Source organism: Polyangium sp. 6x1 (genome assembly GCF_029946515.1).
Classification (GTDB): domain Bacteria; phylum Myxococcota_A; class Polyangia; order Polyangiales; family Polyangiaceae; genus Polyangium.
Window position 1 is genome coordinate 1 of the sequence record NZ_JARZHH010000063.1, and the last position, 54,509, is coordinate 54,509.

General features: G+C 68.2%; 58 protein-coding genes, 1 tRNA gene and 1 pseudogene (1 of these 60 running past the window's edge). 39 read left to right on the forward strand and 21 right to left on the reverse strand.

What is annotated here, in order from left to right:
- A partial coding sequence (locus QHF85_RS38635; protein ID WP_281332443.1) for a hypothetical protein occupies positions 1-217 on the reverse strand: 217 nt, incomplete at its 3' end.
- Between the two features lie 493 nt (positions 218-710).
- Here QHF85_RS38635 and rplV point away from each other — a divergent pair.
- The 24 genes and pseudogenes from rplV (at position 711) to rplQ (ending at position 12,881) form a co-directional block, all read left to right on the forward strand.
- The gene (gene rplV, locus QHF85_RS38640; RefSeq protein ID WP_281316614.1) at positions 711-1,049 is read left to right on the forward strand and encodes a 50S ribosomal protein L22; all 339 of its coding nucleotides are present in this window, start codon (positions 711-713) and stop codon (positions 1,047-1,049) included.
- 15 nt (positions 1,050-1,064) lie between these two features.
- Positions 1,065-1,757, forward strand: coding sequence for a 30S ribosomal protein S3 (gene rpsC / locus QHF85_RS38645; RefSeq protein WP_136935251.1), 693 nt, complete (start codon positions 1,065-1,067; stop codon positions 1,755-1,757).
- A gap of 9 nt (positions 1,758-1,766) precedes the next feature.
- Entirely contained in the window at positions 1,767-2,180 is a 414-nt protein-coding gene (gene rplP, locus QHF85_RS38650; RefSeq protein WP_136935252.1) for a 50S ribosomal protein L16, read from the forward strand.
- A gap of 10 nt (positions 2,181-2,190) precedes the next feature.
- A complete protein-coding gene (gene rpmC / locus QHF85_RS38655) occupies positions 2,191-2,406 on the forward strand; it encodes a 50S ribosomal protein L29 (protein ID WP_281332444.1) in 216 nt (71 codons plus the stop codon).
- 2 nt (positions 2,407-2,408) lie between these two features.
- On the forward strand, positions 2,409-2,729 hold the full coding sequence (gene rpsQ, locus QHF85_RS38660; protein WP_281332445.1) for a 30S ribosomal protein S17: 321 nt from the start codon (positions 2,409-2,411) through the stop codon (positions 2,727-2,729).
- A gap of 3 nt (positions 2,730-2,732) precedes the next feature.
- Entirely contained in the window at positions 2,733-3,101 is a 369-nt protein-coding gene (gene rplN, locus QHF85_RS38665; RefSeq protein WP_271930139.1) for a 50S ribosomal protein L14, read from the forward strand.
- Positions 3,101-3,415 carry a 50S ribosomal protein L24 gene (gene rplX, locus QHF85_RS38670; protein WP_281332446.1) on the forward strand — a complete coding sequence of 105 codons (315 nt, stop codon included), beginning with the start codon at positions 3,101-3,103 and terminating at the stop codon, positions 3,413-3,415. Before rplN ends, rplX begins: the two co-directional genes overlap by 1 nt.
- A 207-nt stretch (positions 3,416-3,622) precedes the next feature.
- Positions 3,623-4,153: a 50S ribosomal protein L5 gene (gene rplE, locus QHF85_RS38675; RefSeq protein WP_272417712.1), complete on the forward strand. Its 531-nt coding sequence runs from the start codon at positions 3,623-3,625 to the stop codon at positions 4,151-4,153.
- Between the two features lie 10 nt (positions 4,154-4,163).
- A complete protein-coding gene (locus tag QHF85_RS38680) occupies positions 4,164-4,349 on the forward strand; it encodes a type Z 30S ribosomal protein S14 (protein ID WP_136935257.1) in 186 nt (61 codons plus the stop codon).
- 4 nt (positions 4,350-4,353) lie between these two features.
- Positions 4,354-4,746: a 30S ribosomal protein S8 gene (gene rpsH, locus QHF85_RS38685; RefSeq protein WP_272416921.1), complete on the forward strand. Its 393-nt coding sequence runs from the start codon at positions 4,354-4,356 to the stop codon at positions 4,744-4,746.
- Positions 4,746-5,345, forward strand: coding sequence for a 50S ribosomal protein L6 (rplF, locus tag QHF85_RS38690; RefSeq protein WP_281332447.1), 600 nt, complete (start codon positions 4,746-4,748; stop codon positions 5,343-5,345). Before rpsH ends, rplF begins: the two co-directional genes overlap by 1 nt.
- Positions 5,346-5,393: 48 nt before the next feature.
- A complete protein-coding gene (gene rplR / locus QHF85_RS38695) occupies positions 5,394-5,753 on the forward strand; it encodes a 50S ribosomal protein L18 (protein ID WP_136935260.1) in 360 nt (119 codons plus the stop codon).
- 85 nt (positions 5,754-5,838) lie between these two features.
- Positions 5,839-6,330: pseudogene (gene rpsE, locus QHF85_RS38700) on the forward strand (30S ribosomal protein S5); the annotation flags it as partial.
- Between the two features lie 107 nt (positions 6,331-6,437).
- Positions 6,438-6,647, forward strand: a complete 210-nt coding sequence (gene rpmD / locus QHF85_RS38705) for a 50S ribosomal protein L30 (RefSeq protein ID WP_348652797.1) — start codon at positions 6,438-6,440, stop codon at positions 6,645-6,647.
- 14 nt (positions 6,648-6,661) lie between these two features.
- Positions 6,662-7,135, forward strand: coding sequence for a 50S ribosomal protein L15 (gene rplO, locus QHF85_RS38710; protein WP_271930126.1), 474 nt, complete (start codon positions 6,662-6,664; stop codon positions 7,133-7,135).
- 45 nt (positions 7,136-7,180) lie between these two features.
- Entirely contained in the window at positions 7,181-8,509 is a 1,329-nt protein-coding gene (secY, locus tag QHF85_RS38715; RefSeq protein WP_281332448.1) for a preprotein translocase subunit SecY, read from the forward strand.
- Positions 8,510-8,525: 16 nt separating this feature from the next.
- Positions 8,526-9,164 (forward strand): adenylate kinase, encoded by a 639-nt coding sequence (locus QHF85_RS38720; protein WP_281332449.1) that lies wholly within the window; start codon positions 8,526-8,528, stop codon positions 9,162-9,164.
- Entirely contained in the window at positions 9,161-9,412 is a 252-nt protein-coding gene (infA, locus tag QHF85_RS38725; protein WP_153821384.1) for a translation initiation factor IF-1, read from the forward strand. Before QHF85_RS38720 ends, infA begins: the two co-directional genes overlap by 4 nt.
- Before the next feature lie 48 nt (positions 9,413-9,460).
- Entirely contained in the window at positions 9,461-9,574 is a 114-nt protein-coding gene (gene rpmJ / locus QHF85_RS38730) for a 50S ribosomal protein L36 (RefSeq protein ID WP_136935266.1), read from the forward strand.
- A 12-nt stretch (positions 9,575-9,586) separates the two neighbouring features.
- Positions 9,587-9,967 carry a 30S ribosomal protein S13 gene (gene rpsM, locus QHF85_RS38735; RefSeq protein ID WP_272416916.1) on the forward strand — a complete coding sequence of 127 codons (381 nt, stop codon included), beginning with the start codon at positions 9,587-9,589 and terminating at the stop codon, positions 9,965-9,967.
- A 23-nt stretch (positions 9,968-9,990) separates the two neighbouring features.
- On the forward strand, positions 9,991-10,395 hold the full coding sequence (gene rpsK / locus QHF85_RS38740) for a 30S ribosomal protein S11 (RefSeq protein ID WP_136935268.1): 405 nt from the start codon (positions 9,991-9,993) through the stop codon (positions 10,393-10,395).
- A gap of 36 nt (positions 10,396-10,431) precedes the next feature.
- Entirely contained in the window at positions 10,432-11,061 is a 630-nt protein-coding gene (gene rpsD / locus QHF85_RS38745) for a 30S ribosomal protein S4 (protein ID WP_281332450.1), read from the forward strand.
- Positions 11,062-11,260: 199 nt separating this feature from the next.
- Positions 11,261-12,304, forward strand: a complete 1,044-nt coding sequence (locus QHF85_RS38750; RefSeq protein WP_153821388.1) for a DNA-directed RNA polymerase subunit alpha — start codon at positions 11,261-11,263, stop codon at positions 12,302-12,304.
- Positions 12,305-12,314: 10 nt separating this feature from the next.
- Complete coding sequence (gene rplQ, locus QHF85_RS38755; protein ID WP_281332451.1) at positions 12,315-12,881, forward strand: 50S ribosomal protein L17; 567 nt, start codon at positions 12,315-12,317, stop codon at positions 12,879-12,881.
- Positions 12,882-13,023: 142 nt separating this feature from the next.
- On the opposite strand, the gene QHF85_RS38760 is transcribed toward rplQ, so the two are convergent.
- Together QHF85_RS38760 and yccX are read right to left on the reverse strand one after the other, a co-directional pair.
- Entirely contained in the window at positions 13,024-14,742 is a 1,719-nt protein-coding gene (locus QHF85_RS38760; RefSeq protein WP_281332452.1) for a hypothetical protein, read from the reverse strand.
- Positions 14,743-14,795: 53 nt separating this feature from the next.
- Complete coding sequence (gene yccX, locus QHF85_RS38765; RefSeq protein ID WP_281332453.1) at positions 14,796-15,074, reverse strand: acylphosphatase; 279 nt, start codon at positions 15,072-15,074, stop codon at positions 14,796-14,798.
- A gap of 352 nt (positions 15,075-15,426) precedes the next feature.
- On the opposite strand from yccX, the gene rho reads away from it, so the two are divergent.
- The 4 genes from rho to QHF85_RS38785 all read left to right on the forward strand — a co-directional run bounded on the left by rho (position 15,427) and on the right by QHF85_RS38785 (position 21,744).
- The gene (gene rho, locus QHF85_RS38770) at positions 15,427-16,674 is read left to right on the forward strand and encodes a transcription termination factor Rho (protein ID WP_136935274.1); all 1,248 of its coding nucleotides are present in this window, start codon (positions 15,427-15,429) and stop codon (positions 16,672-16,674) included.
- Positions 16,675-16,883: 209 nt separating this feature from the next.
- Complete coding sequence (locus QHF85_RS38775) at positions 16,884-19,007, forward strand: GAF domain-containing protein (RefSeq protein ID WP_281332454.1); 2,124 nt, start codon at positions 16,884-16,886, stop codon at positions 19,005-19,007.
- Positions 19,008-19,064: 57 nt separating this feature from the next.
- Entirely contained in the window at positions 19,065-20,162 is a 1,098-nt protein-coding gene (locus QHF85_RS38780; protein ID WP_281332455.1) for a (Fe-S)-binding protein, read from the forward strand.
- A 13-nt stretch (positions 20,163-20,175) separates the two neighbouring features.
- Entirely contained in the window at positions 20,176-21,744 is a 1,569-nt protein-coding gene (locus QHF85_RS38785; RefSeq protein ID WP_281332456.1) for a sensor histidine kinase, read from the forward strand.
- Here QHF85_RS38785 and QHF85_RS38790 read toward each other — a convergent pair.
- From QHF85_RS38790 to QHF85_RS38810, 5 genes are all read right to left on the reverse strand, one after another.
- Positions 21,702-22,724 (reverse strand): M35 family metallo-endopeptidase, encoded by a 1,023-nt coding sequence (locus QHF85_RS38790; protein ID WP_281332457.1) that lies wholly within the window; start codon positions 22,722-22,724, stop codon positions 21,702-21,704. The two genes, QHF85_RS38785 and QHF85_RS38790, sit on opposite strands and share 43 nt — an antisense overlap.
- Positions 22,725-22,763: 39 nt before the next feature.
- Entirely contained in the window at positions 22,764-23,240 is a 477-nt protein-coding gene (locus QHF85_RS38795; protein WP_281332458.1) for a hypothetical protein, read from the reverse strand.
- Positions 23,237-23,863 carry a sigma-70 family RNA polymerase sigma factor gene (locus tag QHF85_RS38800; protein WP_281332459.1) on the reverse strand — a complete coding sequence of 209 codons (627 nt, stop codon included), beginning with the start codon at positions 23,861-23,863 and terminating at the stop codon, positions 23,237-23,239. Before QHF85_RS38800 ends, QHF85_RS38795 begins: the two co-directional genes overlap by 4 nt.
- 138 nt (positions 23,864-24,001) lie before the next feature.
- Positions 24,002-24,075: transfer RNA gene (locus QHF85_RS38805), tRNA-Gln, on the reverse strand.
- Between the two features lie 193 nt (positions 24,076-24,268).
- A complete protein-coding gene (locus QHF85_RS38810; RefSeq protein ID WP_281332460.1) occupies positions 24,269-25,144 on the reverse strand; it encodes a DUF4339 domain-containing protein in 876 nt (291 codons plus the stop codon).
- Between the two features lie 307 nt (positions 25,145-25,451).
- Here QHF85_RS38810 and QHF85_RS38815 point away from each other — a divergent pair, with 307 nt between their 5' ends.
- Positions 25,452-26,180 carry a hypothetical protein gene (locus QHF85_RS38815; RefSeq protein ID WP_281332461.1) on the forward strand — a complete coding sequence of 243 codons (729 nt, stop codon included), beginning with the start codon at positions 25,452-25,454 and terminating at the stop codon, positions 26,178-26,180.
- Here the strand turns inward: QHF85_RS38815 and QHF85_RS38820 are convergent.
- Complete coding sequence (locus QHF85_RS38820) at positions 26,170-26,607, reverse strand: hypothetical protein (RefSeq protein WP_281332462.1); 438 nt, start codon at positions 26,605-26,607, stop codon at positions 26,170-26,172. The genes QHF85_RS38815 and QHF85_RS38820 overlap by 11 nt on opposite strands.
- A 471-nt stretch (positions 26,608-27,078) precedes the next feature.
- Here QHF85_RS38820 and QHF85_RS38825 point away from each other — a divergent pair, with 471 nt between their 5' ends.
- Positions 27,079-27,327, forward strand: coding sequence for a hypothetical protein (locus tag QHF85_RS38825; RefSeq protein WP_281332463.1), 249 nt, complete (start codon positions 27,079-27,081; stop codon positions 27,325-27,327).
- A gap of 30 nt (positions 27,328-27,357) precedes the next feature.
- Here QHF85_RS38825 and QHF85_RS38830 read toward each other — a convergent pair whose 3' ends face one another.
- The 3 genes from QHF85_RS38830 to clpB form a co-directional block, all read right to left on the reverse strand.
- The gene (locus QHF85_RS38830) at positions 27,358-27,660 is read right to left on the reverse strand and encodes a S24/S26 family peptidase (RefSeq protein ID WP_281332464.1); all 303 of its coding nucleotides are present in this window, start codon (positions 27,658-27,660) and stop codon (positions 27,358-27,360) included.
- 74 nt (positions 27,661-27,734) lie between these two features.
- The gene (gene serS, locus QHF85_RS38835; protein ID WP_281332465.1) at positions 27,735-29,033 is read right to left on the reverse strand and encodes a serine--tRNA ligase; all 1,299 of its coding nucleotides are present in this window, start codon (positions 29,031-29,033) and stop codon (positions 27,735-27,737) included.
- Between the two features lie 148 nt (positions 29,034-29,181).
- Complete coding sequence (gene clpB / locus QHF85_RS38840; protein ID WP_348652798.1) at positions 29,182-31,791, reverse strand: ATP-dependent chaperone ClpB; 2,610 nt, start codon at positions 31,789-31,791, stop codon at positions 29,182-29,184.
- Between the two features lie 146 nt (positions 31,792-31,937).
- On the opposite strand from clpB, the gene QHF85_RS38845 reads away from it, so the two are divergent.
- Positions 31,938-34,316: a VCBS repeat-containing protein gene (locus QHF85_RS38845; RefSeq protein WP_281332467.1), complete on the forward strand. Its 2,379-nt coding sequence runs from the start codon at positions 31,938-31,940 to the stop codon at positions 34,314-34,316.
- A complete protein-coding gene (locus QHF85_RS38850) occupies positions 34,303-34,485 on the forward strand; it encodes a hypothetical protein (protein WP_281332468.1) in 183 nt (60 codons plus the stop codon). The genes QHF85_RS38845 and QHF85_RS38850 overlap by 14 nt, the downstream gene beginning before the upstream one ends.
- 70 nt (positions 34,486-34,555) lie before the next feature.
- Here QHF85_RS38850 and gyrB read toward each other — a convergent pair whose 3' ends face one another.
- The 3 genes from gyrB to dnaN all read right to left on the reverse strand — a co-directional run bounded on the left by gyrB (position 34,556) and on the right by dnaN (position 39,719).
- Positions 34,556-37,093, reverse strand: coding sequence for a DNA topoisomerase (ATP-hydrolyzing) subunit B (gyrB, locus tag QHF85_RS38855; RefSeq protein WP_281332469.1), 2,538 nt, complete (start codon positions 37,091-37,093; stop codon positions 34,556-34,558).
- A gap of 258 nt (positions 37,094-37,351) precedes the next feature.
- Positions 37,352-38,482 (reverse strand): DNA replication and repair protein RecF, encoded by a 1,131-nt coding sequence (recF, locus tag QHF85_RS38860; RefSeq protein WP_281332470.1) that lies wholly within the window; start codon positions 38,480-38,482, stop codon positions 37,352-37,354.
- 112 nt (positions 38,483-38,594) lie between these two features.
- Positions 38,595-39,719: a DNA polymerase III subunit beta gene (dnaN, locus tag QHF85_RS38865; RefSeq protein WP_281332471.1), complete on the reverse strand. Its 1,125-nt coding sequence runs from the start codon at positions 39,717-39,719 to the stop codon at positions 38,595-38,597.
- Positions 39,720-40,242: 523 nt separating this feature from the next.
- Between dnaN and QHF85_RS38870 the strand changes: the two genes are divergently transcribed.
- From QHF85_RS38870 to QHF85_RS38885, 4 genes are all read left to right on the forward strand, one after another.
- Positions 40,243-42,075 carry a serine/threonine-protein kinase gene (locus QHF85_RS38870; RefSeq protein WP_281332472.1) on the forward strand — a complete coding sequence of 611 codons (1,833 nt, stop codon included), beginning with the start codon at positions 40,243-40,245 and terminating at the stop codon, positions 42,073-42,075.
- A gap of 10 nt (positions 42,076-42,085) precedes the next feature.
- The gene (locus QHF85_RS38875) at positions 42,086-42,745 is read left to right on the forward strand and encodes an ATP-binding cassette domain-containing protein (RefSeq protein WP_281332473.1); all 660 of its coding nucleotides are present in this window, start codon (positions 42,086-42,088) and stop codon (positions 42,743-42,745) included.
- 224 nt (positions 42,746-42,969) lie between these two features.
- Entirely contained in the window at positions 42,970-44,640 is a 1,671-nt protein-coding gene (locus QHF85_RS38880) for a hypothetical protein (RefSeq protein ID WP_281332474.1), read from the forward strand.
- On the forward strand, positions 44,634-45,809 hold the full coding sequence (locus QHF85_RS38885) for a hypothetical protein (protein ID WP_281332475.1): 1,176 nt from the start codon (positions 44,634-44,636) through the stop codon (positions 45,807-45,809). Before QHF85_RS38880 ends, QHF85_RS38885 begins: the two co-directional genes overlap by 7 nt.
- On the opposite strand, the gene QHF85_RS38890 is transcribed toward QHF85_RS38885, so the two are convergent.
- Genes QHF85_RS38890 through zapA form a run of 3 tightly spaced genes read right to left on the reverse strand, consistent with a single transcriptional unit; the run spans position 45,797 to position 47,936 of the window.
- On the reverse strand, positions 45,797-46,498 hold the full coding sequence (locus tag QHF85_RS38890) for a dethiobiotin synthase (RefSeq protein ID WP_281332476.1): 702 nt from the start codon (positions 46,496-46,498) through the stop codon (positions 45,797-45,799). The two genes, QHF85_RS38885 and QHF85_RS38890, sit on opposite strands and share 13 nt — an antisense overlap.
- The gene (locus QHF85_RS38895; protein WP_281332477.1) at positions 46,495-47,616 is read right to left on the reverse strand and encodes an 8-amino-7-oxononanoate synthase; all 1,122 of its coding nucleotides are present in this window, start codon (positions 47,614-47,616) and stop codon (positions 46,495-46,497) included. Before QHF85_RS38895 ends, QHF85_RS38890 begins: the two co-directional genes overlap by 4 nt.
- Entirely contained in the window at positions 47,613-47,936 is a 324-nt protein-coding gene (gene zapA, locus QHF85_RS38900) for a cell division protein ZapA (protein WP_281332478.1), read from the reverse strand. The genes QHF85_RS38895 and zapA overlap by 4 nt, the downstream gene beginning before the upstream one ends.
- Before the next feature lie 404 nt (positions 47,937-48,340).
- Here zapA and QHF85_RS38905 point away from each other — a divergent pair, with 404 nt between their 5' ends.
- Complete coding sequence (locus tag QHF85_RS38905; protein ID WP_281332479.1) at positions 48,341-48,967, forward strand: hypothetical protein; 627 nt, start codon at positions 48,341-48,343, stop codon at positions 48,965-48,967.
- Positions 48,968-49,037: 70 nt separating this feature from the next.
- On the opposite strand, the gene QHF85_RS38910 is transcribed toward QHF85_RS38905, so the two are convergent.
- From QHF85_RS38910 to aroC, 3 genes are all read right to left on the reverse strand, one after another.
- Entirely contained in the window at positions 49,038-49,781 is a 744-nt protein-coding gene (locus tag QHF85_RS38910) for a hypothetical protein (protein WP_281332480.1), read from the reverse strand.
- A gap of 81 nt (positions 49,782-49,862) precedes the next feature.
- The gene (gene aroB / locus QHF85_RS38915) at positions 49,863-51,494 is read right to left on the reverse strand and encodes a 3-dehydroquinate synthase (RefSeq protein ID WP_348652799.1); all 1,632 of its coding nucleotides are present in this window, start codon (positions 51,492-51,494) and stop codon (positions 49,863-49,865) included.
- Between the two features lie 656 nt (positions 51,495-52,150).
- Positions 52,151-53,314, reverse strand: coding sequence for a chorismate synthase (gene aroC / locus QHF85_RS38920; RefSeq protein WP_281332482.1), 1,164 nt, complete (start codon positions 53,312-53,314; stop codon positions 52,151-52,153).
- A gap of 110 nt (positions 53,315-53,424) precedes the next feature.
- On the opposite strand from aroC, the gene QHF85_RS38925 reads away from it, so the two are divergent.
- Both QHF85_RS38925 and dapF read left to right on the forward strand, forming a co-directional pair.
- A complete protein-coding gene (locus QHF85_RS38925) occupies positions 53,425-53,763 on the forward strand; it encodes a DUF167 domain-containing protein (RefSeq protein WP_281332483.1) in 339 nt (112 codons plus the stop codon).
- Positions 53,760-54,509 carry the 5' portion of a diaminopimelate epimerase gene (gene dapF / locus QHF85_RS38930; RefSeq protein WP_281332484.1) on the forward strand. It continues 108 nt past the right edge of the window, so the window shows 750 of its 858 coding nt (coding positions 1-750); it begins with the start codon at positions 53,760-53,762; the stop codon falls past the right edge of the window. Before QHF85_RS38925 ends, dapF begins: the two co-directional genes overlap by 4 nt.

A 54,509-nucleotide genomic window follows, 5' to 3' on the forward strand; every position in this document is an offset into this window, starting at 1 on the left:
CGCCCTCGCCGCCGGCGCCGCCGACGGCCGCGCCGCCCTCGCCGCCCTGGCCACCGGCGCCGCCGGCCCCGCCCCTGCCGCCGACGCCCGCGCCGCCGTCGCCGCCGTTGCCGCCGGTGTTGCCGTTGTTGTTGTCCGTGACGAGGATGCAGCCGCTGGTGAAGGCCGCGGTGAGGAACGAAGTAAGAACAAAGGCAAACGTCGCACGAGACTGCATGTTCCGAGTCCTCCGAAGTTGGGTCGCGCCGGGGGCCCGGGGGCGCTCCGGCGCGGACGATTTCAAGACAGGCCAGGTTAGTACGAGCAGGCCGACGGATCCTTCAAAACCGATCCGTGCTCCGTACGCCCGTTCAGCGATCGCGGCAGATCCGTTCAGCCAAGCGCCTCACCGTGTAGATTTTCTGCGGATCTGGCTTGCAAGCGTCGTGGGGCTTTGCTAGACACCGCGCTCCGTTTTCCTGGGGGCGATCGCCTATGGCGTTCGTCCCTCCCGAAGCCGTAACGGCGCTTCGGTCGCAGCTCGCTTCTTCGGCCGCCGTGGGACACCCCCCGGTGACGCGGAGAGGGTTCCTCGTCGCAAGACGTCGGGCTGATGTTCCGGAACGTACGACGGCAGGGCTCGGTCCGACAGGCGTAAAGCAGGTCGACCGGGTTGGCCAACGACCGGGCGCCCTGGGCCGAACCGGCCCCCTGTCTGCGAGGTTTCTCGGATGCTAAGCAAGGCCAGTGCGATGTTTTCGCGGATTTCTCCGCGAAAGGCGCGCATGATTGCGGACCTGGTCCGCGGACGCGATGCAGCGGATGCGATCCAGCTGCTCCAGTTCACGGAGAAGTCGGGCGCGCCGGTGATCAAGAAGGTCATCGAGAGCGCGGTGGCGAACGCCCGCCAGGGTGGCGCCGACGTCGACGCTTTGTTCATCAGCAAGGCCACGGTCGACAAGGGCCCGAACAAGTTCAACCGCCGCTGGCGCCCCCGTGCGATGGGGCGCGCGACGAAAGTCGTGAAGGGCGTCTCTCACATCGTGATCGAGCTCAGCGAGCGCAAGTAAAGGAACACGGCTTCCATGGGACAGAAGACCCATCCGTACGGCTTCCGCGTCGGCGTCATCAAGACGTGGAGCAGCAAATGGTACGAGGACGGTAACGCGTACCAGAAGTGGCTCCACGAGGACATCCGCATCAAGCGGGCGATCAAGCAGTACCTCTACAACGCGAACATCGCGAGCGTGGAGATCGAGCGCGCCGCGAACCGGGCCAAGGTCATCGTCTACACGGCGCGTCCGGGGATGGTGATCGGCAAGGGCGGCAAGGGCATCGAGACGCTGAAGGGCGGCAACGTCGGCACCGCGACCAAGGGTGAGACGGTGTTCCCGGGCGTCGCCTCCTTCACGGACAACGAGGTCTTCATCGACGTCCAGGAGGTCCGCAAGGCGGAGACGAACGCCCAGCTCGTCGCGGAGAACATCGCGACGCAGCTCGAGCGCCGCATCGCGTTCCGCCGCGCCATGAAGAAGGCCGTGGCGACGGCGATGAAGTTCGGCGCGAAGGGCATCCGCGTTCGGTGCGCGGGCCGGCTCGGCGGCAGCGAGATGAGCCGCGTCGAGACGTACCGCGAGGGTCGGGTTCCGCTCCACACGCTGCGTGCCGACATCGAGTTCGGCCTCGCCGAGGCGAGGACGAAGGTCGGCATCATCGGCGTGAAGGTGTGGATCTTCAAGGGTGAGGTTCTCCAGCGCAAGTCGCGCCGGATTCAGTAGGAACGACCGATGCTGTCTCCCAAGCGAACGAAGTTCCGCAAGATGCAGAAGGGCCGCATTCGCGGGGTTGCGACCACGGGAAGCGACGTGTCCTTCGGTGATTTCGGTCTGCAGGCGCTCGAGCCCGCGCGCATCACGTCTCGCCAGATCGAGGCCGCGCGTATGGCGATTCAGCGTCACTGCAAGCGCGCTGGTAAGCTCTGGATCCGCATCTTCCCGGACCGGCCGGTGACGAAGAAGCCGCTCGAGGTCCGCATGGGTGGCGGAAAGGGCGCTCCGGAGGAGTGGGCCGCGGCGGTGCGGCCTGGCCGCGTCATGTACGAGATTTCGGGCGTGCCGGAGGAGATGGCGCGTGAGGCGTTCCGCCTCGCCGGACACAAGCTCCCGATGGCGTGCAAGTTCATCGCTCGCGGGATCGTGTGAGGTATTCGAGATGAAGGCGAAGGATCTGCGCGAACGCACGACGGAGCACCTGCAGGAGCTCGAGAAGAATCTCGGCCGCGAGGTGTTCGACGCCAAGTTCAAGAACTTCACCAACCGGCTGAACGACACGTCGGCGATCCGCAAGGCGCGCCGCGATCTCGCCCGGGTCAAGACGGTCCTCCAGCAGCGCGCCAGCGAGTCGGCTGCGGCGGAAGGGAACAAGTAGCCATGGCAACGAACGAGGCGAACGCGCCCGCCGCCGGGCAGGCCCAGGCCGAGACGGAAACGAAGCCGCACGGCTTTCGCCGCAAGCTCGTCGGGCGCGTGAAGAGCAACAAGTGCGACAAGACCGTCGTGGTCGAGGTCGTGCGCAACGCGCCGGACCCGGTCTACAAGAAGTACGTCCGGGCTCGCGAGCGCTACAAGGCGCACGACGAGAAGAACGAGTACAAGGTCGGTGATCGCGTGGAAATTCAGGAGCACCGCCCGATCTCGCGCGAGAAGCGCTGGATCGTGACGAAGCTCATTTCCCGCCCGGTGGAGGAGTAGGCCATGATCCAGGTCACGACGCATCTCGAAGTGGCTGACAACTCCGGGGCTCGGGTCGTCAAGTGCATCAAGGTTCTCGGTGGCTCGCGTCGTAAGTACGCGGGGCTCGGCGATGTGATCGTCGTGTCCATCAAGGAAGCCATGCCGGGCACCAAGGTGAAGAAGGGCGATACGGCGCGGGCGGTGGTGGTTCGCACGGCGCGTGAGTATCAGCGCTCGGACGGCAGCTACATCAAGTTCGACACCAACAGCGCGGTGCTGATCAACAAGGAAAAGGAGCCGATCGGGACCCGTATCTTCGGGCCGGTGGCTCGCGAGCTCCGCGCGAAGAAGTTCATGAAGATCATCTCGCTCGCGCCGGAGGTGCTCTGATGCGACGGCTCCGGGTCGGTGACCTCGTGCAGGTCATCAGCGGCAAGGACAAGGGCAAGCAGGGTCGCGTGACGAAGGTCCTCGCGGAGGACGACAAGGTCGTCGTCGAGGGGATCAACGTGGTGACGCGTCACCAGCGCCCGACGCCGCGCAACCAGCAAGGCGGCAAGATCACGAAGGAGGCGCCGCTTTATGCCTCCAAGGTGATGCCGGTGGATCCGACGACCGGCAAGCCCACGCGGGTGAAGTCCACGGTCGTCGATGGCAAGAAGCAGCGCACCGCGAAGAGCGGCGCCGTGATCGCGGCAGGCTGAGCCATGGCGGACAAGAAGGAAGAAAAGGGCAAGGGCAAGGGCGAAAAGCCCAAGGACGCCAAGCCGGCGGCTGCGAAGCCGCAGGCGGCTGCAGCCGGCAAGGGTGGCAAGGACGCTGGGAAGGGCGGCAAGGGCAAGGGCGAGGCGAAGGCCACGCAGCAAGCCGAAGTCGCTGACGTTCCGCGCGATCCGAGCTACACGCCGCGTCTGCGCAACAAGTACCGGGACGCTGTCGGGCCCGCGCTTTCCAAGCGCTTCGGGTACAAAAACCCGATGATGGTTCCGCGCCTCGAGAAGGTCGTGATCAACATGGGCCTCGGCGCTGCCGTCGGGAACCCGAAGATCATCGACTCCGCTGTCGAGGACATGCGGGCGATCTCGGGCCAGAAGCCGGTCGTGACGCGCGCCCGCAAGTCGATCGCGACGTTCAAGCTCCGCGAGAACCTCCCGATCGGCGTGATGGTGACGTTGCGCGGGGAGCGGATGTGGGAGTTCGTCGATCGCCTGATCAGCTTCTCCCTGCCGCGCGTGCGTGACTTCAAGGGCGTGAGCCCGAAGGGCTTCGACGGCAAGGGCAATTTCACGATGGGTCTGCGCGAGCAGATCATCTTCCCTGAGATCGACTACGACAAGGTCGACGTCGTGAAGGGAATGAACATCTCGTTCGTGACGACCGCGCGCACCGACGAGGAGGGACGAGCCCTTCTCACGGAGCTTGGGATCCCGTTCAGGCATTGAGGAACGTTCGATGGCCCGTGCAAAAGAATTCGCCAAGCTGAACCGGCCGCCCAAGTTCGCCGTGCGGCACCGGAACCGTTGCAAGGTGTGCGGCCGTTCGCGGGCTTATTACCGCGATTTCGAGCTCTGCCGTATCTGTCTTCGTACGTTCGCGCTCCGAGGCGAGCTGCCGGGCGTGATCAAGGCGAGCTGGTGATGCCATGATGACCGATCCTGTCGCCGACATGCTGACCCGGATCCGGAACGCCGCGCTCGCGCGGCACGATCGGACCGAGGTTCCTGCAAGCAAAATGAAGCAGGCCGTTGCCGAGATCCTCAAGTCCGAGGGGTACATCGCGGACGTGCGGCCGAGCGACGGCAACCCTGGGAAGCTGACGATCGTGCTGAAGTACGGGCGTGACCGCTCGAGCGCGATCGATGGAGTCCGTCGGGTGAGCCGGCCGGGGCGACGCGTGTACGTCAAGCACGACCGCATCCCCCGCGTGCTCTCCGGGCTCGGGATCTCGATCCTGAGCACCTCCCACGGCCTGATGAGCGACCGCGACGCCCGCAAAAACAAGCTCGGAGGCGAGCTCATCTGCGAGGTCTGGTGATGCAGACGGCTACGACGCAACAAGGCGAGGCCTCCAAGACTTCGCGCGTCGGCAAGCGGCCGGTGGACGTCCCCAAGGGCGTCACCGTGTCGATGCAGGGACGCAAGGTCGAGATCAAGGGCGCCAAGGGTCAGCTCGCGCGCGAGCTGCCTTCGACCGTCGACGTGAAGGTCGAGGGCGCGAAGCTGCACGTGACCTCGACGGCCCCCGGGCGTGATGGCTCGCGGCTGCAGGGGCTCGTGCGGGCGCTGCTCGCCAGCATGGTGAAGGGCGCGGCCGACGGCTACGAGCGTGTGCTCGAGCTGAAGGGCACCGGTTACCGTGTCGACCTGAAGGGCACGACGCTCACGTTCGCGCTCGGGTATTCGCACCCGGTCGTGTTCAACGTGCCGAAGGGCCTCACGGCGACCATCCCGGCGGATTCGAAGGGCACGGTCCTCGTTCTGACGGGCGCCGACAAGGAGCTCATCGGGCAGACGGCCGCCACGATCCGTGGCTTCCGTCCGCCGGAGCCCTACGGTGGCAAGGGCGTTCGTTATCGTGGCGAGCGCGTTCGCGAGAAGGCCGGCAAGGCTGGCGGTAAGGGCGGCAAGAAGTAACCGAGCGGGGCGACCTCGTGTCGCCCCTACAGGTACGGGGTTACGACCATGGCTATGAAGATCGTCGGACGGGAGCGCCGCAAGCTCCGTATTCGCAAGAAGGTGAACGGCTCGCCCGCTCGCCCGCGCCTCACCGTCTTCCGCAGCGCGAAGCACATCTACGCGCAGGTGATCGACGACACGACGGGTCAGACCGTCGCGCACGCGTCGACGCTGTCGAAGGACCTGAAGGGCACGCTCGACAACGACAACAAGGTCGACGCGGCCAAGAAGGTCGGGGCGCTCATCGCCAAGATCTGCAAGTCGAAGAAGATCGACCGTGTCGTGTTCGATCGGAACGGCTACCTCTATCACGGGCGCGTGAGCGCCCTCGCTCAAGCCGCGCGGGAGGCGGGGCTCGAGTTCTAGCCCCGAAGGCGCCGAACCCAGAGGGGTTTCGGGCAAACGCCTCGGGCGATAGCGAAGACTTCACGGACGACGAAGAAGGCACGGTATGGCGTTCGATCAGGTCGACGAAGAAAAGCTCAAGGAGCGGGTGATCCACATCAACCGCGTCGCCAAGGTCGTGAAGGGCGGGCGACGCTTCAGCTTCTCGGCGCTCGTCGTGGTGGGCGACGAGTCGGGACATGTGGGCGTCGGCCTGGGCAAGGCCAACGAGGTCCCGGAGGCGATCCGGAAGGGCAATGACCAGGCCCGCAAGAACATCTTCCGCATCCCGCTCGACGGGGCGACGATCCCGCACGACGCGTTCGGGCATGTCGGCGCGGGCAAGGTGCTCTTGAAGCCGGCGAGCCCTGGAACGGGCGTCATCGCGGGCGGCGCGGTGCGTGCGGTCGTCGAGTCCGCGGGCATCCACGACGTTCTCTCGAAGTCGCTCGGCACCAGCAACCCGCACAACGTCGTTCACGCGACGGTGGCGGCGCTCAAGGCGCTGAAGAGCGTCGAGCAGGTCGCGGGCCGGCGCTCGATGCAGGCGGACGACGTGGGTTGGCAGCGCAAGGGCGGCAACGCGACGACCGGTACGAACCGTCGTCGTGCGAGCCAGATGCCCCCCGCTCGCAATCCGCGCGAGGGGGGTGAAGGAGGTACGCCGTGAAGAGCCATCTCCGCGTGCGGCAAACGGGCAGCGTGACGAACCAGACGGAGCACACGCGCAAGGTTTTGCGGGGCCTCGGCCTCCGCAAGCCGGGCAATGAGGTGCTCGTGGAGAACACGCCTTCGTTCCGTGGCATGGTCAAGAAGGTGATCCACCTCGTTTCGGTCGAGGAAGTCGACGGCAACGGCGCGCAGGCGTCGAAGTAAGGAAGCGTAGCAGCATGGACATCCTCTCGAAGCTTCAGGCCCCGGAAGGCGCCAACAAGAAGGAGACCCGCGTCGGTCGCGGCGTGGGCTCCGGCCTCGGCAAGACCGCGGGCCGTGGCCAGAAGGGCCAGAAGGCCCGGTCGACGGGCAACATCGGCAAGAAGCACTTCCAGGGCGGCCAGACGCCGATCCAGCGTCGCCTCCCGAAGCGCGGCTTCCGTAACCCGCTCGCAGCGATCGTGGCGAACGTGAACGTCGGCGACCTCGAGATCTTCGAGGCCGGCGCGGACGTGAACCAGGAAGCGCTGGAGGGCAAGCGCCTGCTCCAGGGTCGTTACGACCTGATCAAGGTGCTCGGCGACGGCGAGCTCACCAAGAAGCTCACCGTGACGGCGCACCGGTTCTCGAAGAGCGCCATCGCCAAGATCGAGGCGGCGGGCGGCAAGGCGATCGTGCTTGCGCCCGGCAAGGCTTCGGCGCAAGCCTAACGTCCTTTCGGCTCGGTCCCCCCCAAGGCAGCACACCGACGTACCATGGCCACACTCGCGGGAATTGCGAACTTCCACAAGGTCCCGGAGCTCCGGCGCAGGGTGATCTTCACCCTCGTGATGCTGGCCGTGTACCGCATCGGGGTCTTCGTCACGGTCCCCGGTGTCGACCGCGCCGCCATGTCGAAGTACATGGCGAAGCAGTCGGGTGGGCTGCTGAACTTCTTCAACATGTTCTCTGGCGGCGCGCTGGAGAACTTCTCCCTCTTTGCGCTCGGGATCATGCCGTACATCTCGGCATCGATCATCATCCAGTTGATGGGCATGGTCTACAAGCCCATCGACGAGCTGCGCAAAGAGGGAGAGCAGGGGCGCCGCAAGATCGACCAGTACACGCGCTACGGCACGGTCGGACTGTCGCTCTTCCAGGCGTATGGCAGCGCCAAGCTCGTCGAGGGCTGGTCGGCCTCGGACGCGGGCGCGGGCATCGTCACGCACCCCGGGCTCGGCTTCCAGCTCATGACGATGATCACGCTGACCACGGGGACGGCGTTCCTCATGTGGATCGGCGAGCAGATCACGGAGCGCGGGATCGGCAACGGCATCTCGCTCCTGATCTTCGCGGGCATCGTGACGGGCGTGCCGAACTGGATTGGCAGCTATCTCGCGACGAACGCGGGCAACATCCAGCCGCTCACGATCTCGGCGGTCGGCGCGTTCGTCGTCGCTGCGATTGCGGTGATCGCGTTCTTCGAGAACGGGCGCCGGCAGATCCCGATCGTGTACTCGCGCCGGCAGGTGGGGCGCCGCGTGTACGGCGCGCAGAACGCGCACCTGCCGCTCAAGGTGAACACGGCGGGCACGATCCCGCCGATCTTCGCCTCCTCGCTGCTCATGTTCCCCGCGACGCTGGCGAACATGAACGTGCCGGGCGCAGACAAGCTTCAGTCGATCATCAGCGGCGGCGGCTGGGTGTTCAACACCGGCTACGCGCTCCTGATCGTGTTCTTCTGTTACTTCTACACGAGCGTCACGTTCCAGCCGGTCGACGTGGCGGAGAACCTGAAGAAGCAGCAGGCGAACATCCCCGGGATCCGGCCTGGCAAGCAGACGGCCGACTACATCCAGGGCGTGATGAATCGCATCACGTTTGGCGGGGCGATGTACGTCGCTGCCGTGTGTGTCTTGCCGTCGGTGGTCGGCGACCTCCTGCGCGTGCAGATCACGTTTGGCGGGACGTCCTTGATGATTGTCGTGGGTGTTGCGCTGGATACGGTCAACCAGATCGAGGCGCAGCTCATCACGCGCAGCTACGAAGGGCTCACCGGCCCTGGGGCGAGCCGCATTCGTGCGCGGCGCCTCCCCGAGGGATGAGAAGGGGGATCTTCGGATGATCACGATCTTGGTTGGTCCGCCCGGCTCGGGCAAAGGCACGCAGGCGAAGGTGCTCTGCGGCAAGTTTGGGATCCCGCAGATCTCGACGGGCGACATGCTTCGTGCGGCCAAGGCCGCCGGCACGCTCAATCCGCAGTACCGCGCGATCATGGACGCGGGCGGCCTCGTCCCGGACCAGGCGATGATCGAGCTCATCGACAAGCGCATCGACGACGCGGACTGCAAGAACGGCTTCTTGCTCGATGGTTTTCCGCGGACGGTGCCCCAGGCCGAGGCGCTCGAGCGTCTGCTTGCGGGTCGGAGCCTCACGATCAATGCTGTTTTGCAGCTGGATGTGGCGCGATCTCTCCTGGAGGAGCGCTTGATCCACCGTCGGACCGACAAAAGGTCTGGACAGATCTACCATCTCGTCTATAATCCGCCGCCCCCGGATGCCGAGCTAGAGCATCGGGCGGACGATCGGCCGGAGGCCGTCGGAAAGCGTCTCGATGCGTACGAGGCGATGACGGCGGCGCTCCTGCCCTACTACGAAGCAAAAGGTCTCCTTCGGCGCGTCGATGGTGTCGGCAAACCCGAGGAGGTCACGGCGAGGGTGCTCGGGGCCCTTGGCCGAGCGCAGCCGGAAGAGTCATGAGGCGATCGAACCAAGCGAAACCCGCGAAGGAACCGAAGGGCGACAAGCTCGAGTTCGATGGTGTCGTGCAAGAAGCTCTTCCGAACGCGATGTTTCGAGTGAAGGCCGACAATGGTCTCGGCGTGCTCGCGACCATCAGCGGCCGGATGCGTCAGTACTACATCAAGATTTTGCCCGGCGATCGCGTTACGGTCGAGGTTTCGCCCTACGACCCGACGCGTGGCCGGATCACGTATCGTCACAAGTAGACCAAGCAGCCCAAGTAGCGGAGCGAGGACAGGGAACGGAGCCGCGACATGAAGGTGCGACCGAGCGTCAAGAAAATCTGCGACAAGTGCAAGGTGGTGCGCCGTCGCGGCGTCGTGCGCGTGATCTGCGAGAACCCTCGCCACAAGCAGCGTCAGGGCTGAGCTGGAGCAACCATGGCACGTATTGCTGGCGTCGATCTCCCGCGTCGTAAGCATCTCGCGTATGCGCTTCCGTACCTCTATGGTATCGGCCGCGCCCTCGCGAAGCAGATCTGCGCGAAAGCCAAGATCCCCGAGAACAAGCGGGTTGAGGAGCTGAACGACGCAGAGATCAGGACGATCCGCGAGATCCTCGACGCCGAGTACAAGGTGGAGGGCGATCTCCGTCGTGAGGTTCAGCTCAACATCAAGCGGCTGATGGACCTCGGCTGCTACCGCGGTCTTCGGCATCGCCGCGGTCTGCCGGTGAACGGCCAGCGCACGCACACGAATGCGCGTACGCGCAAGGGCCCCCGCAAGGGCATGCTGCAGCGTCGCCCGGCGACGAAGGCGTGACGGGACGTTAGGAAGAGGACGCTATGGCGAGTCCGAAGACGGCGGCCACCAAGGCCAAGCAGAAGAAGAAGGTCAAGAAGAACATCGCGGCTGGGATCGCGCACATCCAGTCGACGTTCAACAACACGGTCGTGACGATCACGGACATCAACGGCAATGCCGTGGCGTGGTCGTCGGCCGGTGCGCGCGGGTTCAAGGGGTCGCGCAAGTCGACGCCCTTCGCTGCGCAGCTCGCTGCCGAAGAGGCGGCGCGGCGGGCGCAGGAGCACGGAATGCGGTCGGTGGCCGTATTCGTGAAAGGCCCTGGCGCCGGGCGCGAGAGCGCGCTCCGGGCGCTCCAGACGGCCGGCTTCAAGGTGACGTTGATCCGCGACGTCACGCCCATTCCGCACAACGGTTGCCGGCCGCCCAAGCGGCGCCGGGTCTGAGGCAGCGCGCGCGGGAGTCCGCTCGAGGTTACGAACATGGCTCGCTACGTTGGTCCTGTCTGCAAGCTCTGCCGCCGCGAAGGCATGAAGCTCTACCTCAAGGGAGAGCGCTGCTACTCGGAGAAGTGTGCCTACACGCGGCGTCCTTACCCGCCCGGCCAGCATGGCCAGGGTCGCATCAAGCTCAGCGAATACGCCGTCCGGCTCCGCGAGAAGCAAAAGGTGCGTCGCATCTACGGCGTTCTCGAGAGCCAGTTCCACGGCTACTTCCAGGAGGCGAGCCGTCGCAAGGGCCGCACGGGTGAAGAGATGCTGGCGCTCCTCGAGCGTCGCCTCGACAACGTCGTGCACCGGCTCGGCTACGCGGCCTCGCGCTCCGAGGCGCGCCAGCTCGTGCGCCACGGTCACGTGAAGGTGAACGGCAAGCGCCTCGACATCCCGAGCTTCGTGGTTCGGGTGGGCGATCGCGTGGACCTCACGGAGGGCGCGAAGAAGTTCAAGTTCGTGGCGGCCGCCGTGGCCGGCGCGGACAAGCGCCCGATCGCATCGTGGCTCGAGGCCGACCGTGGGTCGTTCTCGGGTTCGGTCAAGTCGACCCCGGTGCGTGAGGACCTCAACGAGCCGGAGATCCGCGAGCAGCTCGTCGTCGAGTACTACTCGCGCTGATTCCGTTCGCAGGTCTCTGTGTTTCGGTGAACGTTTCGGAAAGCTGATCGGGGGCGTGCGAAGGAGCGCGGCCCCGATCGCTTTTTGATTGCAGGAAAAGGCGCCGATCGGCGCGACGCGGGCAGGAGACGGTTTCGTTCACCGAGTGCGGTGACGGGGCGAGATCTCCGCGCGAACCCCTCGAAGAAAGAGGACGCTGATGACGATGCAGACCAGCGGAAGCATGACGATGATCGCGCGAAACTGGCGCGATCTGATCCGGCCGAAGGGCATCTCGATCGACACCGAGTCGGCGAACAACTTCTACGCGAAGTTCACCTGCGAGCCTCTCGAGCGCGGCTTCGGGATCACGATCGGCAACTCGCTTCGCCGCGTGCTCCTCTCGTCGCTGCAGGGCGCGGCGATCACCGCCGTCCGCATCGAGGGGGCGCTGCACGAGTTCACCACGGTGCCCGACGTCGTCGAGGACGTCAGCGACATCATCCTCAACCTCAAGGAGGTCGTCTTCAAGGCGGCCGCCGCGCGCACCTACACGGTTCGCGTCGACAAAGAGGGCCCGGGGCCGGTGTACGCGCGTGACATCCAGCTCGTCGACGGGCTCAGCGTGCTGAACCCCGATCACCTCATCGCCGTGCTCGACAAGAAGGGCCCGCTCGCGATGGAGCTGACGGTGAACGTCGGCCGCGGCTACGTGCCCGCGGAGCGGAACAAGACGCCGACGATGGCGATCGGGACGATCCCCATCGACGCGCTGTTCTCGCCCATCCGGAAGGTCAACTACACGATCCAGAACGCGCGCGTCGGTCAAGTGACCGATTACGACAAGCTGACGCTCGAGGTCTGGACGAACGGCTCGGTGCTGCCCCAGGACGCGGTCGCGTTCGCCGCGAAGATCCTGAAGGAGCAGCTCTCGATCTGGGTCAACTTCGAGGAGTCGGAGGAGACGAGCTACCAGACGGTGCCGGGCGACGAGGAGCCGCTGAACGAGAACCTCTTCCGTTCGGTCGAGGAGCTCGAGCTCAGCGTGCGCAGCGCCAACTGCCTCCAGAACGCGAACATCACCCTGATCGGCGAGCTCGTGCAGCGGACCGAGCAGGACATGCTGAAGACCAAGAACTTCGGTCGGAAGTCCCTGAAGGAGATCAAAGAGATCCTCGCGAACATGGGACTTTCGCTCGGTATGAAGATCGACAACTGGCCGCAGCTGCTCGAGCGCTGGAAGGCGCAGCAGGCGCAAGCCTAGAGGGTGCGATATGCGTCATAAGAAGGCGGGGAGGCAGTTTGGTCGGGACACGTCGAGCCGGCGCGCGATGCTGCGCAACTTGACGGCGAACCTGATCACCCACGAGCGCATCGAGACGACGGACGCGAAGGCCAAGGAGCTCCGTCGCGTCGCGGAGCGGCTCATCAGCAAGGCCATGCGCCTCGGCAAGGTCGCCTACACCGCGCAGAGCGAACTGTCGGCGGCCGACAAGGCGCGCCGGCTCCACGCCGAGCGCCTCGTCGCAGCCTACGTGCCGCGCTTCGGCGTGAAGGCTGACGGCACCAAGGTCGACGTCGTCGAGAAGGTGATGCTCGACCTCTCGAAGCGCTTCGAGGGCCGGCCCGGCGGCTACACGCGCATCATCAAGCTCGGCAATCGCCGCGGCGACAATGCGCCGATGGTCTACATCGAGTTCATCGATGCCGCCGCGGTGACCGACAAGCAGGCTCCCGAGGAGCCGGCTGCGGCGATCACCGCCGAGCCCACGTCGGCCGCGTCGGCCTCGGCCGAGTCCGCCTCGACGGCGAGCTCGGGCGAGACCGCGTCGAACGAGTAAAGCGCTCCCGCGACGAACCCGTGAACGGGGATCGGGTGACCGGTCGCCGCCGTTCACGGGTTCGATAGGGAAAAACGAACACGGACACCGCAAGGTGCCCGTGTTTTCGTTTGTCCGGAGCGCAATCGGCTCCGCGAAAAGCTCACTCCGCGCCTGCGACCGGCGCATCCGGAGCGGGCGGTCCAGGCGGATTGCCTCCCGCCCGCGGCCCTTCCGCGTCGCGACCGGCGTCGGGCTTGCGACGCGCCAGGAAGATCATCGCGATCAGCGCGAAGATCCCCACGCCGCCCGCCGCTACGTAGCGGTGCAGCGAGCTCTTCTGCGGCGCGATGCGCTCCTGCTCCAGCGACGCGAGCGCCTGCTTCGCGCGCTCGTTGCTCGGGTCGAGCTCGATCGCCTTCGTCAGGGGGAACTTGTCGGGCGTGCCGCGCGCGATGAGCGTCACGCCTTCGAGGTACGCGATCTCCGCCTCGACCTTGCGCGCGCCCTCGCCCTTCGGGTCGAGCCGCAGCGCCTTGCGAAGCACCTCCAGCGCCGCCGCCGGATCCTTCTCTTCGAGCGTCTTTGCGTGCGCCACGTACGCCGGCGCCATCTCCTTGCGACGCTCGAACACCGGCGAGCGCGCGAGCACCTTGTCGAACGCGCTCGTCGCCTCGACCCAGCGGCTCGCGGCCGCGTGCGCCGCGCCCTCGTCCATCAGCTTGTAGACCTCGGCGAGCCGCGCGCGGTCGTACATGCCGAAGAGCTCGCGCGCGATGCGGTCCCACGTGAACTCGCGCGGGGCCTTGTTGCCCGTCTGGTTCAGGTAGGCGTCGCGGAGCTGCCAGATGCCGGGCTCGCCGATCGCCGCGATGGACTCGCGCGCGGCCTCGCGGAGCTGGATGCGGTCGCTGTTGCTGAACGAGAGGATCACGCGGACGGCGTCGACGTCGCGTGTGCGGCCGTAGGCGCGCAGGATGTCCGCGAGGACCTGCGGATCGGTCACGCCAACGGCCTCGCCGGGGATCGCGCGGCCGAGCAGATCGAGCTGCTTGCTCGCGAAGCGCTGGACGATCTTGGCGTCGTGCTGGCGGCCCTCGATGAGCGCGGGGACGGCGCGGTCGCGCAGTTTTCCGATCTGCCGCTGCAGATCGACGCGGAGCAGCTCGCCGAAGTACGAGTACATCTGCAGGAGCTCGCGCGCCGCGGGCGTCGTGCCCGCCGCCGTCAGCATGCGCTCCATCGCGAGCAGGCGGACGAGATCTCGCCAGGTGTCGTTTTTCGGCTTGGGGGAGGCCAGGACAAACTCGAGCCAATCGCCCTCGTCCTCCGCGTCCTTGTCCTTGTCGGCCTTGCTCTTCTTGGGCGCCTTCGCGTCCTTGCTGGCCTTGTCGTCCTTGGCTGCCTTCTCGTCCTTGCCGGCCTTGTCCTTCTCCTTGCCGGTCTTCTCCGCCTTCTCGACCTTCTCCTTGTCGCGCAGCGACTTGCGGCCGGCCTTGCGGGCGTCGTCGAGCAGGCCTTGCGCCTCCTTGCGGTCGAGCCCGGCGCGGAGCTCCTGCACACGCGCGCGCACCGCGGGCACGACCGTGGGCGTCACCTCGGCGACGGCCGTACGCGCCGTCTCCTTTGCGCGTGCGTCCCCCGTCGTGAGGCGCTCGAGCACGCGGTCGAGCTCCTGCAGCGCGGCGGCGTCGGGCTCTTGCAGCACGATCGGCTGGAGCTTCGGCAGCTCCGGCAGCGACGCGGGCGCGGCCGGCGCCGCGGCGGCCGAGGACGAGGCCGAGGGTTGTGTGAGCTCCCCGGCGGCGTGCACGTGCAGGGGCACGAGCGCGAGCGCGGAGACCAGAACGAACGACGAAGCGAGCTTCGAGACGTGATTCACGGTGCCCCCGAGAACGACGGGCGAGCGCGCGGCCCTTCCAGGTCGAGGGCGACTCACTCGACGATGCGGAAGTCCGAAAACTCTCCCTGGAATCCGCGCCAGCGGACATCGACGCGCTCGACGCGCGCCGCGGTCGGACCCTTCTGGGCCCAGGCGATGAGCTCTTTCAGGCCGTCTTCTTCGCCCTCGGCGAGGATCTCGACGCCCCCGTCCGTTCGGTTCTTGACCCAGCCGGCGAGGCCGAGGCGCTTGGCTTCGCGCTGCGTCGACGCCCGGAAATAGACGCCCTGGACGCGACCCTTCACGTGCAGATGCACTTGTTTCAGCCCCATCGGACCGCTCGATTCCTACTCGCACGTCGCGACCGAGGCAACCTCGGAGGCCTGCAGCGCGGACGTCCTGGAAACGATCCGCCCCTGAAGGAGCGAACCTGCGAGGCGACACGGCCGATTGACAGGGCAGTATCGCTTGATAGAGTCCCCGCCCGCCGAGCCACGCGCCCGGCCGCGCCCCTTCACTGGGGACGCCTCATCACTGTCAGTCCGTCGAACCGCCCTTCCCAGGGGCGGGCATCCACGAGAGCCGGCCCAACGGCCGACTCGAAGCTCGACCTTCCTACAACCCTACCGAACTCGGGGAACGCGCCGTCGACCGGCCGACGCCCCTCCGTGGAGTTTTCGATCGATGCACCTGCGTGAACTGAAGCAGAAATCGATGGCCGATCTGGTGCAGATGGCCAAGGGCCTCAACATCGAAGGAGCCGCGGGCCTGCGCAAGCAGGAGCTCATCTTCGCGCTGCTCCAGGCCCTCGCCGCGCAAGATCAGCCCGTCTACGGCGAGGGCGTGCTCGAGTGCCTGCCCGACGGTTTCGGCTTCCTGCGGGCGCCCGACTACAACTACCTGCCGGGTCCGGACGACATCTACGTCTCCCCGTCGCAGATCCGGCGCTTCAACCTGCGCACGGGCGACGCGGTGAGCGGCCCGATCCGGCCGCCGAAGGAGCGCGAGGCGTACTTCGCGCTGCTCAAGGTCGACAAGATCAACGGCGTCTCGCCCGAGGTCGCGCGCGACAAGATCCTCTTCGACAACCTCACGCCGCTCTACCCGCAGCAGAAGTTCAACATCGAGAACGGCACGAAGGGCTTCTCGACGCGCATCATCGACATGCTCTGCCCGATCGGGAAGGGCCAGCGATGTCTGATCGTCTCGCCGCCCCGCGCCGGCAAGACGGTGCTGCTGCAGAACATCGCGAACGCGATCAGCACGAACCATCCGGACACCACGCTCATCGTGCTGCTCATCGACGAGCGGCCCGAAGAGGTCACGGACATGCAGCGCAACATCAAGGGCGAGGTGATCAGCTCGACCTTCGATGAGCCTGCGACGCGCCACGTGCAGGTCGCGGAGATGGTCATCGAGAAGGCCAAGCGCCTCGTCGAGCAGAAGCACGACGTGGTCATCCTGCTCGACTCGATCACGCGCCTCGCCCGCGCCTACAACACCGTCGTGCCCCCGAGCGGCAAGATCCTCTCCGGCGGCGTCGACTCGAACGCGCTGCACAAGCCGAAGCGCTTCTTCGGCGCGGCCCGCTCCATCGAGGAGGGCGGCTCGCTCACGATCATCGCGACCGCGCTCGTCGACACGGGCTCGCGCATGGACGAGGTGATCTTCGAGGAGTTCAAGGGCACGGGCAACAGCGAGATCCACCTCGACCGCAAGCTCATGGAGAAGCGGATCTTCCCCTGCCTCGACATCAACAAGAGCGCGACGCGCAAGGAAGAGCTGCTCCTGCCCGAGTGGATCCTCCAGCGCGTGTGGCTGCTCCGTGGGCTCCTGCACCCGCTCAACGTCATCGACTCGATGGAATTCCTGCTCGACAAGGTGAGCCGCACCGAGACGAACCAGGAGTTCCTCGAATCCATGAATCAGTAGTCTGTCGTCGATGGGGGCTCCGTTCCGCTTCGCGGAACTCTGCCCCCAAACCCCCGCGTGGCCGTGACCGCGGCCGAGGGGCCCTCCACAGGGGGCCCCCTTCCCTTCCCCTCCCCCCTCTCCTACCGATCCCCCGGGCAAACCGCCCCATCCATCGCGAATTTACGGGAGCGCTGTAGCGCCGGCCGGAGGCGTGTTAGCGTCGACTGGTGACCGGCAAGGCGGACCGCCTGCGAGAGCTCACGGCCCGGGTCGAGGAGCTCGAGGCCAGGCTCGAACGCTCCGAGAAGACCGTCCGCGCCCTGCGCGACGTGGGGCTCGCGCTCGGCTCCACACTCGACCTCGACCAGCTCCTCGAGCTCATCCTCGGCAAGATCACGGAGCTGCTCGAAGCCGATCGGGCCACGCTGTACCTGCTCGACGAACAGCGAAAGATGCTGCTGTCGCGGGTGATGCTCGGCGGCGAGGTGCGCTCGATCGAGCTGCCTGTCGGCGAAGGCATCGCCGGCCACGTCGCCAAGCACGGCAAGATCGCCCGCGTCAAGGACGCGTACCGAGACAAACGCTTCCAGCGCACGTGGGACGACCTCACGGGCTACCGGACGCGCTCGATCCTCGCCGCACCGATGCGCAACCACGTGGGCCGCACGATCGGCGTCGTGCAGGTCTTGAACAAGCACGGCGGCAAGGGCGAGTTCTCGCAACACGACGAGGAGCTGCTCTCGGCGCTCGCCACGCAGGCGGCCATCTCGATCGACAACTCGCGCCTGTTCCTCTCGGTCATCCAGAAGAACATGCAGCTCGTCGAGACGAAGGAGCAGCTCGAGCACCGCGTCGCCGATCTGAAGCTGCTCTTCGAGCTCGAAACGGCGATGAGCGGGGCCTCGTCGCTCGAAGAGCTGAGCCGCGCCGTGATCGCCGAGGCCTCGAAGGCGTGCGAGGCGCGCGCCGGAGGACTGCTGGTCGACGAGGGCGAGGCCGGCGTGTTCCTGTACTTCGTCGACGCGTCGGCGCCCGGCGTCTCGGTGCGCGACGTCGACGTGAAGCGACTGCCCGTCAAGCGCGGCGAAGGCCTGCTCGGCTGGGCCATGACGCACAACGAGTCGATCCACCTCGGCCCGAAGGACCCGCCGATCGGGCCCGTCGCCGAGGCCGCGCTCGCGCACATGCATCCGTCGCTCGACCTGGAGATCGAGAGCGCGATCGTCGTGCCGCTCGAAGGCGAGGAAGACACGTCGCTCGGCGCGCTCGGGCTCTACAACGCGAAGAACACGCTCGGCTTCACGCAGGACGATCGATCGCTCCTGCGGCTCGTGTCGGCGAACGCGTCGACCGCGGTGCGCCTCTTCCGCTCGCGCACCGAGCGCGAGAAGAGCGAGCGGCTCACGGCGATCGGAAGGCTGCTCTCCGGCGTGATGCACGACATGCGCACGCCGCTCACGGTGATCAGCGGCTACGTGCAGCTCATGGCGACCGCGAGCGAGCCCGGGGTGCGCGCCGAGCACGCGCGGCTCATCCTGAAGCAGTTCGACGCGATCAGCGCGATGCAGCGCGAGCTCCTGGAGTTCGCGCGCGGCGAGCGCAGCATCCTCGTGCGCAAGGTCTACCTGACGAAGTTCTTCGGCGACCTGGAGAAGCAGCTCCAGCTCGACCTCGCAGGCAACCGCGTCACGATCGTGATGGAGCTCGACGACCGCGGCACCGCGCGCTTCGACGAGACGAAGATGACGCGCGTCGTGCACAACCTCGTGCGGAACGCCGTCGAGGCGATGGAGCCGCACGGCGGCGGCAAGGTCGTGCTGCGCGCGCTCCGACAAGGCGCGGACTTCGTGCTGAGCGTCTCGGACACGGGGCGCGGCATCCCGCCGGAGATCCGCGAGCGGCTGTTCCACTCGTTCGTGACGAGCGGCAAGCGCGGCGGCACCGGCCTCGGCCTCGCGATCGTCAAGAAGATCGTCGACGAGCACAGCGGCTCGATCGAGGTCGATTCGTCCGAGCGCGGAACGACGTTCACGATCCGCATCCCGCAAGAGACGCCGACGAACGCGACGATCGCGCCGCCGGCCCCGCACGCGCCGTCGCAGGTGCCGCCGTCGCCGAGCGCGCGCATCGACGAGGCGACGGGTCTGCCGCTCGTGCATGGGCAAAACCCCACGCCGGCCTCGGGCGCCGCGGCGACCGCGCGCTCGCCGCAAGCGCAGGCAGCCGAGGAGACCGAGGCGGGTCGATCGGCCAAGACGTCGCGAGCGAGCCAACCCGGCGACGACGCGCCGCCGAGCCGACGCAGCGGCCGCGCGAGCAACCCCGGTCAGCCGGCGGGACGAACCGGATAGGGCCTCGGAATCGGCGGATCCCTTGCGCTCATCGCCCCGGGAGCAGAGACTCCGGAGGTGCTCCGCCTGCCGATCGTCGCCACGCACAAACGCGCGCTCGAGACGTGCGTGTACTGCCCGAAGCTCTGCCGCGCCGCGTGCCCCGTCTCGAACGCGGAGGCGAGCGAGACGGTGACGCCGTGGGGCAAGATGAGCCTCACGTACTTCGCAGGCCGCGGCGACGTGCCCGTCGAGGCAGAGCACACGGCGCCGGCGTGGGCCTGCACGGGCTGCCACGCGTGCCGCGAGAAGTGCGACCACAGGAACGAGCCCGCGACCGTGCTCGTGGAGTCGCGCGCGGACTTTTTTGCGCGCGGCGCGGCGCCGAAAGGGGCCGTGGACGTCGTGACGCGGACCCACGAGCGCGCGAGCGAGACGGCCGCTGCGCTCGACGCGATGGAGGCCGAGATGCCGCGGCACGGGCCCGTCGCGGCCGGCGTGCTCGTCGGTTGCTCGTACGTCCGGAAGAACCCGTCCGTGGCGCGAGACGCGCTCGCGGCCGCGGCGAAGCTCGTCGGCGGACCGGTGCGCGCGATTCGAGGCTGCTGCGGCCTTCCCTCGCTCCACGCGGGCGACCGTGAAGGTTTCCGTGTCGCAGCCGAGCGCCTCGCCGCCGAGGTCGCCGAGGTCCCGCGCCTCGTCGTCGTGGACCCGGGCTGCGCGCGCGCTGCGATGGTCGAGCACGCGCGCGTGGGCGTCACCCTGCCCCGCGAGCCCGAGCTGCTCGTCGACCTCGCGCACGCCGCACAGGACCGCCTGCGCGTGCTTCCCGAGCTCGCAGACACGACCGTGCGGTGGCATGCGCCGTGTCAGCTCGGCCGTGGGCTCGGCCGGTACGACGAGCCGCGCGCGCTGCTCGCGAAGATGGCCGGCAAGGAACCTGCGACGTTCCAGCGCGACCGCGAGCACGGCGAATGCAGCGGCGCAGGCGGCCTCTTGCCGGTGACGCGGCCGCGGACCAGCGAGGCCATCGCGGACGCGCGCATCGCCGAGCACAAGGCGAAGGGCGGCGGCCTGCTCGTGACGGCGTGCGCGTCGAGCCTGCGGCGCTTCCGCAGCCGCGGCGAAGAGGCCGAGGACCTCGTCAGCCTGCTCGCGCGGGCGCTCGCTCCCTGAGCTCGCGGCGCGCATGTCGACACCGAAAGCACCTCGCCGCAGGCGGACCGTATCGAGCAGGCTCCTCGCGAGCTACGTGCTCGTGCTCGTCGCCTTCGCGCTCACCGTGACGTGGAGCTTCCGCGCGCTCCGCGACACGGCGCAGGGCGCGGAGCTCTTGCGCAGCGGATACGCGCCGCTCCTGCTCCGCGTGGGCGAGGCGCTCGCCGCGCAGAACGTGTTCAACGCGCAGCTCAACCACATCACCGCGGCGAAGAACCCCGGCGACGTGCGCGAGTGGATCGAGACCGCGCGCCGCACGCGCCCGCTCACGTTCGCGCACGTGCGCGAGGCCGCGGAGAAAGGGCTCGTCGACGAGGATCCTTCCGTCGCGAAGTTCCAGGAAGAGATCGTGCGCGAGGCCGCGGCCATCGAAAAACTCGTCGGCGCGGATCCCGAGCGGTTCGGGCAGCTCTTCCAGGCGCTCGCGGTGAGCGACCGCGAGGCCGCGGAGCGCGCGCGGGACGAGCTCTTGAAGCGCGAGGCCGAGGGCGCGCAGCGCCTGCGCGCGATCAAGCTGCGCGTCGAGGAGCGGATGGAGAGCCTCACGGCCGAGGCGAAGCGACGCGAGGCCCGATCGATCCAGCTCCTCGTCGGTCTCTTCGTGCTCACGCTGCTCGTCGGCGTGGTCATCTCGCTCTACGCGCGCCGCGTGCTCGCGCCGCTCACGGCCGTCACCGAGCGCGCGAAGGCCGTCGCGCGAGGCGACCTCACGCCGCGCGAGGTCGTGGCCTCGAACGACGAGATTGGCGAGCTCGCGACGACGTTCGAGGGCATGGTCGCCGCCATCCAGCGCGCCCGGAGCGAGCTCGTGAGCGCCGAGCGCCTCGCCGCCATCGGCAAGATGGCCGCGCACGTCACGCACGAGATCCGCAATCCGCTCTCGTCGATCGGCCTGAACCTCGAGCTGCTCGAAGAAGAGGTCGCCTCGTCCGACAACAAGGAGGCCTCGCAGCTCGTCGTCGCCATCAAGGCCGAGGTCGAGCGGCTCTCGCGCATCGCCGAGCAGTACCTCAGCATCTCGCGCAGGCCTCGTCCGAGGCTCGAACGCGAGCGCGTCGAGGACCTCGCGCGCGAGCTCGTGGCCTTCGTGCGGCCCGAGCTCGACCGCGGCGGCGTGGCGAGCCGCGTGGACGCCGACGACGATCTGCCCGACGCGCGCCTCGACGAGTCGCAGTTCCGTCAAGCGCTCCTGAACCTCGTGCGCAACGCGCGCGAGGCCATGGCCAAAGGCGGCGAGCTCGTCGTCTCGATCCGCAAGGCCGAGGACAGCGGCATCGATCTCGCGGTCGACGACACGGGCTCGGGCGTGCCCGAGGAGCTACGCGCGTCGATCTTCGATCCCTTCTTCACCACGAAGCAACGCGGCACCGGCCTCGGCCTCGCGGTCACGCGCGACATCGTCGAGGCGCACGGCGGGACGATCCGATGCCTCGGCCGCGAAGGCGGCGGCACGCGGTTTTTGATTCACCTGCCTGCGGCGGGCGTGTCCACGTCGGATCAGACCGAGGCGCCGTCGTACTCGTCGGAGAACAGCCGGTAGCTGTCGGCGTTCGTCACGGCCGTCGCGGGGGCCGCGACCGCGATCGCGAGGCACTTGGGTGGTCCGTAGAGCACCTGGCCCTTCGCATTTTTCTCGTCGTTCGTGGCGCACAGGGCGTGCGACAGCTCGTGGATGATCACGCCGGCCGCGGACATCTTGAACACGTCGGTCGGGTGGGAGACGACCTGGCAGTCCGCGAAGAAGGCGCCGCCGAGGAGGATGTGCGTGCGGTCGCGCTCGGCGCCGCCTCTCGGGAAACCTGGGATGAAACAGCCGTAGTTCCCGAGCTCCTCGGTGAGCGGCAAGTCAGGGTCGTGGTAGAAACTGCCGGGCTGATCATTCGGCTTCCTCGTGACGCCTGCGCCCCGGTAATACAGCTTGAGCGGGCGCGTCGTGACATCGCGGAACATCGTCTCGACGTTCCTTCGCACCGTGTCGTAGCGCGTCGCTTCCATCGGGCCGAACCATCGCTCGAAGCGCGTGCGCTCCTTGGCATCGGCCTTCGCCGCGGCGATGCCTTGATACATGTCGCCGAGGATCCGCTTGGCCTTGGTGACGGCCGCTTCCGCGCGCCGCGCCGCGTCCGCAGGGCCGTAGTTGAACGACTCGGCGATCTGCACCGTGCCGCCCGGCGGCGTGGCGGCGACGGACTTGGCCCATCCGACGACGAGGCCCCGGAGCTGCGCTTCCGTCAGCGAATCGGCGATCTGCTTGCACGTGGCCATCTGCACGTCGGTCCTCTTTCCGAGGACACGCTCCGCGAGCAGGTAGACCCGCTCGACGTGCCGGCGCTGCGTCCCGCCGATGTGAATTCCCCCGATCGACAAGAGCTTGCTCAGGTTTGCCCGCGCGGGTCCGTTCGCGAACGCGGACATCAACTGGTTCTGGATCGCATCCTTGAGCCCCCGCCCCTCCGCGGGAAAGAGCACCATGATCTGCTTCATGGTCTCGTTGATGCGAACCTCGTCGTCCTTGGACATGACAAGCTCCCCTCGAAGACTTGTCAGCTTACATGATGTTCAAGGAAGGGCGCCGCCGCCCCAGGGCACGAGCACGAGGAACACGAACGCGACGAGCACGAGCATCAGGATGCTCGTCACGAGGTACGTCGACCGCGGCGAGCGCGACGTGCTCCATCCATCGCCGTAGAATTTTCCCCGCGAGCGCGTGCGCAGCTTCTTCTGCACGCCTCCGAGCAGGCTCGGCGCCACCGAGCCCGGCGGCGGACGCAGCGCGCGTCGCAAGAGCTCGCGCACCTCGACCTCGTCGAGCGGCGCTTCGTCCTCGTCCTCGTCGTGCTTCTTCGCCGCGCGCTTCTCGTCCGCTCCTGCCGTCTCGTCCTTCGCCGCGGCCTTCTCTTCGGCGTCGAGCCAGCGCTCTGCTTCGGCGGCGAGGCGCTCGGCCTGCTCTTCGCTGATGTCGCCCTCCGGGCCGAGCAACTCGTGTTCGTCGGCCGGCGCGCCCGCCTCTGGCTTTCGCTTCGCGTCGCCGCTCATGCCTTCTTCTCGTTCCTCAGCTTGTCGCCGAGCGCCTTCTCGACCAGGGCCCGAAGCTGCGCGCGTGCGCGGAAAATGCGGCTCTTCACCGTGCCTTCCGGCAGTCCCGTCACCTCCGCGATCTCGTCGTAGGACATGTCCTCCACGTCGCGCAGGATCAGGACCTCGCGGAAGTCCGCGTCGACTTGCTCGATCGCACGCTTGACGATGCGCTCGAGCTGCATGCCCTCCAGAATCTCGTCGGGGCGGTTGATCGCCCCGCTCACCGTGACGCCCTTGCCCGCGTCGCCGTCCACGCGATCGGCGATCTCGTGGACGTCCTCTTGCTCGCCCACCTTGCGCCGCGAGAGGTACTTCGCCTTGTTCTTGCAGAGGTTCACGGCGATCCGGAAGATCCACGTGGAGAGCTTCGACTCTCCGCGGAACTGATCGATCGCCTTGAAGACCTGGACGAAGACCTCTTGCGCGAGGTCCTCGGCCTCCTCGCGCCTGCCGATCATCCGGAACACGAGCGCGAACACGCGCCGCTCGTAGGCGACGACGAGCTCGTTGAAGGCCGACTCGTCACGCGCCACGAGACGCGCGACGAACCTGGCCTCCTCGGTCTCGTCGTCGCTCGTCACGAAAGGCTGCTCCCTCGGCAGCTACGGTAAACGCCCTCGCACGCGCAGCGCTAGAGTCTGTCTCGCGTGCCTGTCGTCTTCCGCGCGCTCCGCGGACCGGTCGAGCCTGGCGGCCCGCCTTCCTGCCCCCCGCGGGCTTGGTTCCGGCGCATGGATTCGAACCATGATTAGGGGATTCAAAGTCCCCCGTCCTGCCCTTAGACGACGCCGGAGGGAGCTCCGGGAGTGACCGGAGCGCCAGAGGGGCGGGACGATAGCGCGACTCTCCTCGCTTGGCACGCGCCGAGGAGATGGTCCGGACCGTCCCCGGGAGGGTAAGCGCCGTCTCCGCGACGGTCGTTACCCTCTCCGAAGAGGGTCGAGACCCTCCGGCGGGAGGGTCGTTCCCCTCCGGGGGGAGGGTCGCTACCGTCGGACGCCCCGTCGCGACCGTCTCTGCCCAGGGTCGGCATGGTGGCGCGCCGACGGCGGAGGGGGCGCCACGGGGGTCGCTTCCATCTGCCGCACGGTCACAGCCGTCCTCTGCCCCACCTTCGACACGAGCTCGGAGGCGCCGGCCACGAGCGTGGGACGGTCCGCACCCACGCCTTGCCCGGACAGGACCACGGGCGCGATCCCTCGATGCACGAGCGCGACGCCCACGGCCGTCACCGCCACGACACACCCGAGCATGAAGGAGAGCCCTCCCTGCCCTGCAAAAGACCCTCGCGACCCACCCTTGCGACCGAAGGGCCACGCGCGAAGAGGGAGCGAAATGGGCTCCGAGTGGGTCTCGTCCCCCTCGGCAGACCGTACACGCGGAGGGTCTCCCGTCTGCGCCACGGCCCCGGTGAAGGTGAGAGGCGTCCTCGCCTCCCCCCGGGCGGGCGTGAGCGCGACGTCCGGCAGCGGCGCGGGCGTCACGAGGGGCGGGTCGAACGACACAGAATCGGCGAGCGCGTAGGCGAGCTCGGGGATCTGCGCGATTTGAGTCCAGCCTTCCATTCCGTCGCGCCAGACCGTGGTCTCGGCGCCGATTTCGCCCCTGGCGAGGGCCATCCAGAGCTCGAACGTGGTCATGGCCCTGAGGCCATCGCCGAGCTCGACGCACCATTCCGGCATAAGCCTCCCGCTCTCGGTGCTCTCCTCGTCGAGGTCGATGCGCGCGAGCTTGCGGCGTTTTTTATGGTTCGCGAACCAGGCCTTCGGGTTCGAGCGCTCGTAGGGGAGGGTCGGATGGCTCTCGCGCGCGAGCGGCAACGGATCCACGTCGGTCGGGCGGTCCGAGTCGGGCGGGAGCATGGAGGAGCGCGAACGGAAGACCGAGGGGATCGTGTCTTCCGGACTCCTGCTTTCGATGGACGACGACGCACACGACGCCTGCATGAGACGCCCCTTCCCGACAAACGCACGGCATCCGCAGGCCCCGCGATATGGGGCGAGCACGGACGCTCGGCGTGACTAGGGCGCTCCTACAGGGTTGTCGTGAGGTCGGCCAAGTTTTTCGTGGGGCTCACGAGCGGGCCTTTCCTCTGCGGGGCGGGTACACCGTGAGGACGGACACGCAGCACGTTGACAGAGCTGCGGGGGGCCTGCTCGCATCTTGGCGATGGCGCTCCCGGATGTGCGAAGGCTTCTCTCCCTCGGCCTCCTCGGTTGCGCGACGACGGCACTCGTGCCGCTCGGCTGCGGGGCCACGGTCAGACAACTGGCGCAGCAGGACGACCGCCCGCGCGTCCCCGATGCCACCGCGGAGCGCCTACGCGCGTGCGTCGACGAGCTCGGCGGCGAGCTCAGGGGCGGATACTACACGCTCGACGCCACGGTGAAGGTCGACGAAGACGGCAACGTCGTGGATGTGGAGAGCAAAGGCGTGCCCCATACGGAGCTCGCGGTATGCATGCGGATCGCGCTGCGAGGCATGACCGTCCCGGAGGAGCTCCCCAGGCTGCGCAAGATGCGCCTGTCCGAGTCGCCCGCGCCTGCGAACGGGCAGACGCCGGCCGAACGTGGGCTCGTCGGGCACCCCGGTGCGCTCGTGGTCGTGGCGATCGCCCTCGCCGACCTCATCATCGAGGCGGCCCCCATCGTCGTCGTGATCGCCGCTGAGCTGGAGCTCAGCAAGGATATTGCGGAGACGATTCAGAAGAGGCCGAGGTGGGAGAACGAATGCAATAGACACCGGACGGCTTGCCTGGGGACGCCTGTGCAAAACGAACCCGGGGACGTATGGAAGTCGTCAAGATGCAATCAATGTTATAAGCAATGTATTGCAGAGAAGAAGTGGCCCACGGAAGGCCCCTGGAAATCGTGCATATACCCGAACATCATATGGTAACACTTGGGTCGATATGACCACAGAAGAAGTAGGAATCGGTCAACTCTTCTCGGAGCTCACGAGAGCGAGCAACGCCATCTTGTTGGAATCGTTCGATCGGACCCGGAGCTATGCCGAAGTCGTCGATGACTACCGAAAAGTCGAGGCGGAGTTCGTGGCGCGCATGGGTGACAACGAGCTCGGCGTGCTCGAGACGAAGCGACGCATCGCCGAGTCGATCTTTTCGCTGGCGCGTCGCAAGGCTCCCAGCTTCGAGGTCTGTCGCGAGGCCTGGAACGGTCTCGTTCGCGTCGGCTTCACGGGTCTCCGCATGAAGTGCATGCATTCCTGGATGTACGCGGATTTCTGCGCGTTCGACGAGCAGCCCGAGGAAGGGCTCGCAGTGCTCGAGCCGCTCCGCGCAGAGCTCGTGGAACGGCTCGAACAAGCCAGGGCGGCGCGACGGCCCACCATGTTTTACGAAGACGAGCTCGAGACTTCGAGGCGTCTCCAGGACGAGCTAGAAGCCCAACGAAGGGGCGAGAGGAGCCCGACACGAGTCACGCGAAGCATGCTCGAAGGGTACGATCCGGGCCCTGATGGGGAAGAAATCGACCAAGTCTACGAGGCGATTTGGGAAACACGCCGCGCTGTTTCCAAGGCCTTTGCACGATCGCGAGGTCGGAGCTTCGCCGAGATCGCGGACGGCTACCGACAGGTCGAGGCGGAGGTCGTGGCGCGGGCACGCGCATGCGATGCCTACAAGCCTTTGGTACCCAAAGTGCGTCGATACATTATCCAAGATGCTCTCCGTGCAGCCTGTGGCTCCGAACAACCCTTCGAAGTTTGCCGCGACGCCTGGAACGAGGCGGTCCGCCTGGGCTTCTCGGACTTCGGGGAGCAATGCAAACTGACACGCATGTACGCGGAGTCCTGCGGGTGGAACCAAAAGCCCGAGGAGGGGCTCGCCGTGCTCGTGCCTCTGCTCGCAGACCTAGAGCAAGGGCTCAAGGCGAAGGAGCTCACGCGAAAGCGATGGCTCAAAGTACGCGCGAAACGAAAACCACCCATGCACGAGGAAGAGCCGTCCCCGAGCTTCTACCGAGATTGGCTCGAGTCCCTGGGCGAGCTCCGGGACAAGCTCGAAGCGCAACGAAGCGGCCCGTGAGCACGGCCCTCGCGGACGACGGCCATCCCCTCACGGCTCCACCTTCACGAGCCGACCGAAGATCGCATGGTGCCCGATCCACCCATTGATGTGCCCCCGGTTGTTCCCGATCTGGAACCGCCCATCCTGCACGCTTTTGACGAAATGCAGATACTCGGTCCCGCGGACCTTGCAGAGGACGATATCGCCGGGGTGGATGTCGCGTGGGTCGACGGGCTCCACGGTGCAGAGCTGGCCGGACTCGATCCGCGGAGACATGGAGTTGCCTCGCGGCCGGAAGGAAGCGACCTGCCCGGCGCGAAGCTTGGCAATGTGTCCAGTGGCCCAGCCCATGGCTCTGACGGCCAGGTTACAGGAGGTCGGAAGCGAGGGCCACCGGAGGAAGAGCGGCCAGGGGTGAGGCCCCTCTACACCCCCTTGATGACCTCACACCCCATGAATGGCCGCAGCACCTCGGGCACGACCACGGTGCCGTCGGCCTGCTGGTACTGCTCCAGGATCGCGATCACCGTCCGGCCGACCGCGAGCGCCGAGCCGTTCTGCGTGTGCAAGAGCCGCGGCTTCGCCTTCGGCTCGGGCCGGTAACGAATCGCCGCGCGCCGCGCCTGGTAGTCGCCGAAGTTCGAGCAGCTCGAAATCTCGCGATAGACGTTCTGCCCAGGCAGCCACACCTCGAGGTCGTACGTCTTCTGCGATGCGCCGCCCATGTCGCCCGCGCAAAGCAGAGACACGCGGTAGTGCAGGTTGAGCCGCCGCAGCACCTCTTCCGCGTTCCGCGTGAGCGTCTCGTGGTTCTCCGCGGAGGTCTCGGGCGTCGAGAAGCGCACGAGCTCGACCTTGTCGAACTGGTGCTGCCGGATGAGACCACGCACGTCCTTGCCGTGGCTGCCCGCCTCGGCGCGGAAGCAGGGCGTGTACGCGGTGTAGGCGAGCGGCAGCTTGTCCGCCTCGAGGATCTCGTCGGCATGGAGGTTCGTCACGGGAACCTCGGCCGTCGGGATCAGATAGAGGTCGTAGGCGCGCTCCGGATCGCTCTTGTGCGTCTTGAAGAGGTCGTCGGCGAACTTCGGCAGCTGCCCCGTGCCGTAGAGCGCCGAGTCCTTCACCAGGAAGGGCGGGAGGATCTCCGTATAGCCCTGCTCGCGCGTGTGCAGGTCGAGCATGAAGTTGATGAGCGCGCGCTCGAGCCGCGCCGCCGCGCCCCAGAGCACGGTGAAGCGCGAGCCCGACAGCTTCGCCCCGCGCGAAAAGTCGAGGATGCCGAGGCCCTCGCCGATGTCCCAGTGCGCCTTCGGCGTGAACGAGAGCGACGGTTTGTCGCCCCAGGTCCGCACGACGACGTTGTCGTGCTCGTCCTTGCCATCGGGCACCGACGGATCGGGCATGTTCGGGACGAGGGCGAGCTGATCCTGGATCTTCGACTCGACGTCCTTGAGCGCTTGCTCGGCGTCCTTGATCTCCGCGGACAGGCGCTTCAGGGCCTCGCGTTGCTCGGCGAACTCGGCGGACTTCTTGTCCGCCTTGGCCATCTTCTCGTTGGCCTGGTTGCGCGCGGCAGCCTTGGACTCGGAGAGCGCGATGAGCTCGCGCCGCTTCTGGCCGAGCTCGGCGATGGGGGCGAGGGCGGCCGCAGCCGCGGGCGAGCGCCGCGCCAAGGCGGCGCGGACGTCGTCCATGTGATCGACGACGTGGCGGAGGTCCAGCATGGGGCGGGTTTAGCCGAGACCTCCGCCGCTGTCAGCTACTCATCCTCACGAGGGGGACGCCTCGCGTCCCCCTCTCGTCCAGGCACAGCCCGGACGATTCACCCCCCGAGGCGAGCTCGCTACGCGATCTCGCCGAGCGCTGCTCGCTCTAGTTGTACGTCACTTTCGAGAAGGTCAGCCCCTCGCCCGACCGTCCGATCGAGATGGTATCGCCCGCCTTGAACTCGCCGCCGAGCAGCCGTTTGGCGAGCTCGTCCTCGATGTAACGCTGGATGGCCCGCTTGAGCGGCCGCGCGCCGTATTGCGGGTCCCAGCCATGCTCGATCAGGAACGCCTTCGCCGCGGGCGCGACCGTCATCGTGATCCCGCGCCGCGCGAGGCGCTTCTCGAACTGCGCGAGCTGGATGTCGACGATCTTCTCCATCTCGCTGTGCTCGAGCCTGCGGAACACGATGATGTCGTCGAGCCGGTTCAGGAACTCCGGCCGGAAGTGCTTGCGCACCTCTTCGAGCACCACGCGCCGCACGAGCTCGCCCTTGTCCCGCGGGTCGAGCCCCTCGCGCTCCTCGATCGCCATCGCCGCGGGCGTGCCGATGTTCGAGGTCAGGATGAGGATCGTGTTCTTGAAGTCCACGGTGTGCCCCTGACCATCGGTCAATCGGCCGTCGTCGAGCACCTGCAAGAGCACGTTCCACACGTCCGGGTGCGCCTTCTCGATCTCGTCGAAGAGCACCACGGTGTAGGGCCTGCGCCGCACGGGCTCGGTGAGCTGACCGCCCTCTTCGTAGCCGACGTATCCGGGCGGCGCGCCGATGAGCCGCGCGACCGTGTGCCGCTCGCCGTACTCGCTCATGTCGATGCGCACCATCGCCTTCTCGTCGTCGAAGAGGAACTCGGCGAGGGCGCGCGCGAGCTCCGTCTTGCCGACGCCCGTCGGCCCGAGGAACATGAACGAGCCGATCGGCCGCTTCTCCTCGCCGAGCCCCGCGCGCGAGCGCCGGATGGCGTTCGCCACCGACACGAGCGCGTGGTCCTGCCCGACGACGCGCTTTCGGAGCTCGTCTTCGAGGCGGAGGAGCTTCTGCATCTCGCTCTCGAGCATCTTCGAGACCGGAATGCCGGTCCATTTCGACACGATGGCCGCGATGTCCTCGTCGGTGACCTCCTCCTTGAGGAAGCTGCCCTTCTCCTGGAGCTTTCCGAGCGAGTCCCGCAGATCCTGGAGCTTCTTCTCCACCTCGGGGATCTTGCCGTAATGGATCTCGGCCGCCTTGCCGAGGTCGCCACGGCGCTTCTCGCGCTCCTCTTCCAGGCGGAGCTGCTCGGTCGTCTCTTTCGTCTTCTTGATCTCGGTGAGCAGCTCCTTCTCGCGCATCCATTGCGCCCGCATCGCGTCGCGCTTCGACTGCAGCTCGGCGATCTCGCGCTTGATGTCCTCGAGGCGCGCCTTGCTCGCCTTGTCCGACTCGCGCTGCAGCGCTTGCTCCTCCATCTGGAGCTTCACGAGCTGCCGCTCGACGTTGTCGATCGGCGTCGGCAAGCTCTCGATTTCCATGCGGATGCGGCTCGCGGCCTCGTCCACGAGGTCGATCGCCTTGTCCGGCAGGAATCGCTCGGTGATGTAGCGGTTCGAGAGCACCGCCGCGGCCACGAGCGCCGCGTCCTGGATGCGGATGCCGTGGTGAATCTCGTACCGCTCCTTGAGCCCGCGCAGGATCGCGATCGTGTCCTCGACGCTCGGCTCGCCCACGAAGACGGGCTGGAACCTGCGCTCGAGCGCCGCGTCCTTCTCGATTCGCTTTCGATACTCGTCGAGCGTCGTCGCGCCGATGCAGCGCAGCTCGCCACGCGCGAGCGCGGGCTTCAGCATGTTCGCCGCATCCATCGCGCCCTCGGCCGCGCCCGCGCCGACGAGCGTGTGCAGCTCGTCGATGAACAGGATGACCCGGCCTTGCGCGCCCTCGATCTCCTTCAGGACGGCCTTCAGCCGGTCCTCGAACTCGCCGCGGAACTTCGAGCCCGCGACCATCGCCGCGAGGTCGAGCGCCGCGATCCTCTTGTCCTTCAGCGACTCGGGCACGTCGCCGGCGACGATGCGCTGCGCGATGCCCTCGACGATCGCCGTCTTGCCGACGCCCGGCTCGCCGATGAGCACGGGGTTGTTCTTCGACCGGCGCGAGAGCACCTGGATCGTGCGGCGAATCTCTTCGTCGCGGCCGATCACCGGGTCGATCTTGCCGCGCCGCGCGAGCTCCGTGAGGTCGCGCGTGTACTTGTCGAGCGCCTGGAACTTGCCTTCCGGGTCACGATCCGTGACGCGCTGATTGCCGCGCACCTGCGTGAGCGCCGCGAGCAGTTTGTCGTGGTTGAGCCCCGTCCGCTCGAGGAGCTGCGCCGTGTCCTTGTCGCTCTTCAGCGCGGCGAGCAAGAGGTGCTCGGTGGAGATGAAGTCGTCCTTGAGGCCCTTCATCTCGTCCTCGGCCTTTTGCAGCAGGCCGAGCCCGCGCCGCGACAAGCTCGGCTCGGCGCCGCCGCTCACGCGGGGGTAACTGTCGATCTTGGCGTCGAGGGCCTGCAAAACGCGGCCCGGGTCGACGCCGGCCTTTTCCAGGAGCGGCGCCCCGATCCCATCCTCCTGAGCGATGATCGCTCGCAAAAGGTGCTCCGGATAAAGCTCCGGGTTTCCGCGGCGGCTCGCGAGGTCGACGGCAGCACGAACCGCTTCCTGAGCCTTGGTCGTCATTCTATCGATCCGCATGGCACGACCGAAACTAAGGCCGGATCTCGTGCAAGCAAGGCCCTTGCCAAGTGGCCGAAGAGGTCACACGCTCGGAGGTCCTTTTCAGGTTCTTCCCGATCGACACGATCGACACGGACGGGCGCCCTCGGCGAAGATGCGCCCTCATGCGAAGACACCGGATCTCTTTTCTCGCTTTCACGGCGCTCGTGGTGCCATCCCTCGCGGCCGCGCTCGCCTCGTGCGGTGACGGCAACTCGACCGGCGGCGGCGCCTCCGCGGGCACGTCCGCGGGCGGCAGCGGCGGCCAGGGTGGCCAGGGCGGCGGCGGCCAGGGCGGCCAAGGCGGCGACCTCTTCGGCGACAGCGGGACGACCGGGTGCACGCCGGGCGAGGCCTGCGGCGACGGCGGCGTCTGCACGACGGGCGACGTGTGCTGCACGCAGGACAAGGCCTGCGGGACGGCGTGTTGCGGCGACGCGGAGGTCTGCTCGTTCCAGCAATGCGTGGTGCCCGGCGCGACGTGCATCGACGCGACGGAGTGCCCCGCGGGCTCCTACTGCGAATACGCGCTCGGCGAGCCGGGCGGCGTGCCCGACGGCGGCGGCGGCTCGTGCCAGGGCGGCGTGACGCCGGCGACGGGCAAGTGCCTGCCGCAGCCGCCCGAATGCGCGCCCGGCATGGAGCCCGGCCCGAACGACCCGATCACCTGCCTCGCGAAATGCGAGTACAAGCCGCCCGTCGGTCAGTTCGAGCCCGTGCTCAAGTACGCCTGGGGAGACCCGGCCGCGGCGAACACGCAGGACAGCGTGATGATGGCCCCGGTCGTGATCCAGCTCGACGACGACACCTGCGACGGCGTCGTCGACGAGCGCGACATCCCGGAGATCGTCTTCCTCACGTTCCAGACGAACAAGTACAACGAAAATGGCACGCTCCACGCCATTTCGATCGTCAATGGCCAGGTCGTCGAGAAGTGGACGGCGAACGCCGGCGCGACGAGCGGCAATCACCCGGGCCGCTCGATCGCCGCGGGCAACATCGACGGCATGCCGGGCAACGAGATCGTGGTCTGCACGCAAGACGGCCGCGCGCGCGCCTACACGGCGGCGGGCGTGGAGGTATGGCTCAGCGAGGCCGGCACGTGCTTCATGCCCTCGCTCGCGGACCTCGATCAGGACGGCGACGTGGAGGTCGTCGTGGAATCGCAGATCCTCGACGGAAAGACGGGCGCCACGGTCGCGACGTTCAACCCGGCGAATACCTCGAACGTCGTGGTCTCGGACATGGACGCCGACGGCAAGCTCGACATCGTCACGGCGCGGCGCATTTACAAGGGCGACGGCACGCTCCTCGTCGACAACGGCCTCGTCGCGAGTTTCCCCGCCGTCGGCGACCTCGACAAGGACGGCATCCCCGAGGTCATCGCGATCTACAACAGCAACCACGAGCTCCGGATCTGGCGCGTCGACCCGGCCGAGCCCGGCGGCTTCAAGGTGGTGCGCACGGGCGTCGACATCAACGGAACGCTCAACCCGGCCCTCTGCCCGACGAACAGCGCGGGCTATACGCAAGGCGGCGGCCCGCCCACGGTGGCCGACTTCAATGGCGACGGCGTGCCGGACGTGGCCCTGGCCGGCGGCGTCGGATACGCGGTCTTCGACGGCAAGAAGCTCATGGACCCCGCGGTCCCGAACCCCGAGACGCTCCTCTGGAGCCGACAGACCCAGGATTGCTCGTCGGCCTCGACGGGCAGCTCGGTCTTCGATTTCGAGGGCGACGGCAAGGCCGAGGTCGTCTACGCCGACGAGAAAATGATGCACGTCTATTCGGGGACCGACGGGACGGTGCTCTACGAGACGTGCAACACGAATGGCACGCTCTACGAGTATCCGCTGGTCGCCGACGTGGACAACGACGGGCAGGCGGACATCATGGTCGTGTCGAACTCGTATTCGAGTTTCACCTGCGCGGACGGCACGAAGACGGCCGGCGTGCGGATCTTCGGCGATAAAAACGGAAACTGGGTCCGCACGCGCCGGGTGTGGAACCAGCACGGGTATCACGTGACGAACGTGGAAGAGGACGGGACGATCCCGACGGTGGAGCTGCCGAACTACAAGCAGCCGAAGCTCAACAATTTCCGGCAAAACGTGCAGCCCTCGGGCGAGTTCTCCGCGCCGGACCTCGTCGCCACGGTATTCCCGGTCTGCGGCGGCCCGACGTACAGGCTCGTGGCGCGCGTGCGCAACATCGGCGAGGCGAGCGTGCCGGCGGGCGTGAACATCGGGTTTTACCTGGACGATCCCGCGAACGGCGGCGCGCCCCTGCCCGGCAGCCCCGTCATGACCACGAAGGTGCTCTATCCGGCCGAGGCCGAGGACGTGAGCCTCCCCCTCCCCATGCCGCCGCCCGGCGTGCTCGATGGGTCGAAGAAGATCTTTGTCGTCGTCGACGATCAATCGCCGCCGCACGCGTGGCACGAATGCCGAACCGACAACAACGTCGCGCAGGGCAGCGGCGTTTGTGAGGGTGGGCCAAACTGATGGGAAGGACGCCGAGATCACGCTCGGCCCCTTCGACAAGGCCGCCGGGAACGCCGATGCCACCATCGAGGTGGTCGTCTCCTGGATGAACGTCGACGGCACGTCGTGGCAGAGGCCGGTGCCGAAGGATCGGGCCAAGGGCGGCCCGAACAACATGCTGAAGAAGTAAAACCCCTCGAAAAACGAAGCCCCCCTCGAGCAACGCCGAGGGGGGCCTTGTGTTGGGGTTTGTCCCCCCGTCAGATATCGAGGTTCTTCACGTTGAGCGCGTTCACCTCGATGAAGCGCCGGCGCTCGTCGACCTGCTCGCCCATCAGAATCGCGAAGAGCCGCGCGGCCTCGGTCTCGTCGTCGATCTTCACCTGCCGCAGCGTGCGGACGTCCGGGTTCATCGTCGTCTCCCAGAGCTCTTCCGCGTTCATCTCGCCGAGGCCCTTGTAGCGGCCGAGCGTGATGCCCTTCTTGCCGCGCTCGTCGAGGTATTCGATGAGCGCCTCGCTCGTCTCGAGCTTCGCCTCGCTGCCGCCCTTCGACACGGCGGTCCAAGGCGCCGGGCCCGCGGTCTCCACGAGCATGCGCTCGATGTCGAGCGCGTCCTTGTACTCGGGTAGGCCGAGCAGCTGCCAATCGATCACGGCCACGCGGCTCGAAGCGCCCGGCCGCGGCGTCACCGTGATGCGATGCGCGCCGTGCTCCGTGTCGAACGACGAGACGACCTTGAACGGCATCATGTCGGGATACCTGCGCTCGAGGTACGCCTGGAGCTTCTCGCGCGCCGACTCGACCTTCGCCGCGTCGCGCAGGTCCTCCTGCGCGAGGCCCGCCGAGCGGATGAGCGAGGCGACCATGCGCGCGTCGCACCGTTTGTCGAGGTTGCCGAGGACAATCTTGAATTGCTTCAGCCGCTTCGCGAGGCTCGGGAGCACCGCGGGAGGCACCGGCGTGCGGCCCTCCGACGACAGCGAGAGCTCATCGACCGCATTGCTGCCGAGGTACTCGTCGAGCGCCGCCTGATCCTTGAGGTAGACGTCCTTCTTGCCCTTTCGCACGCGATAGAGCGGCGGCTGCGCAATGTAGAGATGGCCCGCCTCGATGACCTCGCGCATCTGCCGGAAGAAGAACGTGAGCAGCAGCGTGCGAATGTGCGACCCGTCGACGTCGGCGTCGGTCATCAGGATGATCTTGTGGTACTTGAGCTTGTTCAGCTCGATCCCATCGTCGTCCTTGTCCTCGCCCTCGCCGCGCGCCGTCCGCACGCCGCTGATGCCGCAACCGAGCGCCGTGATGATCGTGCCGACCTCGGCCGAGCTCAGCATGCGGTCGAGCCGCGCGCGCTCGACGTTCAGGATCTTGCCACGGAGCGGTAGAATCGCCTGGAAATGGCGGTCGCGCCCCATCTTGGCGCTGCCGCCGGCGCTGTCGCCCTCGACGATGTAGACCTCGCTCTTCTCGGGATCCTTCGACTGGCAATCGGCGAGTTTGCCGGAGAGCGAGGTGATGTCGAGCGAGCCCTTGCGGATGACCTCACGCGCCTTGCGTGCGGCTTCTCGTGCGCGCGCGGCGAGCACCGCTTTCTCGATGATCTTCTTCGCGCCCTGCGGGTGCTCCTCGAAATACTGGCCGAGCTTGTCGGTGACGGCGCGCTCGACGATGCCCTTCACCTCGCTCGACACGAGCTTCGACTTCGTCTGCGAGTCGAACGAAGGGTCGGGGTGCTTGACGCTGAGCACGCAGGTGAGGCCCTCGCGGATGTCCTCGCCCGCGAGCTCCTGCTTCAGCTCCTTGAACAGGTTTTGCGCCTTGCCGTACTGATTGACCGTCTTCGTCAGCGCCGAGCGCATGCCGGCGAGGTGCGTGCCGCCGTCCTTGTTGTGGACGTTGTTGGTGTAGCAATAGATCTGCTCGGTATACGAGCCGCTCCACTGCATCGCGACCTCGACCGTGATGGGCGGCACGGGCTTCGAGCCGCCGTTGCCCGCGGCCTCGGCCTGTCCCTCGACCACGAACGCGATGACGTCGTCGTGAATCGCCTCCTGCGCCTGGTTCAGGAGCGCGACGAACTCGGCGATGCCGCCCTTGTAGTGGAATGTCTCGCTGCGGCCGTTCGGGCGCTGATCTTCGAGGTTGATGATCAGGCCGGCGTTCAAGAACGCGAGCTCGCGCAAGCGATTGGCGAGGATGTTGTAATTGAACTCCGTCACCGTGAAGATCTGCACGTCCGGCTTGAACGACACCTTCGTGCCCGTTCGGTCCGTCTCGCCGAGCGCCTTCAGGGGCTTGCGCGGCACGCCGCGCTCGTACTCCTGGAACCAGACCTTGCCCTCGCGCTTGATCTCGAGCTTGAGCCACTCGCTGACGGCGTTCACCGCGGAAACACCGACGCCGTGCAGGCCCGCGCTGACCTTGTAACTCGCGTTGTCGAACTTGCCGCCCGCGTGGAGCACCGTCATCACGACCTCGGCCGCGGAGACGCCCCTCGCGTGCATGCCGACCGGAATGCCGCGGCCGTTGTCCTCCACGGATACCGATCCGTCGAAGTGCACCGTCACGCGAATGTCGGTGCAGTGCCCCGCGAGGTGCTCGTCGACCGCGTTGTCCACGGCCTCCCACACGAGGTGGTGCAGCCCCGAGCCATCGTGCACGTCACCGATGTACATTCCCGGGCGCTTGCGCACGGCCTCGAGGCCTTCGAGCGCCGTGATGCTGTTCGCGTCGTAAGCCGCGCCCGCGGTCGTCTTGGATTCGGTTTGCTGGATGCTCGTCGGTTCGGTCGTCATCGGTCTCGTGCTTTCGGCTCCCGAGCGTCTGGCCGATCGGTTCGTTCCGACCCGCACGTTCGCGTGGGTCGAGAGGTTCCTCGGGCCGAGCGCGGACGCCTTTCGGTCACGCGCGCGGGGGCCGTTTGGAGTCGCGGAAATCTAGCCTTTTTGTGCCTCTTGGGCAAGCTCGGCGCGGCCCTTTTCGTGAGGAAATCACGCCCGATTGGTGCCCGTTTCTCGCGCTCGCGGAAGAGCCGCTCCGAGGCCGCGCGGAGGTCAGCCCGCGCCCTCGTCGAGCTCGCCCCGAAACACCCGGAAGTCACGCCTTCCCTCGGCCGGTATGTCCTCGGCGCGGATGAGCTCGGGGCGCGTGGTCGTCAGGAAAATCTGACCGCGATGGAGGGCGAGGAATGAAAAGAGCGCGCCGGTGCGCTCCGGATCGAGCTCGCTCGAAACGTCGTCGAGCAAGAGCAAGGGCTCGATGCCTCGCTCCTTGGCGATCGTCGCCGTCTCGGCCGCCTTCAACGCGAGCGTGAGCGCGCGGTGTTGCCCCTGCGACGCGACGATGCGCGCCGGATGCCCATCCAGCATCAGCTCGAGCTCGTCGCGATGCGGGCCAAACCCCGCCGATGCCCGGAACGCGTCTCGCTTTCGGCCGCGAAAAAGCTCGGCGCGCGCGGTCTCCACGTCGGCCGAGCCACCCGGCGCGTAGCGCGCGGTGAGCCGCAGGTCGGGCGCCGCGATTTGCGCGAACGCGCTCGCGAGCTCGACCACGAGCAGCTCGGCCGCGGCCGCGCGCGCCCGCGTGAGGGCCGCGCCATGCTCGGCGCAGAGCTCCTCGAACGCGTCGAGCTCGCGCGTATCACTCGAAGGTATGTCCGCGCCACGCCGCAAGAGCTCCTGCCGCGCCTTGAGCGCATGCGCATACCGCGCGCGGGCATCTGCGCTCTCGGGCCGCGTGAAAAGCGCGAGCCGGTCGAGCAGCGTGCGCCGTCCCTGCGCGGGCCCGCTCGACAGCGTGAGCTCCTCGGGATGAAACACCACGACGGGCGAGCGCGTCGCGTACTCGACGAGCGCGCGCGGCCGATTGCCGTCGATGCGCACGGTGACGCTCTTGCCCTGCACTGCGGCCGTCTGCTCACGCGCGAGGGCGGGAAGCACGTCGCCACGCTCGACGAAGCGCGCCTTCACGCTCGCGGCCGTCTCGCCGTGCCGCACGAGCTCACCCACGCGCGACGTCCGAAAGCTCTTCGAGGTCGCCGCGAAATAAATCGCCTCGAGCACGCTCGTCTTGCCGTGCCCGTTGTTGCCCCACACGACGTTGAGCCGCGGCGCGGGCTCCATGTCCACCCGCGAGAGGACGCGCAGTCCGCGCACGCTGAGCCGTTCGAGCTCGAGGCGATTCATGGGAGTCTTTTCACCCCCGCGAGTTCACTCACCCCGCGGGGCAGGTCGTTCACCCCGAGGCGTTGGCCTCTTGCCCCACTCCCTTCGGGAGAGGGGTTGGGGTGAAGGAGTTTCAAATCCGCATCGGCATGATGACCGAGACATAGCTCTCCGCCGCCGACTCCGTCGCAGGACGGATGACCGCCGGGTCGAGCTCGCCCGACACGCCGAGGACGACCTCGTCGTCGTTGATGGCCGCGAGCACGTCGAGGAAGTACTTCGCGTTGAAGCCGATCGTCACCTCGCCGCCCTCGTAGTCGATCGGCACCTCGTCGAAGCCGTTGCCACTCTCGGGGCTCTCGCTCGTGATGCGCAGCGCGCGCTGCGTGACCGTGAGCTTCACGCCGCCCGTGCGGTCGCTCGCGGCGAGCGAGACGGCGCGCAGGGCCTCGGCGAGCGGGCCGCGCGGCGCGCGGATGCTCCGGTCGCTCAGGTTCGGGATGACCTGCTGGTAGGGCGGGAACTGCGCGTCGACGAGCTTGACCGAGAAGGTCATGCCACCGACGCCGAAGAACGCGTTCGGCCCGCTCTGCGTGATGTGCACGGTGGGCGTCTCCTTGTCGACGCCGCTCGTGAGCCGACGCAGCTCGTGGATGGCCTTGAGCGGGATGAGCATCGTCGCCGTCGCGCTCGTGCCCTCCAGCGTGACCTCCATCTTGGACAGCCGGTGACCGTCCGTCGTGACCATGCGGACGCGATGACCGGCCCACTCGAAGAGCGCGCTGTTCACGTGCGCGCGCGTCTCGTCGGTCGAGATGCTGAAGTGCGTGCGCTCGATGAGGCGCGAGAGCAGCTCGACCGGCAGCTCGAGCGAGGGCGCGTCGGGCGCGGGCTTCGGGAGCTGGGGGAACTCGCTGCCGGGCATGCCGTGCAGCGTGTAGCGGCGCGGCGAGCCAACGGCCTTGATGACGGTCTGCGCGCCCTCGCGTGCGGTCACCTGGATGGGCCCGTCGGGCATGGCCTTCACGCGGTCGAGCAGGTCCTTCGCCGGAACGGCCACGGAGCCTGCGCTCACGATTTCGGCCGCCGTCTGACCACTCACCGCGAGGTAGAGGTCGGTCGCGGAAACGCGCAGCGCGTTCCCGTCGGCGGCGAGCAGCACGTTGGCGAGCACCGGCATGGCGCTCTTCTTGTCGGCGACGCCCTGGCAGCGGTCGACGAGGCGCAGCAGATCTTTCTTCGCGATGACGAGGTCCATGGCCCTTCAACTCCGCCGCGGCCCTAGGCAGCGGGTCGGTCCCTCTTAGCAGGGTTATCGGCGGGGCGAAGGTCGAAAAGATGACCGAGGCAAACGTGACCAGGCTCACGCGTTCCTCTCCGATCTAGGGAGGATCTTTAGATCTAGATCAGGTCGTCATCGTAGGGCCTGTGGACGATGGGGAAAACTCTGGATCGTCCCATGATTTCGGTAGGTTACGGAGCGACCCGCCTGTGGAGGAATCGGGGTAAGCCCGGGGTCGGGTCGGGGAGATCTTTAGGGGTGGGCGGTCGAGCCCGGTTCTGTCCCCAAGGCAGACCCTGGGATCACCGGAAGTTATCCCCAGCTTCCCCCCGTCCGGTTGTATGCACCGTGGCCCATGGCGGACGTGCCTTCATGAAGCGAGCGCTGGCCGCATGTTCCGCGTTCGGCGCGAGCGTCCGTCGTGGGAACGAAAACGCGATCGCCGAGCGATTTTGCTGTGGCCCTGCGCGGCGGAATGGCCGAACGTAGGGCTCTCGCGATGAGCGAACTCCGTTGCCGCCACTGCGGCATCCGGCACGACGAACGACTCGTGATCTGCCCGGCGACGGGGCTCGCCATCGGGCCAGGGTCGAGTCTTCCGCCGCGCCAGGCGATGCACACGCCGCGTTCGTTCATCCCGCCCGCGCCGAGCATCCCGCGGCCCATGGGCATCCCCGCGGCCCGCGTGCCCACCGCCACGCCCGCCGCGCACGCTCGCCCGGCACCTCCCGGCGCCGCTCCACGCAAAGACGGCCCCGCCTCGCAAGGCTCGCGCAGGCCCGAGCGGCGCGACTTCGTGGGCCACGTCATCGGCGACAAGTACCGCGTGAAGGCGCTGCTCGGCGAGGGCGGCATGGGTGCGGTCTACGAGGCCGAGCACCTCGCCATCGGCCGCATCGTGGCCGTGAAGGTGCTGCACCCGAAGCACGCGCAGCAGGCCGACGCCGTCGCGCGCCTGAAGCACGAGGCGCGCATCGCCGGATCGATCGGTCACCCGAACATCTGCGAGATTTACGACCTCGGTCGCCTCGAAGACGGCACGCCTTACCTCGTGATGGAGCGGCTCGTCGGCGAGACGCTCGACCAGCGCATCAAGCGCGACGGCGCATTGCCCGAGCGCGACGTCGCGGACGTGATGCACCAGGTGCTCTCCGCGCTCACGGCCGCGCACGCAAAAGCCATCATCCATCGCGACCTCAAGCCCGAGAACGTGTTCCTCGTCCGCAAGGCGGGCGTGCCGCCCATCGCGAAGCTTCTCGACTTCGGCATCTCGAAGACGATCGACGAGGACACGGCGACCGACCTCACGATGCCCGGCATCGTCATGGGCACGCCGTACTACATGGCGCCCGAGCAGGCGCGTGGTGATCGCGGGCTCGACCACCGCGTCGATCTCTGGGCCGCGGGCGTGATCCTCTACGAGGCGCTCACGGGCCGGCGCCCGTTCGTCGCACGAAACTACAACGCGCTGCTCGTGCAGATCCTCACCTCGAAGCACCGCTCGCTCGCCGAGGTGCGTCCGGGCGTGACGCGTCCGCTCGAGCGTGTCGTCGACAAGGCGCTCGCGAAGATGCGCGAGGACCGCTACCAGAACGCCGCCGAGTTCCAGGACGGCCTGCGTCGCGCGCTCGAGCCCGAGCCGCCGCCGCCCTCGCGTCGCGCGCCGCTGCAGCCCGCGAAGATGTCGTTCTCCGAGGACGACGACGAGACGATGGTGCTCTCGTTCTCGCGCAAGGACCTCGGCCTGCCCATCGCGCCGCCGCGCTCGTCGAAGCAGGGCCAGGGCGCCGCGAGCGCGGGCCCGCCGTCGAGCCGCGGAGGCCCGCCCCCGCCCATGACCGCGCCGCACCCGGGCGCCCTCGCGCCGCACGCGAGCACGCCACACGTCCCGGCGCCGCTGCCGCCTCCGTTGCCGCCGCCCGCGCCGCTGCCGCCGCCGGCACACCCTCCTGTGCAGCAGCACGCGCCCCAGGCGTCCGGCTCCTCGGGCGGCCCGCCGCCGACCATGCCGGCGGGTCAGCTCGCAAGCATGGGCGTCGGCAGCGGTCGTCAGGCATGGCTGCCGCCGCCGCCCGCGCCGCTGCCGCCGCCCTCGGCGCCGCCTGCGTCCGCGGCCATTCCGGTCCACGCCGCGGCTCCGTTGCCGCCGCCTCCGCCGCGCCCCGTCCCGCCGGCTCGTCCCGTCACCGACGACGACGACGACGAGCGCACGCTCGTCGATCCGCCCACGTTCCCCGGTGACCGGCCGTCGGACCGGCCCTCGGGCTCGGACGACCGGCCGACGCTCGTGCGCCCGTTCCCGGCGCGTCCGGTGCCCGAGAAGGGGTCGTGAGCCAGGGCGGATGAGTCGGACACCACGCCTCACGCGCATCGTCGGCAAAGGCCTCATCAAGGCCTACGGCCCCACCGTGGCTTTGCGCGGCGTGAACCTCACGATCGAGCTCGGCAAGCTGCTCGTCATCGAGGGCGCGAACGGCTCGGGCAAGTCCACGCTGCTCGGCATCCTCGGCACCGTGATCAAGCCGACCGCTGGAACGGTCGCCTACGAGCCGCTCGGTGACGACCTGCTCGCGGTGCGCGCCGAGGTCGGCTGGGTGTCGCACGAGACGATGGCGTATCCGGACCTGTCGGGACGGAAGAACGTGGAGCTCGCGGCGCGGCTCGTGGGGCTCGACGCGGCCGAGGCGTGGACGCGGGCGGCGTCGCGGTTCGAGCTCGGCGCGTTCGCGGAGAGGCCGGTGCGAACGTACTCGCGCGGGCAGCGGCAACGCATCGCGCTCGCGCGGGCGCTCACGCATGAGCCCTCGCTGGTTTTGCTCGACGAACCGACGACGGGCCTCGACAAGGCGGGCGTGTCGCGCCTGCTCGCGGTGGTCGACGAGGAGGTCGCGCGGGGCGCGGCCGTGGTCGTCGTCTCGCACGAGCCGGAGCTCTTCCGCGAGCGGGCCGGCGCGCGCCTCGTGCTCGACCGGGGCCGCGTGGTCGAAGCCGTTACCGGTTGAGGTTCGGTCGAAAAACGCTCCAATGAATCGTCACCGCGAATGAACAGTGGCGACGAACGCGAATTCATATTCGCGCGAAACCCGCGGACAACGTCGGTGTGACGAATTTCCGTCAGCCGTAATTTTCTTTTCTTTTGCGATTCGATTCGATAAGGATCGATCTCAGCGTGTTCCATTCTGAAAATGCATTGCGCCGGGGGGGCAGGCGGGCGCGCATCGCAGCGGTGTTGGCCGCGCTTTGCCTCCTCGGAATCGGGACAGGCGCCGGGGCGCAGACGAAAACGTCGGCCTCGGACGCGGCGCCGACCGAGATCACGGGGACGGTGCTCGCCCTCGAAGAGGAAGGCGAGGAGCTGATCCTGGACCTCGGGTCGAGCCTCGGCGCGACGGAGGGGGCGACGGTCGAGATCTGGCGCCCGCTGAAGCTCAAACACCCCGTGACCGGCAAGGTGATCTCCGATCGATTCCGGATCGGGACCCTCGAGCTCGGTCAGGTGCGGCCCTCGATGTCGATCGCCAAAGCGACCGGCACGCTCACGCGGACGCCCGAAAAAGGCGATCTCGTGATCCTGCGCAAGAGCCCCGCCCCCGGCAAAACCGCGCCCGCGCAGCCCGACGCGGGAGGCGAAGCGCCGGACAAGCTCCCCGGCGGCGACGCGGCGAGCGCCGAGCCCGAAGCGATCACAATCGCCACGATGTTCGACAAGCTCAAAGGCACAGACCTCGTGACGCGCATCAAGGCTTACGAGGATTACGTGCGGGAGAAGCCGAACGGCCGATATGCGCGCGTGCTCTACGAAGAAGCGGCGTCCTTGCGCCGGCTGCTCGAAGCCGACGGCAAACCCGCGTCGAAGGGTGTTCCCCTGAAAGGTCAAACCACGCGGACCGAGCCTTCGCTCGTGAGCTTCGCGCGCCCGACGGCGGCGGTCGAAGGCACGCCGCTCGAGCTCGCCGTGGAGCTCGACGACCTGGCCACGGGCGCGATCCTGCACGTGCGGACGCGAGGGAAACCGTCGTACACGCCGCTCGTCATGGCGAGCGCTGGCCCCGGATACTGGGCCGCCACCGTGCCCGGCGACCGCCTCGTGCCCTCGGAGATCGAGTACTTCATCGAGGCGACGATGGAGAACGGGGCGGCGAAGGCCGTCGTCGGCCTGCCCGGTTCGCCCGAGAGGATCGAGATCCTCGACGCCCCCAAGGTCGCGAAACCTGAAAAACGTATCGCTTCGGCGGTGTTGCTCACGGACTTCGCGGATTACAACGGGCTCAAGGGCAACGATCGGGTCTGGCAAACCGAAGGGACGTTCGGGCTCCGCTACGGCGACACGGGCGTGCGCGCGCTGCGCACGGGCTTCGGCGTCTACCGCGGCGTCGGCGGGTCGCTGAACGACCTCGACACGCTGGGCCTCTCGGGCAGGCCCGTGGGGCTGACGTACGGCTACCTCGAAACGGAGGTCGGATTCCACCGGCTGTTCGGCGTGATCGGCAGGGTGGCGATCGGGCTGCTCGACGACGGCGTCGCGGGCGGCGGGCAGGTGCTGTTCCGCATCGGCAACGACCGCGAGACGAACCTGGTCCTCGGCGGCGAGCTGCTCGGCGGCGTGGGTCTGCGCGGCTTCACCCAGCTCGAGCTGAACACCTTCAAGCGGGTGCCCATCCTGATCCGGACCGAGGTGACGAACCAGCCCGCCGGAACGAGCAGGTTCCAGCCGCCGACCGAGAACGGGCAGCCGACGCAATCGACCGAGGAAGGCGAGGTCGGCGCGCGCGGGATCGTGCAGGTGGGCTACCGGCTCACGCCCGGTCTCGTCGTCGCGGCGCGGCTGTCGTTCCAGGGCCGAACCATCAACCATGCAGGGCCGGGCTTCGGCGGGGCAGTGGGGTACGAATGGTGACGCGAACCTTCGCGAAGACCCTGGCCGCATTCGCGACGGCCGCGCTGTCGCTGCCCTTCGCGCCGCAGGACGCCGCCGCCCAGAAAGCCGCGGACGCTCCGGCCGGCGAGGCGCCGAAACCCACGCCGCGCATCCACCACGCGCCAATCGCCAGCGGAGAGCCAGCGACCAAGCTCGTGCTGGAGGCGTCGTTCGAGCACGCGGAGCTCATCCGGCATGCGCTCGTCGTCTACCAGAACGCGCTCGGCGAGATGAAGGCCATCCCGTTCCAGCGGGGCGGCGAAAAAGGCTACATCGCCGTCATCCCGGGCGAGGCGATGAAGGCGCCGGGGATCGGCTACACGATCGAGGTCGAGCAGACGAACGGGACGCGCTTCTCGGCGTTCGCCTCCCGGCAGCACCTCCACCCGGTCAGCGTGATCGAAGACCGGACCGACGCGAAGGAGCGAGCCGCGCTGAGCCGGCTCGGCGGTCGTCGCTCGGTCGTCGCGGTGGCGGGCGAGTACGTGGGCTTCGGGACCACGACGGGCACGACGGCGATCCCGTGCGCGGCGGGTCAATCGGGCTGCTCGATGGGCCAGACGATCCTGCCGACGGTGGACGAGCAGTACTACCGCGTCGAGGCGAGCTACACGTACCGGCCCCTGCGGACGGTGTCGGAGTTCGGCTTCCGGCTGGGCATCGTGCGCGGTCGGTCGCTCGTGCCTCTCTCGGAGTACAACGAGGAGCGGTACAAGGTCGGCCTGAACTTCGGCGCCGCGCGGATCCGGTTCCGGGCGCTCGACCTCTGGCACCTGGAGACGGAGCTCCTGACGAGCGTGACCGAGATCGGCTTCTCGGTCGGCGTCGGCGTGTCGACGTTGATCGGCGACCCGTACGGCTCGAAGCTGATCCTCGGGTTCGAGTCGATCGGCGTGGGCGACAGCGCGCCGTTCGGGAACCGGTTCTACAGCCGGCTCGATCTGGTCGCCGGCGACCGGGTGCTGGTCTCGCCGATCGTCGAGGTGACGGACATGCCCAACGCGGAAGCGTACGGCGTGCGTCTGCTCGGCGAGGTGGGCATTGCGCTCGGGCGCGGGTTCTCGGTGCAGGTGCGAGGCGGCTACCAGGCGCGAAGGTCGACCTCGGGCGGACCCGGGTTCGGCGGCAGCTTGCTCTACGCCTTCTGAATCTCACCCTGGAGGGCGAGCGTCGAGAGCACCAACTTCGCCGCCGCCCTCGTCTCCTCGGCCGCCGGCTCGGCCCGGGGAAACACGACCACCCTCGGAACGATCTTCAGCTCGACGAGCTCCGCGGCATTCGTGCCCGTGGACGCATCCGGCACGGCCGGCGGCTGGAGCACCAGGAGCGGCTCCGGCAGGTCCGCGGCCATCGTGCGGATCGCATGCAACGTGACCGCGACATCGTGGAGCACGCCGAGCCGATCCGAAGCCACGAGCAGGAGGTGATCGGGTCGCAAGGCGCGCGCGAGGTCCAGATTGACGACCCCGGGCCCGAGCGGCGACAAGAGCGCCCCCGCCGTCTCGATGACCAGGACCTCCGCGCACGCGTGCGCGTCGACCCACTCGGTCACGCGACCCAGATCGAGCCGCATCCCCAGACGACGCGCGGCGAGGTGCGGCGAGACCGGATCCGGCAGCGCGTAGGGCGGGGGATGTTTCACGTGAAACGTGCTGAACGCCGCGAGCGCGGAGGCGTCGGTCGTGATCGCGGACGAAGGCTCCGACGGGACGCCGGACTCGATGGGCTTGAGGCCCGCGACCGAGACGCGAGCCGAAGCGAGGGCGGAGACGAGGGCGACACCCGCGTGGGTCTTTCCGACGCCGGTGCCGGTGCCGAGGACGACAATGCGGCTCATGGTTTCCAGGCCTCCGAGAAGGCAGCGAGGATCCGGGAGAGGTCCGCGTCGGTGAGGCGCGCGTGCGCCGTGACGCGGAGGCGTGAGGTGCCCGGAGGCACGGTCGGGGGGCGAATGGCCTGAACGAGGACCCCGCGCTCACGGAGGCGAAGGGAGATCCGAACGGCCTCCTCGGGAGGACCCACGAAGCAGGGGAGGATGGGCCCATGCGAGGGGAGGAGGGCATCGCCGACGATGGAGGCGAGGCCAGCGCGGAGGCGGTCGGTGATCCGGTCGAGCCGCGTGCGCGCTTCATCGTCGGCCGCCACGCGGAGAACCCGATGCCGGACGGCAGCGGCGAGCGCGGGGCTGATCCCGGTGGAGAACACGAAGCTGCGGGCGCGATTCCACAGCCAGGTGCGAAGGGCCATCGGCCCAGCGACGAACGCACCCTGAAGTCCGAGCGCCTTGCCGAGCGCCCCGATGAGGACGTCCGGCCGAACGCCAGCCCGCGCCGCGAGACCACGACCTTCCGGCCCAAGGGTCCCAACCGCGTGGGCCTCGTCCACGAAGAGCGCGGCATCCCACCGGTCACACGCAGCCCGGAGCCGGACGAGGTCGGGCGAATCGCCATCCATGCTGAAGTACGACTCGGTGACGAGCCACCGTCGCGGCGCGTCCTGCGCCCGCTCGAGCGCTGCCTCGGCGGCATCCACATCCCGATGAGGAACGACGACGACCTTGGCTCCAGAGAGCCGGCACCCATCGATGATGGAGGCGTGGTTCAACGCATCGGAGACGATGACGTCCCCCGGCCGAGCGAGGGCCGAGATGGCGCCGACGTTCGCCGCATACCCGGACGAAAACAGAAGCGCCGACTCGAACCCGAGCCAGGTAGCGATCGTCTGCTCGGCGAGCGCATGCTCAGCATGATGCCCGCTGACGAGGCGTGAAGCGCCAGCCCCGGAGGGCGCCTCCGCGGGCGCCGGCCAGGGGTCGGTGCCGTAGCCGAGGTAATCGTTCGAGCAGAGGACGAGGCATCCCGCGGGCGGAGGCGCGCTCGGCTTGCGGAGGAGGCCCGCCTGTTCGAGCGCCGTGATCTCCGCCTCGAGATGGCGAAGGGCGCCGAGCTTCGTCATTGGTCGTCCTCGTCGGGGGCGTCGGCGCCGGGTTCGAGGGCACCAAGGGCGGCATCGACTCGTTCGAGCATGCGACCGAACGCAATCCGGGTGCGGGTCATCTGGTCGTTGTGGCGCGCGCGCTCCTCTTCGAGGTCGTGGGCGAGGGCGAGGGCGGCCAGGAGGAGGGCCTGGGGGTTGACCATGCGGCCAGGGCCGGCGACCTGGGTGAGCTTCTCCTCGACCACCAGGGTGAGGCGGTGGAGCTCGTCGTCGGACGCGGAGGTGACGACCCGATATGTCTGGCCGCTGATGCGGAGCTGGACCTGACGGCCACCCATGGCGGGGGGACGGTACCATGCGGGGGGCCGGGATGCGAGGCGGGGAGGGAGCTCGGAGGGGGCTGGCCACCTGGAGGGGCACTCGGGGTCGTTCTGATTGGATTTGGACGGGTGGAGTTTTTTGCGGGGTGGCGCCCGCACGTCTCGCTCGGGTGGGTGCATCCAGGAGCGTGATGGCCCCTGGCACTGGACCGCCTCGCGAGGCGTGGAGGTGAGCGTACCTCGCTCGGTTCTCTTCCGTGCCCCTCCAGGTGGCCAGCCCCCTCCGAGCTCCCTCCTGCGTCGATCTGGTTGGGTGTGGGGTTGGGTGGGGTTGGGGCGGGGGGCTGGGGCGGGGGCGGATGTTTCACGTGAAACATGGGGGTCGCTTGACGGCGTGGGGGAGGGTGGGCGATGGGAAGAAGATGGAAAGCAGGCGAGCGTGCTTCCGAAGGGTTGGGTCGGGCTGGGCCGGGCGGCTCGTGGGCGGGGCGGTGCTCGCCGGGTGCCTGGCGGTCGGAGCAGAGGCGCGAGCCGAGCCGCAAGGGACGGTCGGGCTCACGATCGGAGCGGCAGGGCGAGGGCTCGACCGGAAGATCTGGGACCAGACCGTCTTCCATCTGGGGCTGCGCGGGGACGTGCTGTTCGGTCGGAGCAAGGTGACGGACTTCGGCGTCGGTCCCTATGCCGAGGTGTTTACCCACGCCTTCGATGAGGTGCAGTTCGGTGCCGGGGTGTCGACCCTGTTCCCGGTGCTGCAAGCGCTGCCCCTCGTGGCGTCGGTGGGCGGGTACGGGCGATACGCGCCGATGCAGGGGTTCGAGCCAGGCGTGGCGGGGGCGCTGTTCTGGGGGAGCCGCAGCTACAACTTCCACGCCTCGTACGTCCTGACGGCCGGGTTGCTCGCCCAGTTCCGGTACGGGCTCGGTCCCTCGCGGGAGACGTCGATCGTGGTCAGCGCGCAGCTCGACCTGGTGGCGCTGAGCTTGCCGTTCCAGATCCTCTACAACGCGATCCGGGGAGGGTCGGCGGAGACGCGGCCCGTGCGGTGACGGGTCCGGGCGGATGTTTCACGTGAAACGTTGAGGCGGCCGGCGCGGCAGACCGGCGCAGGGGGGAGGCTCAGAGCGTCGGCGCGTCGCAGACCGGATCGAGGCCGGAGCAGAGTCGGCAGTCCACCACGTTGTCGCGTCCGGGTCGGCAGATGCCGGACGGCGCGTCGGCCGTGACGGAGCAATCCCGCTCCAGCGTGAGCGGGTCGTCAGCCTCCGGCGGGTACACGACGAGGCAGCCACGGCATACGTCGACCGGGAACGCCCACTCACCCGTGGCGACCTCCTCGCCACCGAGCGTCCGCCCGCGCGCGATGACGCTCGCGATGACCTCGACGGGCGTTCGGCTCCCGCCACCCGCGCCCAGGGCGGCGGCCGAGCTGCCCGAGTCGACCAGGACGACGTTGACGAATCCAAACCCCGGCTCGGTGCCCGTCGACGGGTCCACGAACCCGGTGGCCGGCGCCGTGAACGCGCCGAGCTCGTTGCCCGCCGCGTCGAAGGTGTGCACATCGGCGCTCTCGAAGATGACCCGGGAGGTCTCGGTGCGAAGCGTCGCCGCGTTGCCACGCCGAACGAGCTGGTTGCCCACGAGGAGCGCCGCGCTGTACTCGGTGGTGAACGCCACGTCGAGGGTGCCACGCAAGAGGGTGGCAGCCGAGGCCTCGGCCGTGACCTCGCAGGTGTCGCTGTCGAACACGAGCGCGCCGCGGACGAAGAGGCTGCTGCGGTTCTCCGCGCATCCCGCACCGAGCAAACCGCCGAGCGCCAGTAGCGCGGCCACACTGCCGACATGCCTTCGCTGGATCTTCATGGTGGACGAGCCTCCCTCGACGCCTGAGGTCAACCGTCAGTGTATCGGGAAAGCCGCCAGGCCGGCAAAGATCCGCAGGATTCAGACAGAATCACCCTGCATGCCCGCATGAAGGAGGCGACCCAGCGCCTCGAGCGAGAGGAGCTGGATGCGAGGTCGTCCAAGGCCTTCGAGGAGGACGACACGAATCCCCGCGACGGTGCGCTTCTTGTCGAGCGAAGCCAGGCGGAGCGCCTCGTCGATGGGTTCGCGCGAGAGGTCGGTGGGCAAGCCGAGGTCGACGAGGAGGCGCTCGAGCCGCGCCGCCGCCTCGGGGTCGGTCGCACCAAGCGCACGGCCGACCCGCAAGATGGCGATCATGCCGAGCGAGACGGCCTCGCCATGGGTGAGCCGCGTAAACGCGCCCGCAGCCTCGAGCCCATGCCCGATCGTGTGGCCGAAGTTGAGGAGGACCCGATCCCCGGACTCACGCTCGTCCCGGGTGACGATCTCCGTCTTCACCCGGACCGCGCCAAGGACCATCTGCCGAACCAGGTCGAGGTCCCGCGCAAGGACACGTTCCCGCTCCCGAGCGACGAGGTCGAGGAGGGAAGGGTCAGCGATGGCCGCCGCCTTGACGACCTCGGCGAGGCCGGAGATGTAGGCCCGAGTAGACTCAGTCTGCACGCGCGCCGGGTCGATGAGCACGGCCGAGGGCTGGTGGAAGGTGCCCACGGCATTCTTGGCGACCCCGAGGTCGACGCCGGTCTTCCCACCCACGGCTGCATCGACCATCGAGAGCAAGGTCGTGGGCATCGCGACCCATCGGACGCCGCGCAGGAGGAGCGACGCCGCAAACCCGGCCACATCGGAGACGACGCCGCCACCGAGCGCGACGACGAGGGCTTCCCGGTCGGCGCCCGACTCGACGAGAGCGGCAAGGATGCGCTCGACGGCGGGGAGCTGCTTGTGGGGCTCGCCGGGCGGGAGGACGACGGTGGCGGGGACACGGAGGCCAGCGGAACGGAGGGCATCGAGGACCGGGTCGAGGGCAAGGGGCGCGACGTTCTCATCGGTGACGACGAAGACCGCGGAAGGCGCAAGGCAACGAGCGACCTCGGCGAGGGTGCGCGGGGCATCGTGGGTGAGGCGAACGGGATAGGAGCGAGCGCCGAGCGGGACGACGAGGGTGGGGTCGAGCCAGGCCTGGAGGACAGCATCGGCGATGTCGGCCGGGGAGCGATCGTCGGTGCGAACGTGGGCATGGGCCTCGGCGTAGACCGACGCGCGCGATGCGAGGAGGCCGCGGAGGCGCTGGAGGCGATCGGGTGCCTCGTCGAGGAGGGGTCGACCCGGCGCCGAGGTGCGGTCGGCGAGGGTGTCGGGTCGAGCCGTGAGGGTGACGACGTGCGCGTGGGCGAGGGCAAACGCGCGGAGGTCGGGGTCGAGGAGGGTGCCGCCGCCAAGCGAGATGACGCGAGGCTCAGGGGACGCGAGGAGCTTTCGAAGGGTGTCGGCTTCGAGGGCGCGGAAGGCAGGTTCGCCGCCAGGTTCGGCAAAGAGGGTGGGGACCGAGCAGCCGGTGGTCTGGGTGATGACGGCGTCGAGGTCGAGGAAGGGGACAGCCACCTGGGCAGCAACGAGAGGGCCGATGGTGGACTTGCCAGATCCCATGAGTCCGCTGAGGAGGAGGGGACGCTGGGGGCGAGGCTGGGTTCGCGGAAGCGGAGGCATGGGGATTACGATTCGATGGGGGAGGGGATTTGTCGAGGGGGAGTGAACGCGCAGGGGGCGCCGGGCAGCGGGAGGTCGGGGGGGCTGGGGGGCCCTCCCGAACTCGCGAGCCACGCCGGTCAGACCGGGAGGGGGTTCGAGGTCTCGGCAAGACGCGGGAGGGGATGGATGTCGCACTCGGGCTAGGTCACGTTGGTGACGGAGAGGGTGGGGGGTTTCGAGGCGTGGGGCGTGGCCCGCTCAAACAACGGGTCCCACCCCCAGCCCCCCCGACCTCCCGCTGCCCGGCGCCCCCCGCGCTCCGTTCCAATGCGGAACAAGGCCCCCAGGTCCAGAGGGTGGTGGTGGGGCAGAGGTGAGCAGGGACCGACTTCGGTGAGGGTCGACCGTCAGCGAAGGTGAGCAGGGACCGACTTCGGCGAGGGTCGACCGTCAGCGAAGGGGAGCAGGGACCGACTTCGGTGAGGGTCGACCGTCAGCGAAGGTGAGCAGGGACCGACTTCGGTGAGGGTCGACCGTCAGCGAAGGGGAGCAGGGACCGACTGCGGTGAGGGTCGACCCTCAGCGACGAGGAGCGGAGTCCGGCGACGCTGAGGGTTGGTGGAGGGGACGAGGGGACTGATGTTTCACGTGAAACGTCCCGGTCAGTCGCCCGGTCAGTACGCGGCGAGCTGGGCGCGGTACGTCTCCAGGTTGCGGCGAAGCTCGCCGAGGCTGTCGCCGCCGAACTTCTCGAGGACGGCGTCGGCGAGGGTGATGGCGACCATGGCTTCGCCGACGACAGACGCGGCGGAGACGGCGCAGATGTCGCTGCGTTCGTGGGCGGCGTCGAAGGGTTCCTTCGTGTGGACGTCGACCGAGGGGAGGGCCCGTCTGAGGGTGGCGATGGGCTTCATGGCGGCGCGGCAGATGAGGGGCATGCCGTTGGTGATGCCACCTTCGAGGCCGCCAGCGCGGTTGGTGGGGCGGTCGAAGTGGTGGGTGGGGTCGTAGGTGATGGGGTCGTGGACCTGGGAGCCACGGAGGGTGGCGGCCGTGAAGCCGAGGCCGAGCTCGACGCCCTTGATGGCGTGGATGCTCATGAGGGCCTGCGCGAGGCGGCCGTCGAGCTTGCGGTCCCACTGGACGTGGCTGCCAAGGCCGGGGGGGAGGCCGGTGGCGATGACCTCGAAGACGCCGCCCAGGGTGTCGCCGGCGTGGGAGGCTTCGTGGATGGCCGTGCGCATGGCCGCCTCGGCGTCGGGGTCGACGCAGGCGAGGTCGGAGGCGCGGGCGCGGGTGCGGAGGTCGGCGAGGGGGAGGTCGGGGAGGGTGGCGGTGACCGGGCCGATGGAGACGACGTGGGCGAAGATGTCGATGTGGAGGAGGGAGAGGAGCTTGCGGCAGACGGCGCCGACCCCGACGCGGGAGGCGGTCTCGCGGGCGCTGGCACGTTCGAGGATGTCGCGGAGGTCCTTGCGGTCGTACTTGAGGCCGCCCGCGAGGTCGGCATGGCCAGGGCGAGGGCGGGTGAGGGCCTCGGGCGGGGAGGGGAAGGGGTCCGGGCCCATGCGGCCCGCCCAGTTGGCGTGGTCGCGGTTGTCGATGCGAAGGGCGATGGGGCCGCCGAGGGTCTCGCCTCCCCGGACGCCGCCGACGAGCTCGGCGTGGTCCGTTTCGATTTTCATGCGGCCGCCACGGCCATAGCCACGTTGACGTCGTCCGAGGTCGTGATCGACGTCCTGCGAAAGGAGGGGCATCCCCGACGGGATGCCCTCGACGATGGCCACCAGAGAGGGGCCGTGAGATTCACCCGCCGTCATCCAACGAAGTCGCGCCATGCCCCCAACGCTAGTACAGGAAGGGAGGACCCAAAAGGATCGCGCGAAAGATCGAATTGAAGAACCGTATGGACGTGTCGGGTTTGCGCTAGGATGCGCCGTACCGCGCGATGTCGTCGAAAGCAACCAACCAGATTCCCGGGGAATGGGCGCGGCTCGAGATGAGCGACCGAGCCGGCGCCGTGCGCTTCTCCGTGCACGTGCGCCCGCGATCGTCCCGCTGTTCGATCCTCGGGGTGCGCGACGGCGCGCTCGACGTCGCGCTGACCGCGCCGCCCGCCGAAGGAGCCGCAAACGAGGAGCTGCGCAAGCTCCTTTCACGCGTGCTCGAGGTGCGTCGCGCCGACGTGAACATCGTCGTGGGCGCGAGCAGCCGCAGCAAGCTTCTGGAGATCAACGGCACGAGCTCGACCACCGTGCGCGAGCTCTTCAGCAAGGCGAAGCGATGAGCACCACGCTCGCATTCGAGAAGTGGGAAGGGCTCGGCAACGATTTTGTCATCCTTGACGCAAGCTCCGAGGATGCGATCACGCCCGCGCAAGCACGCGCGCTCTGCGATCGACACCGCGGCATCGGCGGCGACGGCGTGCTGCTCGTGATCGGCGGCGCGACGCCACGCATGGTCGTGCTGAACGCCGATGGGTCGCGGCCCGAGATGTGCGGCAACGGGCTGCGATGCGTGGCCGCGTACCTCGCCGATCGACAGGGCGCCGAGGGGCTGTCGATGGTGATCGCCACGGACGCAGGGGACAAGCCCTGCGCCATCGAGCGAAGGAGCGCGGGGTTGTTCGATGTGACCGTGGACATGGGTCACGCGACGATGGGGCCGCGGCTCGAGGTGGAGGCCGAAGGGCGGAAGCACGGGTTCACGACGGTCGATGTGGGCAATCCGCATGCGATCACGTTCGAGCCGTACGCCGAGGAAGAGATCGATCGGGTGGGGCCGACGGTAGCGACAGCGCCGGCCGGAGGGATCAACGTGGAGTTCTGCCGGATGCTCGGGGATGGGGCGCGGACGCGGATCGCCGTGACGGTCTGGGAGCGCGGCGTGGGGCGGACGCTCGCCTGCGGGACGGGCGCATGCGCCGTGGCAGCGGCGGCCTGTGAGCAGGGGCGGGCCGAGCGAGGCGCGCCGATCGAGGTGTTCCTGCCAGGCGGGGCGCTCGAGATCACGGTGGACGAAGCGCGGGCGCTC

Coding starts and splice junctions, on each gene's coding strand:
- rplV (WP_281316614.1), top strand. CDS start 711: ATGCTAAGCAAGGCCAGTGCGATGTTTTCGCGGATTTCTCCGCGAAAG.
- rpsC (WP_136935251.1), top strand. CDS start 1,065: ATGGGACAGAAGACCCATCCGTACGGCTTCCGCGTCGGCGTCATCAAG.
- rplP (WP_136935252.1), top strand. CDS start 1,767: ATGCTGTCTCCCAAGCGAACGAAGTTCCGCAAGATGCAGAAGGGCCGC.
- rpmC (WP_281332444.1), top strand. CDS start 2,191: ATGAAGGCGAAGGATCTGCGCGAACGCACGACGGAGCACCTGCAGGAG.
- rpsQ (WP_281332445.1), top strand. CDS start 2,409: ATGGCAACGAACGAGGCGAACGCGCCCGCCGCCGGGCAGGCCCAGGCC.
- rplN (WP_271930139.1), top strand. CDS start 2,733: ATGATCCAGGTCACGACGCATCTCGAAGTGGCTGACAACTCCGGGGCT.
- rplX (WP_281332446.1), top strand. CDS start 3,101: ATGCGACGGCTCCGGGTCGGTGACCTCGTGCAGGTCATCAGCGGCAAG.
- QHF85_RS38680 (WP_136935257.1), top strand. CDS start 4,164: ATGGCCCGTGCAAAAGAATTCGCCAAGCTGAACCGGCCGCCCAAGTTC.
- rpsH (WP_272416921.1), top strand. CDS start 4,354: ATGATGACCGATCCTGTCGCCGACATGCTGACCCGGATCCGGAACGCC.
- rplF (WP_281332447.1), top strand. CDS start 4,746: ATGCAGACGGCTACGACGCAACAAGGCGAGGCCTCCAAGACTTCGCGC.
- rplR (WP_136935260.1), top strand. CDS start 5,394: ATGGCTATGAAGATCGTCGGACGGGAGCGCCGCAAGCTCCGTATTCGC.
- rplO (WP_271930126.1), top strand. CDS start 6,662: ATGGACATCCTCTCGAAGCTTCAGGCCCCGGAAGGCGCCAACAAGAAG.
- secY (WP_281332448.1), top strand. CDS start 7,181: ATGGCCACACTCGCGGGAATTGCGAACTTCCACAAGGTCCCGGAGCTC.
- QHF85_RS38720 (WP_281332449.1), top strand. CDS start 8,526: ATGATCACGATCTTGGTTGGTCCGCCCGGCTCGGGCAAAGGCACGCAG.
- infA (WP_153821384.1), top strand. CDS start 9,161: ATGAGGCGATCGAACCAAGCGAAACCCGCGAAGGAACCGAAGGGCGAC.
- rpmJ (WP_136935266.1), top strand. CDS start 9,461: ATGAAGGTGCGACCGAGCGTCAAGAAAATCTGCGACAAGTGCAAGGTG.
- rpsM (WP_272416916.1), top strand. CDS start 9,587: ATGGCACGTATTGCTGGCGTCGATCTCCCGCGTCGTAAGCATCTCGCG.
- rpsK (WP_136935268.1), top strand. CDS start 9,991: ATGGCGAGTCCGAAGACGGCGGCCACCAAGGCCAAGCAGAAGAAGAAG.
- rpsD (WP_281332450.1), top strand. CDS start 10,432: ATGGCTCGCTACGTTGGTCCTGTCTGCAAGCTCTGCCGCCGCGAAGGC.
- QHF85_RS38750 (WP_153821388.1), top strand. CDS start 11,261: ATGACGATGCAGACCAGCGGAAGCATGACGATGATCGCGCGAAACTGG.
- rplQ (WP_281332451.1), top strand. CDS start 12,315: ATGCGTCATAAGAAGGCGGGGAGGCAGTTTGGTCGGGACACGTCGAGC.
- yccX (WP_281332453.1), bottom strand. CDS start 15,074: ATGGGGCTGAAACAAGTGCATCTGCACGTGAAGGGTCGCGTCCAGGGC.
- rho (WP_136935274.1), top strand. CDS start 15,427: ATGCACCTGCGTGAACTGAAGCAGAAATCGATGGCCGATCTGGTGCAG.
- QHF85_RS38785 (WP_281332456.1), top strand. CDS start 20,176: ATGTCGACACCGAAAGCACCTCGCCGCAGGCGGACCGTATCGAGCAGG.
- QHF85_RS38790 (WP_281332457.1), bottom strand. CDS start 22,724: ATGTCCAAGGACGACGAGGTTCGCATCAACGAGACCATGAAGCAGATC.
- QHF85_RS38795 (WP_281332458.1), bottom strand. CDS start 23,240: ATGAGCGGCGACGCGAAGCGAAAGCCAGAGGCGGGCGCGCCGGCCGAC.
- QHF85_RS38810 (WP_281332460.1), bottom strand. CDS start 25,144: ATGCTCCCGCCCGACTCGGACCGCCCGACCGACGTGGATCCGTTGCCG.
- QHF85_RS38815 (WP_281332461.1), top strand. CDS start 25,452: ATGGCGCTCCCGGATGTGCGAAGGCTTCTCTCCCTCGGCCTCCTCGGT.
- QHF85_RS38825 (WP_281332463.1), top strand. CDS start 27,079: ATGTACGCGGAGTCCTGCGGGTGGAACCAAAAGCCCGAGGAGGGGCTC.
- QHF85_RS38830 (WP_281332464.1), bottom strand. CDS start 27,660: ATGGGCTGGGCCACTGGACACATTGCCAAGCTTCGCGCCGGGCAGGTC.
- serS (WP_281332465.1), bottom strand. CDS start 29,033: ATGCTGGACCTCCGCCACGTCGTCGATCACATGGACGACGTCCGCGCC.
- clpB (WP_348652798.1), bottom strand. CDS start 31,791: ATGCGGATCGATAGAATGACGACCAAGGCTCAGGAAGCGGTTCGTGCT.
- QHF85_RS38845 (WP_281332467.1), top strand. CDS start 31,938: ATGCGAAGACACCGGATCTCTTTTCTCGCTTTCACGGCGCTCGTGGTG.
- gyrB (WP_281332469.1), bottom strand. CDS start 37,093: ATGACGACCGAACCGACGAGCATCCAGCAAACCGAATCCAAGACGACC.
- recF (WP_281332470.1), bottom strand. CDS start 38,482: ATGAATCGCCTCGAGCTCGAACGGCTCAGCGTGCGCGGACTGCGCGTC.
- dnaN (WP_281332471.1), bottom strand. CDS start 39,719: ATGGACCTCGTCATCGCGAAGAAAGATCTGCTGCGCCTCGTCGACCGC.
- QHF85_RS38870 (WP_281332472.1), top strand. CDS start 40,243: ATGAGCGAACTCCGTTGCCGCCACTGCGGCATCCGGCACGACGAACGA.
- QHF85_RS38875 (WP_281332473.1), top strand. CDS start 42,086: ATGAGTCGGACACCACGCCTCACGCGCATCGTCGGCAAAGGCCTCATC.
- QHF85_RS38885 (WP_281332475.1), top strand. CDS start 44,634: ATGGTGACGCGAACCTTCGCGAAGACCCTGGCCGCATTCGCGACGGCC.
- QHF85_RS38890 (WP_281332476.1), bottom strand. CDS start 46,498: ATGAGCCGCATTGTCGTCCTCGGCACCGGCACCGGCGTCGGAAAGACC.
- QHF85_RS38895 (WP_281332477.1), bottom strand. CDS start 47,616: ATGACGAAGCTCGGCGCCCTTCGCCATCTCGAGGCGGAGATCACGGCG.
- zapA (WP_281332478.1), bottom strand. CDS start 47,936: ATGGGTGGCCGTCAGGTCCAGCTCCGCATCAGCGGCCAGACATATCGG.
- QHF85_RS38905 (WP_281332479.1), top strand. CDS start 48,341: ATGGAAAGCAGGCGAGCGTGCTTCCGAAGGGTTGGGTCGGGCTGGGCC.
- QHF85_RS38910 (WP_281332480.1), bottom strand. CDS start 49,781: ATGAAGATCCAGCGAAGGCATGTCGGCAGTGTGGCCGCGCTACTGGCG.
- aroB (WP_348652799.1), bottom strand. CDS start 51,494: ATGCCTCCGCTTCCGCGAACCCAGCCTCGCCCCCAGCGTCCCCTCCTC.
- aroC (WP_281332482.1), bottom strand. CDS start 53,314: ATGGCGCGACTTCGTTGGATGACGGCGGGTGAATCTCACGGCCCCTCT.
- QHF85_RS38925 (WP_281332483.1), top strand. CDS start 53,425: ATGTCGTCGAAAGCAACCAACCAGATTCCCGGGGAATGGGCGCGGCTC.